60 protein-coding genes and 1 pseudogene (1 of these 61 only partly in view) are annotated in these 55,134 nt (G+C 70.7%); 43 read left to right on the top strand and 18 right to left on the bottom strand.

The window, feature by feature from the left end:
• Together L942_RS15400 and L942_RS15395 are read right to left on the bottom strand one after the other, a co-directional pair.
• Nucleotides 1–758, bottom strand: partial view of an AraC family transcriptional regulator gene (locus L942_RS15400; RefSeq protein WP_037360583.1) — the 5' portion only. 238 nt of this gene lie to the left of the window's left edge; 758 of the gene's 996 nt are visible here — the first part of the coding sequence; it begins with the start codon at nt 756–758; the stop codon falls past the left edge of the window.
• Between the two features lie 50 nt (nt 759–808).
• The gene (locus tag L942_RS15395) at nt 809–1,639 is read right to left on the bottom strand and encodes an alpha/beta fold hydrolase (protein ID WP_037360581.1); all 831 of its coding nucleotides are present in this window, start codon (nt 1,637–1,639) and stop codon (nt 809–811) included.
• A 205-nt stretch (nt 1,640–1,844) separates the two neighbouring features.
• On the opposite strand from L942_RS15395, the gene L942_RS15390 reads away from it, so the two are divergent.
• From L942_RS15390 to L942_RS15370, 5 genes are read left to right on the top strand one after another with little or no spacing between them, the layout of a single operon-like run.
• On the top strand, nt 1,845–2,186 hold the full coding sequence (locus L942_RS15390) for a 2Fe-2S iron-sulfur cluster-binding protein (RefSeq protein WP_037360721.1): 342 nt from the start codon (nt 1,845–1,847) through the stop codon (nt 2,184–2,186).
• A 14-nt stretch (nt 2,187–2,200) separates the two neighbouring features.
• Complete coding sequence (locus L942_RS15385) at nt 2,201–3,115, top strand: catechol 2,3-dioxygenase (protein WP_037360578.1); 915 nt, start codon at nt 2,201–2,203, stop codon at nt 3,113–3,115.
• A gap of 31 nt (nt 3,116–3,146) precedes the next feature.
• Nucleotides 3,147–3,743, top strand: coding sequence for a flavin reductase family protein (locus tag L942_RS15380; RefSeq protein WP_200862823.1), 597 nt, complete (start codon nt 3,147–3,149; stop codon nt 3,741–3,743).
• A 24-nt stretch (nt 3,744–3,767) separates the two neighbouring features.
• On the top strand, nt 3,768–5,039 hold the full coding sequence (locus L942_RS15375; protein WP_037360573.1) for an LLM class flavin-dependent oxidoreductase: 1,272 nt from the start codon (nt 3,768–3,770) through the stop codon (nt 5,037–5,039).
• Nucleotides 5,036–5,839, top strand: coding sequence for an alpha/beta fold hydrolase (locus L942_RS15370; protein ID WP_037360569.1), 804 nt, complete (start codon nt 5,036–5,038; stop codon nt 5,837–5,839). Before L942_RS15375 ends, L942_RS15370 begins: the two co-directional genes overlap by 4 nt.
• Nucleotides 5,840–6,375: 536 nt before the next feature.
• Here L942_RS15370 and L942_RS15365 read toward each other — a convergent pair.
• From L942_RS15365 to L942_RS15340, 7 genes and pseudogenes are all read right to left on the bottom strand, one after another.
• A complete protein-coding gene (locus L942_RS15365) occupies nt 6,376–7,419 on the bottom strand; it encodes an LLM class flavin-dependent oxidoreductase (RefSeq protein ID WP_037360566.1) in 1,044 nt (347 codons plus the stop codon).
• Nucleotides 7,416–7,628 carry a tautomerase family protein gene (locus L942_RS15360; RefSeq protein WP_037360564.1) on the bottom strand — a complete coding sequence of 71 codons (213 nt, stop codon included), beginning with the start codon at nt 7,626–7,628 and terminating at the stop codon, nt 7,416–7,418. The genes L942_RS15365 and L942_RS15360 overlap by 4 nt, the downstream gene beginning before the upstream one ends.
• Nucleotide 7,629: 1 nt before the next feature.
• Nucleotides 7,630–9,117: an aldehyde dehydrogenase gene (locus L942_RS15355; protein WP_037360562.1), complete on the bottom strand. Its 1,488-nt coding sequence runs from the start codon at nt 9,115–9,117 to the stop codon at nt 7,630–7,632.
• Nucleotides 9,110–9,841, bottom strand: coding sequence for an alpha/beta fold hydrolase (locus tag L942_RS15350; protein WP_037360553.1), 732 nt, complete (start codon nt 9,839–9,841; stop codon nt 9,110–9,112). The genes L942_RS15355 and L942_RS15350 overlap by 8 nt, the downstream gene beginning before the upstream one ends.
• A 6-nt stretch (nt 9,842–9,847) precedes the next feature.
• Nucleotides 9,848–10,201, bottom strand: coding sequence for an amino acid synthesis family protein (locus L942_RS45875; RefSeq protein WP_268745723.1), 354 nt, complete (start codon nt 10,199–10,201; stop codon nt 9,848–9,850).
• Between the two features lie 70 nt (nt 10,202–10,271).
• A pseudogene (locus L942_RS45870) lies at nt 10,272–10,400 on the bottom strand (amino acid synthesis family protein); the annotation flags it as partial.
• Complete coding sequence (locus tag L942_RS15340; RefSeq protein ID WP_037360548.1) at nt 10,397–11,017, bottom strand: amino acid synthesis family protein; 621 nt, start codon at nt 11,015–11,017, stop codon at nt 10,397–10,399. The gene L942_RS15340 and the pseudogene L942_RS45870, both read right to left, overlap by 4 nt.
• 326 nt (nt 11,018–11,343) lie before the next feature.
• Here L942_RS15340 and L942_RS15335 point away from each other — a divergent pair, with 326 nt between their 5' ends.
• From L942_RS15335 to L942_RS15315, 5 genes are read left to right on the top strand one after another with little or no spacing between them, the layout of a single operon-like run.
• On the top strand, nt 11,344–12,828 hold the full coding sequence (locus tag L942_RS15335) for a purine-cytosine permease family protein (protein ID WP_037360545.1): 1,485 nt from the start codon (nt 11,344–11,346) through the stop codon (nt 12,826–12,828).
• Between the two features lie 31 nt (nt 12,829–12,859).
• Entirely contained in the window at nt 12,860–13,288 is a 429-nt protein-coding gene (locus L942_RS15330) for an ester cyclase (protein ID WP_037360542.1), read from the top strand.
• A gap of 38 nt (nt 13,289–13,326) precedes the next feature.
• The gene (locus L942_RS15325; RefSeq protein WP_037360539.1) at nt 13,327–13,818 is read left to right on the top strand and encodes a flavin reductase family protein; all 492 of its coding nucleotides are present in this window, start codon (nt 13,327–13,329) and stop codon (nt 13,816–13,818) included.
• Between the two features lie 53 nt (nt 13,819–13,871).
• Nucleotides 13,872–14,555: a GntR family transcriptional regulator gene (locus L942_RS15320; protein ID WP_051165990.1), complete on the top strand. Its 684-nt coding sequence runs from the start codon at nt 13,872–13,874 to the stop codon at nt 14,553–14,555.
• Nucleotides 14,556–14,571: 16 nt separating this feature from the next.
• Nucleotides 14,572–15,192, top strand: a complete 621-nt coding sequence (locus L942_RS15315; protein WP_051165989.1) for a 3,4-dihydroxy-2-butanone-4-phosphate synthase — start codon at nt 14,572–14,574, stop codon at nt 15,190–15,192.
• A 170-nt stretch (nt 15,193–15,362) separates the two neighbouring features.
• Here the strand turns inward: L942_RS15315 and L942_RS15310 are convergent, their stop codons facing one another.
• Complete coding sequence (locus L942_RS15310; protein ID WP_158684472.1) at nt 15,363–16,313, bottom strand: AraC family transcriptional regulator; 951 nt, start codon at nt 16,311–16,313, stop codon at nt 15,363–15,365.
• Nucleotides 16,314–16,460: 147 nt separating this feature from the next.
• On the opposite strand from L942_RS15310, the gene L942_RS15305 reads away from it, so the two are divergent.
• Together L942_RS15305 and L942_RS15300 are read left to right on the top strand one after the other, a co-directional pair.
• Nucleotides 16,461–17,438, top strand: coding sequence for a phosphotriesterase family protein (locus tag L942_RS15305; protein ID WP_037360536.1), 978 nt, complete (start codon nt 16,461–16,463; stop codon nt 17,436–17,438).
• Nucleotides 17,438–18,961, top strand: coding sequence for a class I adenylate-forming enzyme family protein (locus tag L942_RS15300; RefSeq protein WP_037360528.1), 1,524 nt, complete (start codon nt 17,438–17,440; stop codon nt 18,959–18,961). The genes L942_RS15305 and L942_RS15300 overlap by 1 nt, the downstream gene beginning before the upstream one ends.
• A 132-nt stretch (nt 18,962–19,093) precedes the next feature.
• Here the strand turns inward: L942_RS15300 and L942_RS15295 are convergent, their stop codons facing one another.
• Nucleotides 19,094–19,762, bottom strand: coding sequence for a TetR/AcrR family transcriptional regulator (locus tag L942_RS15295; protein WP_037360525.1), 669 nt, complete (start codon nt 19,760–19,762; stop codon nt 19,094–19,096).
• A 149-nt stretch (nt 19,763–19,911) separates the two neighbouring features.
• Here L942_RS15295 and L942_RS15290 point away from each other — a divergent pair, with 149 nt between their 5' ends.
• Together L942_RS15290 and L942_RS15285 are read left to right on the top strand one after the other, a co-directional pair.
• Nucleotides 19,912–20,886: an SDR family oxidoreductase gene (locus L942_RS15290; RefSeq protein WP_037360522.1), complete on the top strand. Its 975-nt coding sequence runs from the start codon at nt 19,912–19,914 to the stop codon at nt 20,884–20,886.
• 51 nt (nt 20,887–20,937) lie between these two features.
• Nucleotides 20,938–21,603: an HAD family hydrolase gene (locus L942_RS15285; RefSeq protein WP_037360521.1), complete on the top strand. Its 666-nt coding sequence runs from the start codon at nt 20,938–20,940 to the stop codon at nt 21,601–21,603.
• A 67-nt stretch (nt 21,604–21,670) separates the two neighbouring features.
• On the opposite strand, the gene L942_RS15280 is transcribed toward L942_RS15285, so the two are convergent.
• Nucleotides 21,671–22,306 (bottom strand): LysE family translocator, encoded by a 636-nt coding sequence (locus L942_RS15280; protein ID WP_037360519.1) that lies wholly within the window; start codon nt 22,304–22,306, stop codon nt 21,671–21,673.
• Nucleotides 22,307–22,555: 249 nt separating this feature from the next.
• On the opposite strand from L942_RS15280, the gene L942_RS15275 reads away from it, so the two are divergent.
• Nucleotides 22,556–23,677 carry a S1 family peptidase gene (locus L942_RS15275; RefSeq protein ID WP_037360517.1) on the top strand — a complete coding sequence of 374 codons (1,122 nt, stop codon included), beginning with the start codon at nt 22,556–22,558 and terminating at the stop codon, nt 23,675–23,677.
• A gap of 70 nt (nt 23,678–23,747) precedes the next feature.
• Here the strand turns inward: L942_RS15275 and L942_RS15270 are convergent, their stop codons facing one another.
• Nucleotides 23,748–24,596, bottom strand: coding sequence for a formate/nitrite transporter family protein (locus L942_RS15270; RefSeq protein WP_037360507.1), 849 nt, complete (start codon nt 24,594–24,596; stop codon nt 23,748–23,750).
• A gap of 166 nt (nt 24,597–24,762) precedes the next feature.
• On the bottom strand, nt 24,763–25,380 hold the full coding sequence (locus L942_RS15265) for a copper resistance CopC family protein (protein WP_081655077.1): 618 nt from the start codon (nt 25,378–25,380) through the stop codon (nt 24,763–24,765).
• Between the two features lie 246 nt (nt 25,381–25,626).
• On the opposite strand from L942_RS15265, the gene L942_RS15260 reads away from it, so the two are divergent.
• The 5 genes from L942_RS15260 to L942_RS15240 all read left to right on the top strand — a co-directional run bounded on the left by L942_RS15260 (nt 25,627) and on the right by L942_RS15240 (nt 29,386).
• On the top strand, nt 25,627–26,241 hold the full coding sequence (locus L942_RS15260) for a hypothetical protein (protein WP_037360505.1): 615 nt from the start codon (nt 25,627–25,629) through the stop codon (nt 26,239–26,241).
• Between the two features lie 4 nt (nt 26,242–26,245).
• Nucleotides 26,246–27,160: a copper resistance D family protein gene (locus tag L942_RS15255; RefSeq protein WP_037360503.1), complete on the top strand. Its 915-nt coding sequence runs from the start codon at nt 26,246–26,248 to the stop codon at nt 27,158–27,160.
• Nucleotides 27,161–27,185: 25 nt separating this feature from the next.
• Entirely contained in the window at nt 27,186–28,184 is a 999-nt protein-coding gene (locus tag L942_RS15250) for a cupredoxin domain-containing protein (RefSeq protein ID WP_037360499.1), read from the top strand.
• Nucleotides 28,185–28,253: 69 nt separating this feature from the next.
• Nucleotides 28,254–28,757: a hypothetical protein gene (locus L942_RS15245; protein WP_037360700.1), complete on the top strand. Its 504-nt coding sequence runs from the start codon at nt 28,254–28,256 to the stop codon at nt 28,755–28,757.
• Nucleotides 28,754–29,386, top strand: coding sequence for a cupredoxin domain-containing protein (locus L942_RS15240; RefSeq protein WP_037360496.1), 633 nt, complete (start codon nt 28,754–28,756; stop codon nt 29,384–29,386). Before L942_RS15245 ends, L942_RS15240 begins: the two co-directional genes overlap by 4 nt.
• Before the next feature lie 48 nt (nt 29,387–29,434).
• On the opposite strand, the gene L942_RS42020 is transcribed toward L942_RS15240, so the two are convergent.
• Together L942_RS42020 and L942_RS15225 are read right to left on the bottom strand one after the other, a co-directional pair.
• On the bottom strand, nt 29,435–32,353 hold the full coding sequence (locus L942_RS42020; protein ID WP_158684471.1) for a trypsin-like serine protease: 2,919 nt from the start codon (nt 32,351–32,353) through the stop codon (nt 29,435–29,437).
• Nucleotides 32,354–32,522: 169 nt separating this feature from the next.
• The gene (locus L942_RS15225; RefSeq protein ID WP_158684470.1) at nt 32,523–33,389 is read right to left on the bottom strand and encodes an XRE family transcriptional regulator; all 867 of its coding nucleotides are present in this window, start codon (nt 33,387–33,389) and stop codon (nt 32,523–32,525) included.
• Nucleotides 33,390–33,516: 127 nt separating this feature from the next.
• Between L942_RS15225 and L942_RS15220 the strand changes: the two genes are divergently transcribed.
• From L942_RS15220 to L942_RS15205, 4 genes are all read left to right on the top strand, one after another.
• Nucleotides 33,517–34,431: a hypothetical protein gene (locus tag L942_RS15220; RefSeq protein ID WP_037360490.1), complete on the top strand. Its 915-nt coding sequence runs from the start codon at nt 33,517–33,519 to the stop codon at nt 34,429–34,431.
• A gap of 124 nt (nt 34,432–34,555) precedes the next feature.
• Nucleotides 34,556–35,080 (top strand): CHAP domain-containing protein, encoded by a 525-nt coding sequence (locus L942_RS15215; RefSeq protein ID WP_037360487.1) that lies wholly within the window; start codon nt 34,556–34,558, stop codon nt 35,078–35,080.
• Between the two features lie 14 nt (nt 35,081–35,094).
• Nucleotides 35,095–35,958, top strand: a complete 864-nt coding sequence (locus tag L942_RS15210) for a poly(ethylene terephthalate) hydrolase family protein (protein ID WP_037360485.1) — start codon at nt 35,095–35,097, stop codon at nt 35,956–35,958.
• Nucleotides 35,955–36,749 carry an SGNH/GDSL hydrolase family protein gene (locus L942_RS15205; RefSeq protein WP_037360482.1) on the top strand — a complete coding sequence of 265 codons (795 nt, stop codon included), beginning with the start codon at nt 35,955–35,957 and terminating at the stop codon, nt 36,747–36,749. The genes L942_RS15210 and L942_RS15205 overlap by 4 nt, the downstream gene beginning before the upstream one ends.
• A 75-nt stretch (nt 36,750–36,824) precedes the next feature.
• On the opposite strand, the gene L942_RS15200 is transcribed toward L942_RS15205, so the two are convergent.
• Nucleotides 36,825–37,265, bottom strand: coding sequence for a VOC family protein (locus tag L942_RS15200; RefSeq protein WP_063695774.1), 441 nt, complete (start codon nt 37,263–37,265; stop codon nt 36,825–36,827).
• Nucleotides 37,266–37,360: 95 nt separating this feature from the next.
• On the opposite strand from L942_RS15200, the gene L942_RS15195 reads away from it, so the two are divergent.
• A complete protein-coding gene (locus L942_RS15195; RefSeq protein WP_037360480.1) occupies nt 37,361–37,879 on the top strand; it encodes a MarR family winged helix-turn-helix transcriptional regulator in 519 nt (172 codons plus the stop codon).
• 227 nt (nt 37,880–38,106) lie between these two features.
• Here L942_RS15195 and L942_RS15190 read toward each other — a convergent pair whose 3' ends face one another.
• Entirely contained in the window at nt 38,107–39,591 is a 1,485-nt protein-coding gene (locus tag L942_RS15190) for an aldehyde dehydrogenase family protein (RefSeq protein ID WP_037360478.1), read from the bottom strand.
• A gap of 225 nt (nt 39,592–39,816) precedes the next feature.
• On the opposite strand from L942_RS15190, the gene L942_RS15185 reads away from it, so the two are divergent.
• From L942_RS15185 to L942_RS45865, 18 genes are all read left to right on the top strand, one after another.
• Nucleotides 39,817–40,335 (top strand): cupin domain-containing protein, encoded by a 519-nt coding sequence (locus L942_RS15185; RefSeq protein WP_037360475.1) that lies wholly within the window; start codon nt 39,817–39,819, stop codon nt 40,333–40,335.
• A 12-nt stretch (nt 40,336–40,347) separates the two neighbouring features.
• A complete protein-coding gene (locus L942_RS15180) occupies nt 40,348–41,286 on the top strand; it encodes a PDR/VanB family oxidoreductase (RefSeq protein ID WP_037360686.1) in 939 nt (312 codons plus the stop codon).
• A 25-nt stretch (nt 41,287–41,311) separates the two neighbouring features.
• On the top strand, nt 41,312–41,557 hold the full coding sequence (locus tag L942_RS15175; RefSeq protein WP_037360472.1) for a hypothetical protein: 246 nt from the start codon (nt 41,312–41,314) through the stop codon (nt 41,555–41,557).
• 76 nt (nt 41,558–41,633) lie between these two features.
• Nucleotides 41,634–41,873, top strand: a complete 240-nt coding sequence (locus L942_RS15170; protein WP_037360468.1) for a recombinase-like helix-turn-helix domain-containing protein — start codon at nt 41,634–41,636, stop codon at nt 41,871–41,873.
• Nucleotides 41,873–42,928, top strand: coding sequence for a Rieske 2Fe-2S domain-containing protein (locus tag L942_RS15165; protein ID WP_037360464.1), 1,056 nt, complete (start codon nt 41,873–41,875; stop codon nt 42,926–42,928). Before L942_RS15170 ends, L942_RS15165 begins: the two co-directional genes overlap by 1 nt.
• Nucleotides 42,929–42,941: 13 nt before the next feature.
• The gene (locus L942_RS15160; RefSeq protein WP_037360462.1) at nt 42,942–43,868 is read left to right on the top strand and encodes a VOC family protein; all 927 of its coding nucleotides are present in this window, start codon (nt 42,942–42,944) and stop codon (nt 43,866–43,868) included.
• Complete coding sequence (locus L942_RS15155) at nt 43,856–44,644, top strand: aspartate dehydrogenase domain-containing protein (protein ID WP_235079144.1); 789 nt, start codon at nt 43,856–43,858, stop codon at nt 44,642–44,644. Before L942_RS15160 ends, L942_RS15155 begins: the two co-directional genes overlap by 13 nt.
• Entirely contained in the window at nt 44,641–45,429 is a 789-nt protein-coding gene (locus L942_RS15150; protein ID WP_081655076.1) for an alpha/beta fold hydrolase, read from the top strand. The genes L942_RS15155 and L942_RS15150 overlap by 4 nt, the downstream gene beginning before the upstream one ends.
• A complete protein-coding gene (locus L942_RS15145) occupies nt 45,426–46,166 on the top strand; it encodes a 3-oxoacyl-ACP reductase family protein (protein ID WP_037360458.1) in 741 nt (246 codons plus the stop codon). The genes L942_RS15150 and L942_RS15145 overlap by 4 nt, the downstream gene beginning before the upstream one ends.
• 11 nt (nt 46,167–46,177) lie before the next feature.
• On the top strand, nt 46,178–46,966 hold the full coding sequence (locus L942_RS15140) for an SDR family oxidoreductase (protein ID WP_037360457.1): 789 nt from the start codon (nt 46,178–46,180) through the stop codon (nt 46,964–46,966).
• A gap of 13 nt (nt 46,967–46,979) precedes the next feature.
• Entirely contained in the window at nt 46,980–48,605 is a 1,626-nt protein-coding gene (locus L942_RS15135; protein ID WP_037360456.1) for a thiamine pyrophosphate-binding protein, read from the top strand.
• A 12-nt stretch (nt 48,606–48,617) separates the two neighbouring features.
• Nucleotides 48,618–49,217, top strand: a complete 600-nt coding sequence (locus L942_RS15130; RefSeq protein WP_037360455.1) for a dienelactone hydrolase family protein — start codon at nt 48,618–48,620, stop codon at nt 49,215–49,217.
• A gap of 44 nt (nt 49,218–49,261) precedes the next feature.
• Nucleotides 49,262–50,644: an MFS transporter gene (locus L942_RS15125; protein ID WP_051165986.1), complete on the top strand. Its 1,383-nt coding sequence runs from the start codon at nt 49,262–49,264 to the stop codon at nt 50,642–50,644.
• Nucleotides 50,641–51,540 (top strand): MBL fold metallo-hydrolase, encoded by a 900-nt coding sequence (locus L942_RS15120; protein WP_235079142.1) that lies wholly within the window; start codon nt 50,641–50,643, stop codon nt 51,538–51,540. The genes L942_RS15125 and L942_RS15120 overlap by 4 nt, the downstream gene beginning before the upstream one ends.
• Nucleotides 51,541–51,554: 14 nt before the next feature.
• Nucleotides 51,555–52,673: an FAD-dependent monooxygenase gene (locus L942_RS15115; RefSeq protein ID WP_037360454.1), complete on the top strand. Its 1,119-nt coding sequence runs from the start codon at nt 51,555–51,557 to the stop codon at nt 52,671–52,673.
• A 99-nt stretch (nt 52,674–52,772) separates the two neighbouring features.
• Nucleotides 52,773–53,345 (top strand): dihydrofolate reductase family protein, encoded by a 573-nt coding sequence (locus L942_RS15110; protein WP_037360453.1) that lies wholly within the window; start codon nt 52,773–52,775, stop codon nt 53,343–53,345.
• 306 nt (nt 53,346–53,651) lie between these two features.
• The gene (locus L942_RS15105; RefSeq protein WP_037360452.1) at nt 53,652–54,146 is read left to right on the top strand and encodes a hypothetical protein; all 495 of its coding nucleotides are present in this window, start codon (nt 53,652–53,654) and stop codon (nt 54,144–54,146) included.
• On the top strand, nt 54,143–55,134 hold a 992-nt coding region (locus L942_RS45865; protein ID WP_037360451.1), incomplete at its 3' end, for a WXG100 family type VII secretion target. The genes L942_RS15105 and L942_RS45865, both read left to right, overlap by 4 nt.

Genomic DNA, 55,134 nt, shown 5'->3' with positions numbered 1-55,134 from the left:
CCGGCGATCCGGGCGAGGTCGGCGACGGTGTGCGGGGCGGCCGGGTCGGCGTCGATCACGTCGATGACGCGCGAGAGCATGCGGGGCCGGGCGGGGCGGGCGGCGTCGTGGAGCAGGCGGTCGGAGAAGTTGTTGGGCTGGGCGGCGAGCAGTTGGCCGACGACCAGCTCCTCCAGCGGGCGCAGGACGAGGTCGGGGGCGCCGGAGTCGACGGCGTCGCGCAGGAGCAGCACCGCCCGGAGCCAGTTGCGGCCGGGGGAGCCGGTGAGGTCGAATCCGACGGCGAAGTGCACCGCTTCGTCCGGCGGGCAGCCGAGCGCCGCTTCGACGGTGCGCTCGACCACGTGCCGGCTGACCTTCACCGCGAGCTGGGCGCAGTCGGCGCTCCAGTGCATGCTCGATTCCTCGGTGGGGGTGAGCACCGCCGCGCGTCCGGCTCCGGACTCGATTTCGTCGGGTCCGCATTGCGAGCGGGTGTGGCCGCGGAGCGGGACGTTGATCTCGTAGTAGGAGTGCAGCCGGCCCGGGCGGACGACGACCTCGGCGCCGTGCCGGATGTCGGCCACGGTGATCGAGTCGGTGCGGCGCGCCCGGAGCGCGACGTCGAGGTCCTGCCCCGGGCCGACGACCTCGAGGGTATGCGGGCTGAAGACCTGCGAGATCTCCTGCTGGGCTTCGTCCCGGTCCGCGGTGCGCACGACGTCGGTCGACCATCTCGGCGAGGGGCCGGGCAGCGGCCGGTTCGGTGTCGCGGTCATGGTGCTCACCTGACGCAGTCGTCGTTGTCCACGTGGTGGCGGGGCGGGGTTCAGAGTGCCCCGGAGAGGAAGGCGTCCGCAAGCGCGGCGAAGGCGGCGGCGTGTTCGATCTGGACCCAGTGCCCGCAGCGGGCGAACACGTGCAGCTGGCTGTTCGGGATCAGGTCCAGCAGCCGGTGGCTGGTGGCGGGCGGGATGACCTGGTCGTCGCGGCCGTGCACGAGGAGCGTTTCGTGCGGGAGCGCGGCGATGGCGTCCTCCGGGACGGCCATGGCCGCGACCTTGTCCTGGCGCGGCGGCGGGAACATGGCCGCGTACGCTTCGTGCACGCCCGGCCGGGTCGCGGCGCGGTAGCGGAGTTCGGCGAGTTCGTCGGTGGCGTACCGCGGGTCGTGGGCGAACACGTCGAGCAGGCGGCGCATGTTCTCCACGGACGGCTCGAAACCCCAGACCGCCTCCAGTCCCGGGGTGATCGGGAAATGCACGCCGACGCTGCCCATCAGCACGAGCCGGTGCACGCGGTCCGGATACCGGGTGGCCAGCCGCAGCGCCAGCGAGCCGCCGAAGCTGTTGCCGACCACCGACACCCGGTCGAGGCCGAGCGCGTCGAGGAAGCCGACCAGATGGTCCAGCCAGCTCTCGGCGTCGTAGCCGGCCGCTTCGGGTCGTTCGGTGTAGCCGAAGCCGAGGACGTCCGGGGCGAGCACGCGGTGCCGCTTCGCGAGTTCGGGGAGGACTAGCCGCCAGTTCGCCCACGCGGAGACGCCGGGGCCGGAGCCGTGGATCAGCAGCACCGGATCGCCGGATCCTTGGTCGTGGTAGTTCGTGGCGACGCCGCGGACGTCGATCGTCAGGCCGATTTCGGGTGATTCTCCGGTCATCGCGATTCCCTTTCGCCAAGTGGTCGACTGCCGCGAATCTGACACGCGCGGGAACCACCGGGCAACGGGTTGCGTGCTCTTCGGCACAAATGCTTGCGCGAACCGGATGGGCTTCGCGCGCAGCGGATCGAACCGGGTCCGGGACCCGCTTACAGTCCGTCGGACAGCGCGAACGAATCGACTCGACGACGAGGCGGCGGTGCCGATGAACGGCCAACCTGAGGTTTCCGGCGCGGTGCGGATTCTTCCCGCCGGCGTGCGGCTCACCGTCCGCGCCGGAGAAACGATCGTCGACGCGGTCCGCAGGCACGGGTACCGGACGCGCTACTGCTGCCGGCGAGGCGGCTGCCGGGCCTGCAAGGCCGATCTGGTCGAGGGGCAGGTCGGCTATCCCGTCCCGATCGCGGAGTCCGTGCTGAGCGCGGAAGAGCGCGCCGCGGGCACATGCCTGCCCTGCCGGGCGTGCCCGGACGGCGAGGTCGTCATTCGACTGTCCGAAAAGGACACTTTGACGCGGGTCTTCGGAACTTTCCGGCCCGCCAGCTGAAACCGGGAGCGAACATGGGTGTGATCAGACTCGGGTACGTCCACGTGCGAGTCACCGATCTGGCGGGCTCGGCCGAGCATTACCGCGAGACGCTCGGCATGGACCAGGTCGCCGACCAGGACGGGCGGCTCTACCTCAAGTCCTGGGACGAGCACGACCACCATTCGGTCGTGCTCGAGGAAGGCGGCGTCGGCTTGGTCAAGCTGGGCTACAAGGTCGAGAAATCCGGCGACCTCGACGAATTCGAGCGCCGGGCGGCGGCGTTCGGCGTCCGGGTGGAACGAATGAGCAAGGGGGACAACGAGGGCGTCGGCGACGGCCTGCGTTTGACCTTGCCTTCGGAACACACTCTCGAGCTGTACAGCGACGTCGAATACCTCGGAAACGCGACCGGGAACTGGAATCCCGATCCCTGGCCGCGTTCGGGATTGCGCGGCCTCGGCGTGCCGCGGCTGGACCACACGCTGATCACGACCGAAGATCCGGCGCTGCTGGAACGGTTCTTCTCCGAGGTGCTCGGATTCCGGGCCGCGGAACGGCTGGTCGGCGGCGAGGACGACGACCAGCTGGTCGGCTCGTGGATGTTCTGCGGAGAACAGCCCCACGACATCGCGTTCGTCAAGGGGGAGCAGGGAAAACTGCACCACTTCGCGTACCACGTCGACGACTGGAGCACCCTGCTGCGCGCCGGGGACCTGTTCTCGATGCACGACGTGCCCGTGGACTTCGGCCCGGCCCGGCACGGCATCACCCGCGGCGAAACGATCTACTTCTTCGACCCGTCCGGCAACCGCAACGAGGTCTTCGCGGGCGGCTACCGCACCGGCCCGGACTTCCGCACGATCACCTGGACGATGGACAACGCCGCGAGGGGGATCAACTACACCCACCGCGAACTCGACCCCGACTTCCTCAACGTCGTCACCTGACCCGGGGGACAGGAGAACTGCCATGACCGCCATGAGCACACCGTTGAACCCCCAGAGACTGCGCACGGTCCTGGGCGAATTCTCCACCGGCGTCACGGTGGTCACGTACCGCGACGCCGACGGCCGGCCTCGAGGCGCGACCATGAACTCGTTCACGTCGGTTTCGATGGATCCGCCGTTGGTGCTCGTTTCCGTGGCGCGCGGGGCCAAGGCGTGCGCGGGCCTGGCGGACAACGAGTTCACCGTCAACGTCCTCGCCGCCAACCAGCTCGACGTCGCCCTGCACTTCGCCGGAAAACCCAAGGACGGCCCGATTGGCTGGCACGAGCCCGCATCCGGCCCGCCGCGGCTGACCGGATCGGCGGCGTGGCTGCAGTGCCGGCCGTGGCGCACCTACGACGGCGGCGACCACGTGCTGGTGCTCGGCGAGGTCGAATGCCACGACGCGCGCCGGCTGGAACCGCTGATCTTCCACCGCGGCGAATTCCGCCGTTCCGGCCTCAAACTGCTGCGGCTGCCGCGCACAGTGACCTTCGACGGGCGGCCTGCCGGCGAGTGGGTCGGCCGGGTGCATGAGCTGCATGCCTTGTCCGACGCGGGAAACAGCGGCGAGCCGCTGGACATCTGAGCTTCGAAAGAACTGGAGAACACCGTGAAAGTCACGTACTTCCAACAGGTTCCCTACCGGCACCTGCCCGACGACTTCGAGCAGCGCTTCGAATCCGTCATCACCACTCCGTATCACGAAGTCACCGAGCCGCAGCACGTCGCCGCGGCGTTCCGCGAGGCGATGGACGAGCTGATGCACGCCGCCCGCGCGGGATTCGACGGGCTGGCGGTCACCGAGCACGGCCAGAGTTCCTACGACATGGCGCCCAACCCGGACATCATCGAGTCCGCCCTCGCCTACGCCACCGAGGTCGAAAACCTCGACACCGCGATCTACCCGGTGGGCCGGTCGCTGGGCAAGAGCCGGGAACCGCTGCGCGCCGCCGAAGAACTGGCGATGATCGACTGCCTCTCGAATGGCCGGCTGGTCAGCGGATTCCCCGTCGGCCTCGCCTACGACGCCAACCTCAACAACGGCGTCCCGCCCGCGCAGACCCGGCAGCGGTTCGACGAAAACCTCGAACTGGTGCTGAAAGCATGGACCCACCGCGGCGACGCTTTCCCGTGGAACGGCAAATTCGGCCAGTACCCCGCCGTCAACATCTGGCCGCGGCCGCTGCAGCAGGCCCCGCACCCGCCGGTGTGGATCACCGGCATCGGCAACCCGCGCACCATGCAGATGACGCTCGAGCGCGAATTCGGATTCAACTACTTCGGCTGGTTCGGCCTGAAGGTCACCGGCCGGCGGATCTTCGACCGGTTCTGGGAAATCGCCGACCGGCTCGGCAAGGACGCCAACCCGTACCGGCTCGGCTTCATGCAGACGATCTGCGTCGCCGACACCGACGCGAAAGCCGAAGCGCGCTTCGCCAAGCACGCCGAGTACTTCTTCCAGAAAGGCATCGGTTCCATCCCGATGGAGCGCCTCGCACTGCCCGGCGGCATCGACATCCGCGGCGTCGAAGCGATCATGCGCGACCCCGGCGACTTCGGCATCTACAGCAAGATGCGCACCGCGACCTTCGCCGAACTGGTCGACGCCGGCTCGGTCATCTGCGGTTCCCCGGACACCGTCGCCGAACAGCTGCTCGCCTACGCCCGCGAGTACCGCATCGGCAACCTGCACGCGATGCTGCAGTTCGGCTCGATGCCGCACGAACTGGCCAAGGACAACATCGACCTGTTCGCCAGCGCCGTCATGCCGCGGCTGCAGCAGCTGTGGACCGACGAGCGCTACCCGCACCACTGGTGGCCCGAACGACTCGGCGGCACGCCGCTGGCCGATTCCGCCCGTCTGACAGGAGCCCTCGCATGACCAGCACCCTCGACTTCACCGAGAAAACCGTCGACGTCTGGGGCGGCGAGATCCAGCTTCGGGTCAAAGTCGCCGGCCAAGGCCCCGGCCTGGTCTACCTGCACCCGGCCGCCGGGCTGGCCTGGGACCCGTTCCTGGACCGCCTCGCCCAGGACTTCACGATCTACGCCCCCGAATTCCCGGGCACCTCGCCCGCCGATCCCTATGCCGTCCACAAGGTCGACGACCTGTGGCAGGTCGTGCTCATCTACGAGGAGGCGATCCGGAAACTGGACATCGGCACGCCGGTCCTCATCGGACAGTCCTTCGGCGGAATGCTCGCGGCGGAACTGGCCGCCGCCTACCCCGACCGGTTCTCCCGGCTGGTGCTGCTCGACCCGATCGGCCTCTGGCGCGACGAGCACCCGGTCGCGAACTGGATCGCCGCCCCGCCCGCCGCGCTCCCGGAACTGCTGTTCGCCGACCCGGAAGGCGACGCCGCGAAAGCGATGCTGACCCCGCCCGAAGACCCGGAGGAAGCAATCGCCGCGGGTGCGGGCCTGGTCTGGGCGCTCGGCTGCACCGGCAAGTTCGTCTGGCCCATCCCCGACCAGGGACTGGAACGGCGGCTGCACCGGATCACGGCGCCCACTCAGATCATCTGGGGCGAGCAAGACAAACTGGTCCCGGCCGTCTACGCCGACGAATTCGCCGCCCGGATCACCGGAAGCAAGGTCGCGCTCGTGCCCGGCGCGGGGCACATCCCGCAGGTCGAAGCCACCGACGCCACCTTCGCCCTGGTCGACGGATTCCTGCACTGACCGTCCGGCCCATGTGCCGCGCTCGCGCCGAGGGCGGGACAGGCCCGGGAGGGTGAGCGGAGCCCCGAGAATTCCGGGGCGGGCGGCCAGAACCACCCGCGGCCGGCCCGCCCGCCCTGGAACCTTCGTGCGGAAGCAGACTTCGGGACCAAGGCGCTGGGCCAATGCACCGCGTTGGTTTTCCAGGAGCGCAGGCGAGGCGTGCTCGGACGGCACCGCCGGGCTGAAGGTCGCACTTTCCACGGCATATCGGGATTGCGCTACTTCACCGACACGGGGTCAGGAGACTGTCGTCCTCGGACCGAGCTTCGCTGCCGACGCGCAAGGTGGCTATCGAGTCCGCCGGGGCGCCGATGAGTGCCAAGGAGGGCATTCACGTGGCCGTCCGCGGAGTTTCGCTCCGTTCGGGAGCTGATCGACGACGCCGCTGACCCCGGTTCACGGTGACTGCCATCGGCTGATGCTGTTGGCGGTCACCGCGAACCGGTGCCGCGCTGAAACGCGCTGATGCGACAGAGCCGGCGAGTACGTCGGGCTCAGGAGAAATGCGGGACGACATCCTTGATGAAGCGCGCGAGGGAATCCTTCTTCTCTTCGTGGCTCATGCTGTTGTCGGTCCAGTAGCTGAACTCGTCGATGCCCATGGCCTCGTATTCCTTGAGACGGGCGATGATTTCGTCGGGGGTGCCGATCATCGCGGTCCGGTGCAGGGAGTCGAGTGCGAACTCGGGGCGGTCGGCGAACTTCGATTCCGGACTGGGCTCCAGGAATCCGTTGACGGGAGCGGTCTTGTTGCCGAACCAGGCGTCGAAGGTGCGGTAGAAGCGGGAGATGGCCGCGGCGGCGGGTCGCCAGCCGTCGGGGTCGTCGGGCGAGTGGGCGTAGGTGTGGCGCAGGACCATGATTTCGGGCTGCGGCACTTCGGGGTGGTTGGCGACGGCGGTGTCGAACTTCTGCTTGAGATCGGCGACTTCCTCGTCGCCCTTCATCAGCGGGGTGACCATGACGTTGCAGCCTTGTTCGACGGCGAAGTCATGCGAGGCCGGGTCGCGGGCGGCGATCCACATCGGCGGGGTCGGCTGCTGGACGGGTTTGGGCACGCTGGTCGAGGCGGGGAACTGCCAGATCTCTCCGTCGTGGGCGTAGTCGCCTTGCCAGAGCGCGCGGACCGCGGGCACCAGCTCCCGCAGGTGCTTTCCGCCGTCGGTGGCTTTCACTCCCGGGGCGAGGCGGTCGAATTCGATCTGGTAGGCGCCGCGGGCGACGCCGACCTCCATGCGGCCGTTGCTGATCACGTCGAGCAGGGCGGTTTCGCCCGCGGCGCGGATGGGGTTCCAGAACGGGGCGATGATGGTGCCCGCGCCGAGCCGGATCGTGCTGGTCTTGGCGGCGAGGTAGGCGAGGATGGGCATCGGGCTGGGCGCGATGGTGTATTCCATCGCGTGGTGTTCGCCGACCCACACGGTGCCGAACCCGCCTGCTTCGGCCATGAGCGCGAGCTCGGCGATGTTTTCGAACTGCTCGCGGTGGGTGGTCTGCTCGTCCCAGCGTTCCATGTGGACGAAGAGGGAGAACCTCATGACTGCTCCTTGGATCGGCCGGTCCTCGTCTCGGCGATGGTCTGGTTCCCGGTGGCCCAGTGGGCCGGGGGGATTTCGCGGACGAGGACGCGGATGTGCTCGGGCCGGGCGCCGGCCGTGCGGAGGACCGCCTCGTGCACGGCGGCGATCAGGTCGCGGATCTGCTGTTCCGAACGCCCCTGGGCGAGACTGATTTCGACGTTCGGCACATCAGCTCCGCATCACGAACGGGTCGGGGACCGGACCTTCGTCGGTGTTGATCCAGACGCTCTTGAGCCTGGTGTATTCCTTGATGGTTTCGGTGCCGTGCTCGACGCCGGCGCCGCTGCTCTTGAAACCCTGCCGGGGAGACATCGGCGACATGGCGCGGTAGGTGTTCACCCAGACCGTGCCTGCGTCCAGGCGCGACGCCATCCGGTGAGCGCGGGCGAGATTCGTCGTCCACACTCCGGCGGCGAGCCCGTACTCGGTGTCGTTGGCGAGAGCCACGACCTCGTCTTCGGTGTCGAACGGCATGATCGCGGCGACGGGGCCGAAGATCTCCTCGCGCACAGCCCGCATTCCATTGTGGACGTCGACGAGCACGGTGGGTTCGTAAAAGCAGCCGCCGAGTCCGCCGTCGACGGCCCGTCCGCCGGCCAGGACCCGCGCGCCCTCGTTCCGGGCAAGGTCCACATAGGACGCGACCTTGTCTCGCTGCTCCGCGAACGCGAGCGGGCCGAGTTCGGTGTCGTCGGCGAGGGGATCGCCGATGCGAATCGTGCGGGCTCGTTCGCTGACCCGTTCGAGCAGTTCGTCGTACACCGCGCGCTGCGCGAACACCCGGCTGCCCGCGATGCAGGTCTGCCCCGCGGCCGCGAAAATCCCGGCGACCACGCCCGTCGCGGCGTTCGCCACGTCGGCGTCGGAGAAGACGATGTTGGGCGATTTCCCGCCGAGTTCGAGCGTCGAGCCGATGAACCGGCCCGCCGCCGCCGAGGCGATCCGGGATCCGGTCGCGGTGCTGCCGGTGAACGAGATTTTCGCGAGCCCGGGATGGTCGACGAGCGGCTGCCCGGCTTCGCTGCCGAACCCGGTGACGACGTTGACCGCTCCGGGCGGGAAACCTGCCTCGACGGCCAGTTCGGCCAGCCGCAGCACCGTCGCCGAGGTGTGTTCGGACGGCTTGATCACCACGGTGTTGCCGGTGCACAGGGCCGGTGCGATTTTGCTGCTGGTCAGGGTGAGCGGGGAGTTCCACGGGGTGATCGCGCCGACGACGCCCAGCGGTTCCCGGACCGTGTAGTTGAGGACGCGCCGGTCGGAGGCGGGGATCACGTCGCCCTGGATCTTGTCGGCGAGGCCGGCGTAATAGTGGTAGTACTCGGGCAGAGTCGCGAGCTGACCGCGCATTTCGCGCAGGAGTTTCCCGTTGTCGAGGCTTTCCGAGCGGGCGAGTTCCTCGGCGTTCTCGGCGATGAGGTCGCCGAGCCGCCGCAGCAGGCGCCCGCGGCGGGTCTGGCTCAGCGCTTGCCAGTGCGGATCGTCGAACGCCTCGCGGGCGGCCCGGACGGCGGCGTCGATGTCGCGGTGGTTGCCGCGGGCGGCGTCGTAAAGGGCCTCGCCGGTGGCGGGGTTGATGCTCGCGAAATACTCGCCCGAGTCCGGCGGGGTCGGCTTGCCTCCGATGAAATGATGCAGCCGGTGCAGCTCAGGCATGGGCGTACCTTCCGATGAATGCGGACAAGCAGGTGACGAGTTCGCGTGGTTTCTGGACGGGGAGCAGGTGCCGGGCGCCGGCGATCACCTCCGCGGTGCAGTCCGGGATCGCCTCGGCGAGGCGGCGGGCCATGTCCGGGGTCGAGCCGGGGTCGAGTTCGCCGGTGACCGCGAGGGAGGGCGCCCGGATTTCCCCGAGGTGCGGTCCGATGTCGGCGTCGCCGGTCGCGAACACGCGGTAGCAGCGGACGAAGCTGTCCGGGTCGTTGGCCGACAGCGTGGCCTCGGTTTCGCGGATCAGGTCCTCGGGCACGTCCGTGCCGTCGAACCAGCGGTGCAGCGACGCGGCGGTGCTGGCCTCCGGATCCGTCTCGGCGGTGGCGAGGCGGCGCAGCACCGCCGCTCGTTCCGCGTCGGTGCGCCGGCATACCGAACTGACGGAGGCCAGGGTCGCGACGAGGTCCGGGCGGTACACGGCCAGATGCTGTGCCACGAGCGCGCCGAGGGAAAACCCCACCAGGTGCGAGCCCGCCGGGATCTCGGCGGCGACCCCGGCGGCGAGATCGGCCAGCGTGGTGCCGTCGGCGACCGGCTCGCGCGAGCCGTGTCCGGGCAGGTCCGGCGCGACGATCCGGAAACGGTCGCCGAGCAGTGCGGCCGCCGGCTCCCACACGGTGTGGTCGAGTCCCACCCCGTGCAGGAGGACCAGCGTCTGCGCGGTCATCGGCGGTTACTGCTCGGTGGCGAGCGGCGCGAGCCGCTGCTGCGGGCGTCCCTGCGCGGCGGCGGCGAGCGCCACGACGATCTCGCCGGCGTGCGGCGCGTCGGCGATCCGGACCTCGACGGTCTGGTGGTGCGAGCGGATCGTGGCGTCGGTGATGTGCTTGAGCGGGATGTCGAACACGACGCCGGCGGGGGCGCGCTTCTCGACCGCGGGCAGGAGCGTGGTGGCGTTGGCCGCCTTGCGGAAGTGGTCGCCGAACTTCAGCGTGTGGATGAGCGCGGAGCCGTGTTCGATCTCGCCGTCCAGCCCGACGATGGCGGCCTTGCCGTACGCCTCGGCGGGCTCTCCGAGCGCCTCCATCACGCGGGGGGGCGAGCAGCGCGCCGACGTCGGACGCGGTGGCCTCGATGCCGGGGGCCAGGTCGTCGACGAATCCCTGTCCGTGCCAAGGGTTTTCGATGATCGCGGCGACCACGGCCACCCGGGCCGCCGGGTCGACCGGGCGGCCGCCCTCGGTGCGGGTTTCCTCGACGAGGGTGACGATCTTGCGCAGCTTCATGACGGGACGATCTCCAGTTCCTGAGCGGTGACGGCGGGGTCGGTGGTGCGGTCCCCGATGCGGGGGTGCGGGCGGGGGCCGGTGGACGCCGCGGCGGCGACGACGATCTCGCCGGGCCGGGGCGCGTCGGATATCCGCGTGGTGACGGTCTGGTAGTGACTGCGAGTCGCCGCGTGCGTCTTGTGCCACAACGGAACCACCAGCGCCGTCCCCGCCTCCGCGCGGGTGTCGGCGAAGCAGATGATCGACTCGCCGTCGAGGAATTCGCGCATGAGGTTGCCGAAATACGGCGTGTGGATCAGGGCGCCGCCGTGTTCGATCTCGCCGGCATTGCCGACGACGGCAGCCTTCCCGAAGGCCTCGACGGCGTCGACGCCCCCGAGAGCTTCGAGCAGCCGGTCGGTCAGCACGCGGGCGATGCCGGGCGCGATCGATGCCACCTCGGGGGAGAGGTCCCGCGAAGGGCCCGTCCCCAGCCAGGGATTCCGCAGCACGGCGGCGACGCTCGCCCGCATCGCCGGCCGCGCGGGCCGAACACCGGCCTCGGTGACCACCTCCTCGCGGTAGACGACGACCTTGCGCAGGCCGATTTCGCCGACTCTCACGTCCTCTTGCATGCCACAGACCGTAAGTCTGATCAGATCAGACGTCAAGGGGAACTGCTCTCGTCGGGCTGTCCATGGCCATCTTGCGCAGGGTTGGTTCGCGGGATGATGGCGAAAAAGCCAGGTAAACGCGGCTGATGGGACTCCGAATCCGCCGGGTGGAGCACTCGGTCAGCCGCTGCTGTGCGGAGAGTCATTGACATGCAAGAGTGGCGCGTCCTACATTCTGTTGCATGCCAGGTGGCGACCAGCGCCAGCGAAGGTCGCGGCACCGGCCCGGACGCCCGGCGTCCCGCCACTGTCTCCCGCGCTTCGATCCCCATTCGAAAGGTGATCCGATGCCAAGCAACGACGCTTCGTCCCCGGTTCCGGCCGGGGAAGCACCGGACCTGCACTACCGCGACCGGATCGCGGTCGTCGAACCGTACGGGGTGGACGCCATCCCCGATTCCGAGCGGCACGGGAAGCCGGTCTCGCAGTTCTTCATCTGGTTCGCGGCGGGCATGAACTTCCCCATCATGGTGCTCGGGTTCGTCGCGGCCGGCTTCGGCCTGTCGCTCACGTCCGCGGTCACCGCGATCATCGGCGGCTCGCTGCTCGGCGCGGTGCTGATGGGCGTCTTCTCCCGGATGGGCGGGCGGCTCGGCGTCGCCCAGCAGATCCAGGCCCGGGGCCCGCTCGGCTTCTTCGGGAACTTCATCCCGGTCGCCTACGTCAACGTGTTCGCCGGCATCGGCTGGGCCGCGGTGACGGTCATCCTCGGCGGCCAGGCGCTGAAGGCGCTCGCCCCGGCGATCCCGTACTGGCTGGGCACGCTGGTCCTGGTGGTGCTGCAGCTCGTGGTGGCCGTCTTCGGCTACAACATGATCCACTACCTGGAGCGGATCCTCGCGGTCGTGCTGTTCTTCGGGTTCGTGATGATCACCGTCGTGTCGGTGAGCCGCGGCTGGACCGGCAGCTTCCGGGAAAACCCGCACGCGTCCGGCTGGATCGGCGGCGCCGGCGGCTGGATCACCTTCGCCGGCTACTTCCTGTCCTTCCTGATCGCGTGGTGGCCGTTCGCCTCGGACTACTCCCGCTATCTCCCGGACAGCACCCGGGTCAACCGCGCGACCGGGATCTGGACCTTCGCGGGCAACTTCCTCTCGCTGTCGTGGCTGGGGATCGCCGGCGCGCTCCTGGGCAATTCGGCGGCTTCGGGGGAGAGCCCGATCGAAGCGCTGGACCGGCTGACCGGCCCGTTCCACGTTCCCGCGCTGCTGGTCATCCTGATCTCCTCGTTCTCGCAGAACTTCCTGAACGTCTACGGCGGCGCGATCTCGGTGCAGACGCTGCGGATCCCGATCAGCCGGCGCGCGGCGGTGACGGCCATTTGCGCGGTCGCTTACGCCATTTCCCTGTGGGCGGACGAGGGATTCGAAGCGAAGTTCAAGACCTTCCTGTTCCTCGGCGCGTACCTGATCGCCCCGTTCGGCGCGGTCCTGCTGCTCGACTACGCGCTCGGGCACCGTCGCGACCGGGCGCGCATCGCCGAGCTCTACGACTCCCGGCGGATTCTCGAGTGGGGCTTCGTGGCCTGGGTGGTCGGCGCCGCGGTCTCCGCGCTGTTCTGGAACCTGTCGTTCTTCGTCGGACCGATGGCGAAGGCTCATCCCGGGTGGGGCGACCTGTCGTACTTCGTCGGCTTCGGCGTCGCCGCGATCGTGTACGTGCTGACCTATCGGCTGCCTCCGTTGTGGCACCGCGCGAAACCCGTCTTCGACGACTCCGGCAACACCGCTGCCGACGCCGCGGACGCCGCGAACAAGGCACGCGTGTCCTGACCGCGTGCGCCGAGAGAAAGGAGAGATTCCCATGTCCGACAACGACGTTCGGCGCGACCTGATCCGGAAAACCTGGGAAGCGGCATGGGACCGCGGCGAAGTCGACGCCCTCGACGAACTGCTCAGCCCCGGCTACCGCCGGATCGAAAGCGGCGGCGCCGAACACGACCGCGACCAGTTCAAAGCCTCCATCGTCTCGACCCGCTCCGCGTTCCCGAACCTGACGACTGTCGTGGACGAGATCGTCGTCGAGAGCGACCGCGCGGCCATCCGCTGGCACAGCAGCGGCGCGCACACCGGGTCCTTCCTCGGGGTGCCCGCGACCAACCGGTCAGTCGCGGTCAACGGCGCCACTTTCGCTCGGTTCCGGGACGACCGCATCGTCGAGGAATCGGTCACCTGGGACCCGCGCGCCCTGCTCACCGCGCTCGGCATCGTCGCGGTCGGACAGGACCGGTGACCGCCATGACGTCGACGATCACTCCGAGGAACGCTGCCATGATCCTTCCCGACCCCGGCCTGATGAAGCAGGTGAACAGCCGGTTCGTCAGCGGCGTCACCGTCGTCGCCGCGCTGGACGACGGCACTCCGCGCGGGCTCGCCGTGAACGCCTTCTCCAGCATCTCCCTCGACCCGCCGACGGTCATGGTCGCGGTCCAGCACACCTCCTCCACGCACGACTGCCTGTACCGCACCGACCACCTCGCGATCAACATCCTCTCCACCGGCCAGCTCGACGTGGTCAAGACGTTCGCGGCGAAATCGGCTGACAAGTTCGCCGGGCTGGACTGGACGCCGGGCCCGCACGGCAGTCCGCTGCTGGAGGGCAGCGCCGCGCGGATGGAAGCCGAGATCCGGGAACGGCTGCTGGCCAGCACCCACACCGTCTTCATCTGCCGGGTGGTCCACGCAGAGGTCGCCGACGTCCCGTCGATGGTGTACAGCGCGGGTAGGTTCTTCGACGGAAGCGCCCTCGACCCGCTGGTCTGACCTCGTCTCAGGCGGGACGTGATCCGGGCGGAGCAGCAGAAGGGAGTCAGGCAGTGGCTGGCGTCAACGGGGCGAGCACCGGCTCGATCCAGGGCAGGCTGATCGCGGAGATCCGGCGTCGCATCATCGACGGCGAAGCCGCGCCTGGGACGAGCCTGTCGGAGCTCGCGCTCGCGGAGGAGTTCGGCGTCAGCCGGACCCCGGTCCGCGAGACCTTCAAACAGCTGCAGACCGAGGGCCTCGTCGAGATCCGGCCGCGGGTCGGAACGTTCGTCACCGCGCCGTCGCGCCGCGAGATCACCGAACTGTTCGAAATGAAGGAACTCCTCGAAGGGGCCGCGGCCCGGCTGCTCGCCCAGCGCGGACAAGTGCCCGAGATCGATCAGCTCAAGGAGAACCTCCGGCAGGCCGACCTCGCCGTCGACGCGGACGACCGGCAGCGATACGCGGAGCTGGTCGAGGAGTTCCACGACCTGATCATCGTGGGCGCGGACAACCGCAAACTCGAAGCGCACTACCGCACGCTGATGAACCAGCTCGCCTATTCGCGTCTCGTCACCACGTCCCTCAAACAACCGGGGCGGCCGCACCAATCGGACCGCGAACACCACCACGTCCTCGAACTCATCCTGTCCAAGGACGGCGACAGTGCCGAGCAAGTCATGCGCGAGCACGTCCGAGCCAGCCGGCGCGCACTGCTCGCGGGACTTCGCACCGAGGATCCGGAACCCCGCTGAACACTAGGAAATCACGATGACCGATCTCTGCACCCTCCCGGCTCCGGCGGCCGCCGCGCTGCACCCGGACGACGCTGTCCGCGCTGCCTTCGCTGCCGGCAGGCTCGCGGTCCTGCCGGACGAAGACGGAGCAGTGCTCGCCCTGCCGGCGGGGTCCTCGACCTCCGCGCTCCTGCATTTCGCCGTCCGGCACTCCTCGGGGCTGCTCCACGCCGCCGCGCCGTCGGCCTGGCTCGACCGGCTCCGGATCCCCGACCAGCCGGTGCTCGGGTCGGAGGACAGCGGCCACTCGTTCACCGTGGCCGTCGACGCGGCAGACGTCGGGACGGGCATCTCAGCACACGATCGCGCCCGGACGATGCGCGTGCTCGCCGACCCGCAAGCGCTTCCCGCCGATCTGGTCCGGCCCGGGCACGTGCTGCCGATCCGCTGCGCGGACGAGGGGTTCGTCGCGCGCCCGCGGATTTGGGAACGAGTGCTCGACCTCGTCGCCTCAGCGGGCCACTATCCCGTCGCCATGGTTTGCCGCCTCGTGAGCGACGATGGAGAGCCACTCAGCGACCTGGCTGCGGCGCGCTTCGCCACCACGCACGGATTAGCGATAGCCGCCCCTGCGTCGGTTCGCCGATACGCCTGAGAATTGTCGGTCTCTTCTTTTGGCGGGGCCTGCTTCCAGCGTTGTGAATGGCGCACTGCCGGCGCAGGCGAGAACGGCGTCATCGAGCAGCAGGCCGTTCCCCGGAGGCCGTTGCCGCGAATGCGGAACGAGCGGTGATTCCTGGCCGTGGGCGCAACCCCAGCGTCCGCTCAACGGAAGGAAGCAGTTTCCCCGCGGGTTTCGCTCGGAGAACAGCCGAAGTGCGCACGGTAGGCGTGGCTGAAGGCGCTCGGGGAGGAGAAGCCGACGGACGCGGCGACGGCGGCTATCGTCTGGCCGGCGAGCGCTGGGTTCGACAGCCTCGTGCGGGCCAGGTCCAAGCGCTCTCGGCGGATGAGTTCCGTCGGGGTGGTGCCCGCTCGGGCCAGTACGGTCTGGACGTAGCGGGTCGACCAGCCGACCGCGGCGGCGATCGCGGAGACGCACAGGTCGGGATCGGTCGCGTGTTCGCGGATGTGGCGGCGGACCGCGTCGAGCACGGTGTCGCCGGTGGAAGGCTCGGCCGCCGCGCCGTCTCTGGCGAGGCAGAACAGGTCGACGACCCGGTCGCAGCCGGCGTCGAAGTCGGGGCCGGACAGGTGCGCCCGCTCGCGCAGCAGGGTTACCGCGAGTTCCCGGCTCGCCCGGGCCAGTCCGGTGCTCCCGAACACGCGATGGCCGCGGATCGCTCGCGGGCCGAGCCGGTTTTCGACGCGGTCGGCCGGCACCAGCAGGGTGAGCGCGGCGGCATCGGCTCCGTGGCCGCACTGGAACGGGACGTCGAATGGCACCAGCGCCATTTCCCCCGGCCGGAGCTGCCGCACGGCGCCGTCCGGCCCGACGTTGAGGCTGCCGCGCAGGGGGACGAGCAGCTCGTAGTGGCCGCGCGGATCGCGACGGACGTCGCGGGCCCGGCGGGTGACGAGTTCGGTGTCGCCGGTCCAGCCGATGAGCTGGTAGGTCGGAGTGTGCTGGCGGACGAGCCGCGCCCGGTAGACGTCGGTGTCGAAGGCGAAGTCGAAGCGCCCGTGCGCTGCCCGGCACCAGTCCCGCCACGCGTCCTGTGCCGCGGCCCCGACGGTCGTGCCGTCGCCCACGGCTAGGCTGTCCAGCTGGTACACCGTCGTCACCTCCTGGCGGTTCCGCCGAGCATAATTGCCTCCGTGCGCGTTCGCGACAGAACTGTGCGCGCCCGCGAATGACGCGCCCGCCTCCCGGGAGTTTCACTCCCTGGCAACCAGTCAACGACGACAAGGCGGAGGCAGCCCATGGTCGCGACCGTTCGCGGGCCGGTCAGCACCGATCAGCTCGGACCGACGTTGATGCACGAACACGTTTTCGTGCTCACCCCGGACATCCTGGCCAATTACGGGCACGACTGGTGGAACGAGGACGAACGCGTCGACGACGCGGTGGCCAAGCTGCGCGCGCTCAAGGCGGCGGGCGTCGACACGATCGTCGATCCGACCGTGGTGGGGCTCGGGCGCTACCTCCCGCGCATCCAGCGGGTCAACGCCGAGGTCGACCTCAACATCGTCGTCGCGACCGGGTTGTACACGTTCGACGAGATCCCGCACTACTTCCACTACCGCGGCCCGGGCGCGATGTTCGACGGGCCCGAGCCGATGACCGAGCTGTTCGTCAGGGACATCACCGAGGGCATCGCGGACACCGGCGTGCGCGCGGCGTTTCTCAAGGGCGTGGTCGAGGAACGCGGCCTGACCCCGGACCAGAAACGCGTCCAGACCGCGATCTGCGAGGCGCATCTGGCCACCGGCGCGCCGATCACCGTGCACACCAACTCCGCGCACCAGACCGGGCGGCTCGCCATCGAGTTCTACCGCGAGCGCGGCGTCGACTTGACGAAGGTCGTGATCGGACACGCCGGGGACACCAACGATCTCGACTATCTCAAGTGGATCATGGACGCGGGGGCCACGATCGGCTGCGACCGGTTCGGCCTCGACCTGTACAACCCCACCGCCGACCGGGTCGCGACGATCGCCGCGCTGTGCGAGCAGGGCTACGCCGACCGCATCGTCCTCTCGCACGACGCGGCCTGCTACATGGACTTCTTCTCCGGCGAGGAGTACCAGCGACTGCTGAAGCAGGCGGTGCCCAACTGGAACTACCTGCACATCAGCGAAGACGTCCTGCCCGCGTTGCGCGAGCACGGCGTCAGCGACGAGCAGATCACCGTGATGATGGTCGACAACCCGCGCCGCTACTTCACCGCGGGGGCGTGATGACCGAGACCAAGCACGGGCCGTTCGACCTGACCGGGATCACGCGCGGACCCGACGGCGTCGCGCGGTACGACCGCCTGCCGGCGTCGCTGGTGGCCGCGGTGCGGGCGGCTGTCCAGGCGCATCCCGAGGTCGAGGCCGTCGTGGAAGTCGACGGGCCTCGGCTGACTTACGCGCAGTTGTGGGAACGCGCGTCCGAAGTGGCGGGCGGCCTCCGAGAGCGGGGAATCGCTCCCGGCGACCGCACCGCCATCCTGCTCCCCGCGGGTGCGGACTGGGTGTGCGCGTTCCTGGGCAGCGTGCTCGCCGGGGCGATCGTCGTGCCGGTGAACACCCGGTTCGCCGATCCCGAGGTCGAGTACGTGCTGACCGACTGCGGCGCGGCATACGTGTTCCGGGAGGGCGAACCGCTGCCTTCCGGTCCGCCGACCGTGCACGACGAGGCCGTGCACGCCGACCCGGCCGCGATCTTCTACACCAGCGGCACCACGGGATTTCCCAAGGGCGCCATCACCACTCACGAGAATTTTCTGTCCAATGTGGAGACCGCGATCCGGGTGCTCGAGCTGGACCGCGCCGCCGGGCCGTCGCTGCGCAACCTGATCTCGGTACCGCTGTTCCACGTGACGGGATGCAACACCCAGCTGCTCGTCCAGCTCTCGCTCGGCGGCACGACGGTGATCCTGCCCGCTTTCGAGACCGCGACGTTCCTCGCCGCGATCGCGGAGGAGCGAATCAACATCCTCGTCACGGTGCCGGCCATCTACCGGCTGGCGATCGCGCACGCGGACTTCGCGGCACTCGACACCGGCGGCGTGCTCCGGGCGGCCTACGGCGGCGCGCCGATCGCACCGGCGTTGGTCGCGCGCATCAAAGAGGCGTTTCCGTCCGCCAAGGTGGGCAACGGGTTCGGGCTGACCGAGGTGGCCTCGATCGCGACCTACCTGCCGCACGAGTGGTCGACCGAGCACGCCGATTCGGTCGGCTTCGCCGTGCCGGTGGTGGATCTGGCGGTCGCCGACCCCGATCCGCGCACCGGGGTCGGCGAACTCCTGATCCGGGGCCCGAACCGCGTTCCCGGTTACTGGAACAAGCCCGAGGCCACGGCGGAGGCGATCGTCGACGGCTGGCTGCACACCGGCGACCTCGCCCGCATCGACGGCGAGGGCCTGGTGCACGTCGTGGACCGCGCCAAGGACATGATCAACCGCGGCGGCGAGAACGTGTACTGCGTCGAGGTCGAGAACGCGCTGGCCGGCGCGCCGCACGTCGCGGAGGCGGCCGTCGTCGGGGTGCCGGACGACGTGCTGGGCGAGAAGGTCGGCGCGGTCGTGGTGCCGTCGTCGGACGCGTTCGACGTCGCCGCGATGCTGGATTACCTCGAGCAACGCCTCGCCGACTTCAAGGTCCCGCAGTACGTCGCCGTGCACCAGGTGCCCTTGCCGCGCAATCCCGGCGGCAAGGTGCTCAAGAAAGCGCTGCGCGACCAGACGGCATGGGGCGCGCCGGTACGAGGACGGTGACTGCTGCCTGGGATCAACGGGCGGCAGGCGAGATTCCTTGGCAGCACCGGTGATTCCGGGTTCGTGCCCTCGCGCTAGCAGGCGCTCTCGGGTACCGGTGTAATCCGCTGCGCGGCCGGCGTGGCGCGGGTGTTATCGGTGCGGTTGGTTGAGCAGGCCGTCGGTGATCAGGTCGGCGAGTTGGCGCGCGGTGTGCGCCTGGGTTTCCGGGGTGACGGGCTGGGGACGGCCGAGCCGGTGGGCGAGCGGCAGTTGCATGAGGCCGGCGACCGGGCTGATGACGGCGAAGAAGAGCACGTCCAGCGGCACGGCGGGGAGGCGGCCGGCTGCCCTGAGCCGTTCGAGGGCGGGGATCAGCGGTTCGAGGGTCGGGGCGACGTAGTTCTCGTACAGGTAGTCCAGGCGTTCGGATTCGCGGCCGAATTCGTCGGCCAGCAGGCGGCCGAAAAGCGGTGTCCGGACGGCGGATTGGTAGAAGTGGGCGATGACGGCGCGCACTCGTTCGGCGTCGTCGAGGTCGGCGTCGAGCAGGTGCCGGCGTTCCCGCTGGTCGTTCTCCAGGACCGAATCCACGACGGCGCGCCAAAACCTGGCTTTGGAGCCGTAGCGGTCGTTGATGAAGTTGTGGCTGACGCCGAGGCGTTTCGCGAGTTCTCGCGCCGAGGTCCGCTCGTAGCCGAGTTCGGCGAAGGCCTCCATGCCGCGCCGGAGGATTTCGGCCTCGGGCGGTCTCGGGGGCGTGCCCGCTCCGGGACGCCCCGGTCCCCGCGCCGCGGACGTCGCCGGTTTCCCTGCCGCCATGGTGCCCGTGCTCCTCGCTGCTCGGCCGGGCCGGGGACGCGCCCGGCTTGACACCTGTCAGATTACCCTTAATCTGACAGATGTCAGATAAAGCGGGGGTTTCCGTCGGCCCAGCGCGCCGGCCCGCGGCATCGGCAGGAGGAAGCGCCATGGCGAAGACCGCACCGGACCTCGTGGTTCCCGATCTGACCGGCAGGCTCGCGGTGGTCACCGGCGCCAGCGACGGCGTCGGCCTCGGCATCGCGACCCGGCTCGCCGCGGCGGGCGCGGAGGTCGTCCTGCCGGTGCGCAACCGGCGCAAGGGCGAGGCCGCGCTCGCGACGATCCGGGGGCGGCACCCCGCGGCCGAAGTCTCGCTGCGCGATCTGGACCTCTCGTCGCTGGGCTCCGTCGCCGAGGCGGCGGGCCGGCTGGTCGAGGAAGGACGGCCGATCCACCTGCTGGTGAACAACGCCGGGGTGATGACGCCGCCCGCGCGGCAGACCACAAAGGACGGTTTCGAGCTGCAGTTCGGCACCAACCACCTCGGGCATTTCGCCCTCACGGCCCAGTTGCTTCCGCTCCTGCGCGCGGGCGGCGCGCGGATCGTCTCGCAGGTCAGCGTCGCCGCCGATCAGCACACGATCAACTGGGACGATCTGCAGTGGGAGCGGAAGTACCTCGGCAACCAGGCCTACAGCCAGTCGAAGATCGCGGTCGGCCTGTTCGGTCTCGAGCTCGAGCGGCGCAGCCGGGACGGCGGCTGGGGAGTCACGAGCAACCTCTCCCATCCCGGGGTGGCGCCCACGAACCTTCTCGCCGCGCGCCCGGAGGTCGGCCGCGCGGGCGTCACGGTGCGGGGGCGCTTCATCCGTGCGCTGTCCGCCCGCGGTCTCCTGTTCGGGACAGTGGAGACGGCTGCGCTGCCCGCGCTCTGCGCCGCGACGTCGCCCAGCGCCGAAGGCGGGCGGCTGTACGGGCCCAGCGGTTTCCGTCATTTCTCCGGACCGCCGGCCGAGCAGAAGCTGTATTCCCGCTTGCGCAGCACCGAAGACGCCCGCCGGCTCTGGCGGATCTCCGAAGAACTGACCGGGGTGCGCTTCCCGGACGTGCGCACCGGCGAGAAAGCGCACCAGGACCGCTGAACCCGGCTTGGCGAAGCGATTAACTTCCGCGACCCTGGGTAACCAACGCGAGTGACTGCTTCCCCCATCGCCGTCCTCGACATCGACGGGACGCTCATCGATTCCAACTACCACCACGCCCTCGCCTGGTATCGCGCGCTGCGGTCGGTGGACGCGGTGTACCCGGTGTGGCGGCTGCACCGGCTGATCGGGATGGGCGGGGATCAGCTCGTCACCGCGGTCGGCGGGGAGGAGCTGGAGCGCCGGGCAGGCGAGCGGGCCCGGGAACGGCAGGGCAAGGAGGTCGACGCGCTGCTCGACGAGATGTCCCCGTTGCCGGGCGCTCGCGATCTGCTCGTGGCGATCAAGGAACGCGGCCACCGGCTGGTGCTCGCCAGTTCGGCGCAGCAGCGGCACGCGGAGGTCTTCCTGGACAAGCTCGACGCCCGCGACCTCGCCGACGACTGGACCACCAGCGCGGACGTCGAGGAGTCCAAGCCCGCTCCCGATCTGCTGCAGGCGGCGCTCAAGAAACTGGGCGCGCCGCCGGACGCGGCGGCGGTGATGGTCGGCGACTCGGTGTGGGACGTGGAAGCGGCGAAGAGAGCCGGAATGCCCGCGATCGTTGTGCGGTCCGGAGGTTTCGGCGACGACGAACTCCGCGGGGCTGGCGCTGTCGCCCTCTACGACACCCCGGGGGATCTCGCGAAGGCGCTGGACGACACTCCGCTCGCCTGAATGCTTTGCGGCGTGCCAGCGAACTCAGCGTCCGCCGATCGCGGTGGGCCCGCGGCTCCGCGAGAGGTCACCCGGCGGGGCGCTCGACGGCGAGGCCGACGCCGAACGCCGTCAGGATCGCGCCGCCGGCGCGGAGGATCACGCGGGTAACCCGTGCGTTGCGCAGCAACCTGGCGGCGGCGCTGAAGACCGGGGCGTAGCTGCTCAGGGACAGGAATCCGAGCACCGCGAACGCCGAACCGAGGACCAGGGTGTCGACCGGTCCCGCGCCCTGGTGGAGGAACTGGGGGATGACGCTGGTGAAGACGATGACGGTCTTCGGGTTGGACAAGTCGCTGAGAAGCCCTTCCCGGAACGCGCGCCACCCGCTGCGCGGCCGGGCGGTGCGGAACGCGGCCAGGTCGGGCCCGGCGAAACCGGCCGAACCGCGGGTCAGCAGCAGCTTGGCGCCGAGGAAGATCAGGTAGGCCGCGCCCAGGTACCGGACCACGTCGAAGGCCACCTGCGAGGACACCAGCAGCGCGGTCAGGCCGGCGACCGACGCGCCCGCCCACACCAGGTCGGCGGCCAGCACTCCCAGTGCGGTCAGCAGGGCCGGACCCCGGCCGCGGGCCACCGCGCTCTTGAGGATCAGCATGACCGCCGGACCGGGAATGACGACCAGAAGCACGGACAGGGCCGAGAAAGCGACGATCGACGACATGGGGGCATTATCCCCGGCATGCGGACGATCCGGGACAGTTCGACGGCACTCTGGGATGGCCGGGCTTCCGGGCGCGTCTGAGCGGCGGCATCCGGCCGAATGCCCGGAAGTCCGTCCCGCGGTGGACGAACGGAGCAGCCGCGGCGACAGGTTTCGGACAAAACCGGGCCGCCGCTGGACCGGCTCGGGCCGGGCTCCCCACACTCGGTCGGCAGTGGGTTTCTTTCCCCCGGCCTTCGAGGAGTTCCGATGCGTCGAAGAATCACCCTCAGCCTCACCGGTGCGGCCGTGCTCGCGGCGAGCCTCGCCGCCGTGCTCCCGCCCGCCGCCCAGGCCTCGCCCGGGCTGGTCGCGGCCATGCAACGGGATCTCGGCCTCAGCGCCGGGCAAGCGCAAGTCCGGCTCCGCCAGGAACTGACCGCGTCCCGGCAGCTGCCCGCCGCCCGGCAGGCGGCCGGCGCGGCGTTCGGCGGGGCCTGGTTCGATCCGGCTCTCGGCAAGCTGGTCGTCGGCGTGACCGATCCGGCCGCGGCCGACGCGGTTCACCGCACCGGTGCGGAAACCGTACCGGCGCGCGTCACCGCAGCGGCTCTCGACGCGGCGAAGACGGCCATCGACACCGCCGCGAAGGCGAACCGCGCCCCGGCCGAGGTCAGCGGCTGGCACGCGGATCCGCGCACCGGAAGCGTGGTCGTCACGCTGCAGCCCGGAGCACACGGCCCGGCCGTTGACGCCTTTCTCGCCCGCGCCCGCGAAGCAGGCCCGGTGACCGTGGCGACCGGGGCGCGGCCGCGGACGCTCTCGGCGGGCACCGTCGGCGGAGATCCCTATTACATCAACGGAAACACGCGCTGCTCCATCGGTTTCTCAGTGCACGGCGGGTTCGTCAGCGCCGGGCACTGCGGCAGCCCGGGCAGCTCCGTCGTGGGCTGGGACAACTCGGCGATGGGCACGTTCGCCGGATCTTCCTTCCCCGGCAACGATTACTCCTACATCACCATCGGCAACGGCTGGTGGACCGCTCCCGTCGTGCTCGGCTGGGGCACGGTCAGCGACGTGATCGTGCGCGGCTCGTCGGTCGCGCCGGTCGGCTCGTCGATCTGCCGCTCCGGCTCGACCTCGCACTGGCACTGCGGCACCGTGCTGGGCCTGAACGAGGCCATCAACTACGCCCAAGGCGCGGTCTACCAGGCGACGCACACCAACGCGTGCGCGGAACCCGGCGACTCCGGCGGCTCCTTCATCACCGGGGACCAGGCCCAGGGAGTGACCTCGGGCGGCTTCGGCAACTGCGGTTCCGGCGGGGAGACCTGGTTCCAGCCGGTGAACGAGATCCTGCAGACCTACGGCCTTTCGCTCGTGACCGGCTGACGCGTCCGGACCGCGGGGGCCGGCCTCTCCGGAAGGCCGGCCCCGCGGTCCGTCGCCGGCCGCGCACCGGTCAGCTGCCGGTGGTCGCGAGTTCCTCCGCCGCCGGGACCGGGGGAGCGCTCGCGCGGGACCGGCTGCCCAGCACGGCGTACGCGGCTCCGACGAGAAGCCCGCCGCCGACCAGGTTCCCCAGCCCGACGAACAGCAGGTTGCGGCCGAACGCGCCGATCGTCGCGCCGGGCACGCCGTCCAGGAGGCCGAGGGAGAAGGTCGTCATGTTGGCGACCACGTGCTCGAAACCGGAGCTGATGAACGCGAGCAGGCACCAGAAGATCAGCGCCAGCTTCGCGCCGTCCGACTTCGTCCGCGCGGCCATCCACACGGCGAGGCAGACCAGGAAGTTGCACAGCACCCCGCGGAAGAACAGCGCGCTCGCGGATTCCGCGGTTTTCGTCTTGATCAGGCTCGCGAGCAGGGCCGCGCCCGGGCCGGGATGTCCGGCGGAGGCGCCGATGGAGAGCACGCCGCCTTCGTGCACGAGCCAGGCGAAGACGACCGAACCGAGCAGGTTGCCGACGAAGGACACCACGATCACCGCCGCGGCCGCGCCGACGCCGCGCCGCCGGACGAGAACGCCCTGCACCATGGTCATCATGTTTCCGGTGGACAGTTCCGCGCCGCCGAACACCACGGCGGTCAGCGCGATTCCGAACACCAGGCCCTGCACCGTTTTCGTCCACGGCGAACTCGCCGCGTTGAGGGGCCCGGTCGCGGACAGCAGCAGCACGACCGCCACGCCGATGAACGCCCCGGCGAGCATCGAACTCACCAGGTAGCGGCCGGGGCGGCGCAGGTCGTCGATCTTTCCGTCGGCGACGTCGGCCTGCAGGTCGAGAGCTTCGGGTACGGGAATCGGCATGAGGCAAGCCTTTCGGGCAAGGGGCGGGTACGCCCGGCATTCGATCGCGCGGACTCTGCGTCCCGGTAGCGCGGTGATCAGCATCTGGTGTCCGAGTGCGCACAGCCCGCGGCGGTCGTGGTGAATTGCCCCGTCCGGCAGTCAACCGGACATAGCGGGCAGCAGGTCAGTCTCGCGACGGGCCGCGCGAAATGCGGGCCGCGACGATTCCGCCCGCGATCAGCAGCACCGCGGCCGCTGCCACCCACACCCACGGCGGCACGTCGCCCTCGCCGGCCGTCGATGCCGCGGCGGTGGACGGCGGCGGCGCGGGCGAGGCGGGCGCGGGTGACGCGGGCGCGGCCGAGGCGCCCGGGCCGGGCTTGGTCAGTGTGAAGGAGTACGAGCCGGACACCGGATGCCCGTCGGCGGAGACGATCCGATAGTCCACTGTGTACTTTCCAGCCGGGCCGAGCGGTTTCACCGGCGCGGACAATTCGGCTCCGGCGACGGTGGCCGCGGCGGACTCCCAATGCGTCGCGCCGTCCGGACCGACCACGGTCAATTCGGTGAATCCGCTGTCCAGAGGTTCATTGAAGGTGAGCACGATTTTCGCGGGCGCGGTCGCGATCGCGGAATCCTTCGCCGGAGTGCTCGATTCCAGAAAGCTGTGCGCGTCGGCGGCGGGGTTCGGGAAAAGGGTCGCGAGCAGGCCGAAAAGAATTGCGGAAAGAAGGCGGATGCCGCGTCCGGTTCGGCGCGGCCGGTCTCGGCGGGCGGAGGACGTGGTGGATGGCAATCGCATGAACCCTGCTTCCGGAAGGGGATAAGTGTCGGATCGGGATGGTCTCGACAACCGGTTGTCGGCAGTGCGTCGGATGCGCAACGGCTGCGTTAAATAATTCTCACTGCTCGGGCGAGCGCGAGTTCACCGATTGCCCGCGGTTATTCGGAGGGCAATTTTACGTTGCTGTCATGGTCGCGTCGGCTCCGGAAACGCAGCGTCTGGTGTGGTGCTCACTCGTCGTGCTCCATCCGCCCATCGGGAGGAATGATTGTGGTGGCTTCAGCCGGGCGTGGACTTCGCCGGGATCACGTGGTCGCGGCCAGTCTGGCGGGCGCGGTGGTGATCGTGGTCGGATACGCGTCGGGAATCGGATTGAAAACGACCGCGGCGAGCGGCGGTCCGGTGCCGGCCGAGCCCGCCCCGGCGCAGGCCGCGCCCGCGCCGCAGCAGGCACTGCCCAACGGAGACCTGCCCCCGGCGGGTGCGGTGCAGCCGATGCCGCCCGTGCCCGACGGCGGTCCCCCGCCCGCCGAACCGCCCGCCTCCGCGATGCCGATGCCGATGCCGGACTCGCCCACCGGAGGACCCCCGGCGCCGACCGGGGAAATCCCGCCGCCGTCCGGCGATCCGGCGCCGCCCGGCCCGACGGAAACGCCGCCGCCGAGTCCTCCGCCGACCGGGACGCCGACGTGCCAGCCCGGTGCCGTGCAGCCGGTCCTGAAAACGGTCAGCGGATTGCCGCTCGTCGGCGGCCTCGTTTCCGGCGCCGGGCTGACCGGTCCGGACGGAATTCTCGCTGCCCTTCTCGGTTCCTGCCCGGCTCCGGCGAGCCCGGCGCCGTCGCCCGCGGCGACCCCGGCCCCGTCGAGCGGGGGCTGAACCGGTGGATCTCGGCTCCGCGAAATTCTGGTACGTCGCCGCCCGGTGCACGGACTACGCCGGGCTGGCCCTGTTCGTCGGCGGCATGGTCTTCCTCGCGCTGCTGTGGCCGGCCGGGGCGGATTCCCGTCGCGCCCGCGGGGTGCTGGCCACCGGCTGGATTCTCGGCTTCGCCGGGACGGTCGCCGGACTCGGGCTGCAGGGCGCGTGGGTGGCCCAGCGGCCGCCGGGCGACCTGTTCGACCCGGCCCTGCTCGGCCAGGTGCTCGACAGCCAGTTCGGCCGGATCTGGTTCGCCAAGGCGCTGCTGTGGGTGCTCGGCGGAGTGGTCCTCGCCGACGTGCTCCAGCGCGGCGAACGGGCCGCGCGGTCGGCGGGATGGCGGGTCGGCGCGGGCGTGGTCGCCGCGGGGCTGCTGCGCACGACCGGCTTGACCGGGCATTCCGCGGAAAGCGCGCGTCCGCTGCTCAGCCAGCTGGCGGATTTCGGGCACCTCGCGGGCGTCTGCGCGTGGGTCGGCGGGCTCGCGATGCTGCTGTTCGGCGTGCTGTCCCGGCGCGATCCCGGCGAACTCGCCTCCGTCGTCCCGCGGTATTCGAAGCTCGCCCTGGTCTCGGTCCTGGTCGTGGTCGGCGCGGGCGTCGTGCTCGCGGCCGGGACGCTGGGCGACCCGGGGCGGCTGTTCACCTCCGGCTACGGCCGGATCCTGCTGACGAAACTCGCGGCGCTCGCCGTGGTCCTGCTCTTCGCCCAGGCGAGCAAGAGCTGGGTCGCGCGGCGGCTCGACTTCGCGGTGGTGCTGCGCGGCGACGCCGGCGCGGTCCGTCCCTTCGTTTATTCCGTCGCCGCGGAAGCCACGCTCGTCGTCGTGGTGCTGTTCGCGGCGAGCCTCCTCGTCACCGCCAGTCCCGGCCGGTGAACACCCCTGGAAAGGAATCTCCTTGATGGACAACCCGGAACCCACCCCCGCTGCCGCCGAAACGCGGCCGGACGCCCCGCCCGCGGAAGGCCGCCGGCGCCGGTGGCCGATCGCGGTCGCGGTCGTCGCGCTGGCGTTCGCCCTGGTCAGCCTCACCACGTTGCGCACGGGGCAGCAGACGGCTCCGGTCGCCGCGCCGAGCACGCCCCAGGTCGATCTCGCCGCGCTGGCGAAACAGAGTCCGCTCGCTGTTCCGCTGTACCAAGGGCTCGCGCAGCAGCAGGGCGGAGCTGCGGCACCGGCTGCCTCGGCCAGCTCGGCCAAATCGGTCGAGATGAGCGGGTACAAGTTCTCCCCGGCCAGCCTGACCATCTCCGCGGGCGACACGGTGACGTGGACCAACCACGACAGCGCGCCGCACAACGTCGTCGTCACCGACGGGCCGGAGAAGTTCACGTCGCCGACTCTGCAGACCGGCGGCACCTTTTCCCACACCTTCACCAAGGCGGGCACTTACTCCTATTACTGTTCGATCCACCCGGACATGAAGGCGACCGTGACCGTGCAAGGCGCGGCGCCGTCGTCGCCGACCGCGCCGCCGTCGTCGTCCTCGACCCCGACCGCGCCGTCCAGCCCGACGCACACGATGCCGATGCCCACCGACACTCCGCCGGGCAACTGCGTGCCCAAGGGAGTGCTGCAGCCGATCCTCGACCACGTCAAGGCCGCGCACCTGGAGGAGTCGCCGGGTCAGCAGGTGACTGATCTGCTGAATCTGGACCAGTACATCAAGACGCACACCGTGTGGCTGGAAAGCGTGCTCAAACCGGTGCTCGACGGTTCCGCCGACAAGGTCGTCACCGACACCCTCGCGCCGATCATCGCGCACATCAAGTCCGCGCATCTCGAGGAGTCGCCGGGCCAGCAGGTGACTGATCTGCTGAATCTGGACCAGTACATCAAGACGCACACCGTCTGGCTGGAGAACGTCCTGACGCCGCTGCTCAACCAGGCGTCCTGCTGACCCGTGCCCACCGGTCCGGGGCGGGCCGCCGCGCCCGCCCCGGACCACCGCTTGACCTCGGAGGACTTCGTGCCCACTGACACCCGGTTCCTGCCCTCGGCGGGCAGCCTCGCCGCGGACCCCGGCGTCCGCCGGATCCGGCCCGATCGCCGCGTGCTGGAGCTGACCCTGCGGCTGTGCGGAATCCCGTTGCTGCGCGGCCGATTGACCGTACGCCGAGCCGAATTCGCGCGGGGCTCCCTCACCGCCGACATCGACGGCGGCTCGTTCCGGACGCGCGTGCCGTTGCTGTCCTCGATGGTCACCCGGGAACTGGGCCAGGTGCGATTCAGCGCGGAGGAAATCGCCGAACAGCCGCCGGCCGAGTTCGCCGGACGGCTGGAATTCGGCGATTCGACCCGCGATCTCGTACTGGGCGGTGAAGTTCGCGAGGCAGGGGAGGGTTGCGTCATCCTCTGGCTGCGCGGAACGTTGCCACCGCCTCGCCGTCCTCTTCGGACAGTCGGCCGGACCGTGCGCCTCCTCGCGCGGCGGCCGATCCACATCGAATTCGCCGGGGAGTTCGTACGGTGAAACGCTTTTTCGCTCTTCTGGCTGTCGCGGTCCTGTGCCTGCTCACCGCACCCCTGATGGCACCGGCCGCCGCGGCTACGCAGACGGTGATGATGCAGGATTACGCCTACGCGCCCGCGTCGCTGACCGTGCACGTCGGCGACACCGTCACCTGGATCCAGCACGACACCGCGCCGCACGACGTGGTCACCACGAGCGCGCCGGTCGCGTTCCGCAGTCCGCAGCTGTCGCAGGGGCAGAGCTGGAGTTACACCTTCCAGACTCCTGGTACCTATGCTTACTACTGTTCCGTGCATCCGGACATGCGTGCGCAGGTCATCGTCCAGCCTGCTCCCGCCCCGCCGCCACCACCGGCCACTCGCACGTCCGCCGCCGCACCCGCTTCCCGGCCCGCGTCCGCTCCGAGCCGTACTGCTGCGGTGGTGCCGCCGGTAGCGTCCGCGCCGCCGTCGTCGTCCACAGTGGCCAGTTCAGTCGTGCCGAGTACGTCTGCCGCGGCACCGACCTCGGCGCAGCCGGTCGCGCAAGCGGCGGCGACTACCAGCATCGACCCGAAACTGCTCGTCGCGGGTCTGGTGACGGCGGTCGCCATTGGTTGTCTGTTGCTGTTGACGTCGCGGAAAGCGTGAGGTGCCGCCCCCGGAGTGGGGACGGCACCTCGTTGCGGGAGAAGGAACTCAGCCGAATACGAACCAGAAGAACGTCGTCTTGGCGGTCTTCCCGGCTGCGTCAGTGACTGTGACCGTCACCTGCCTGCTGTCCGCACGGGTCGGCGTCCCGGACACGACCCCGGTCGCCGGGTCGAGCGTCAAGCCCGGGGCGAGTGCGGTCGAGGACCACCGGTACGGGCTGACCCCGCCGGAGGCCTTGAACGGCAGGTTCACCGCTTTGCCGGTCCAGCTGTTCTGGTTGCCCGGGTCCGCCACGGCCAGGATCGCGGGCTGCCCACCGGTGACGGTCAGCTGGTAGTGGGCCGTCTGCGTCGATTTCGCGCTCTTGCCGGAGATCGTCACGTCGTACGTCCCGGCCGGGGTGGTCGCGCTCGTGGCGATCGTGAGCGTCGAGTGGCCGCCGAGATCGACGCTCGCCGGGCTGAACGTCGCCGTCGCGCCTGCGGGCAGGCCGGCGGCGGTCAGGCTGATCGCTCCGGCCGGCGGCGGGTTGTCGCCGCCCGGCAGGTGCGGGGCGAGGTCCGCGGCGTAGGTGGAAACCCGGGCGTAGACGGCGTACCAGTCGCACGAGGTCGACATCCACGAGAACACTCCGACGACCGTGTTGCCGACCAGATACGGCCCGCCGCTGTCACCGATGCACGCGCCCGCGTGGTGATCTGCGTACCCGGTGCACAGCATCGCCGGGGTCTTGTACTGCTCCTGCCCGTGCGGATCGGTGAACCGGCCCTTGCAGGCGCTGTCCTCGGCCACCGGCACCTCGGCTTGGCGCAGCACGTTGCTGTAGGTGTTCGCGCCGGTTTCGCCCCAGCCGATCGAAATCCCCTTCGTGCCGGGTGCGTCGAGGCTCGGGTCGGTGTTGAGCTTCGGGTACGTCGTCCCGGCGGGCACCGGCAGGTCCCGGTCGAGGGTCACGACCGCGACGTCCGCGCCGGCGCTCCAGTCCGTGTAGCTCGGGTGCACCCATTGCGAGGCGATTTCGGCGGTGGTGCCGGTGTTCTGGGTGAGATCGTCATCGCCGTAGACGAACCATTTGTGCCCGGGCTTCTCCAGCAGGCAGTGCGCGGCCAGCAGCACGGTGCGCGGCCCGAACAGCGTGCCGGTGCAGGACTGCTGCCCGGGGAAGGCCGAACCTTCGCGGCGCATCGAGACGATGAACGGGTGCTCCGCAGTCGTGGTCGGGGTGCCGCCCACGACGCTCGGCGCCGACTTCAGCGAAGCAGCGTCGGCGGTGACGGTCGTGCTGACTGAACTGCCTGCGGCGACGCTGCCGGAGGCAGGCGAGGCGGACAGCGAGAAGTCCCGCGCCGGAGGCGGGGTGTCGCCGCCGGTCAGTTTCGCGGCCAGCGCGTCGGCTTTCGGGGAACCCCAGCCGGTGCACAGGTCGTAGCCGGTGCCCGCGTTGTAGGTGCCGTTGCTGCCCGAGGTGACGTCGTGGAACGTCGAGGCGTAGTCCGCCGAACCGGCGATCTTGTAGATGCTCGGGTTCAGCTGGCCGAGCCGGGATTTGCCGCCGCTGAGCGATTTCTGGTTCAGCATCGCCGCGTAACCCGCCCAGAGCGGGGACGACAGGCTGGTGCCGCCGACGTCGAGCCAGCCGCCGTTCAGGTACACCGACAGCGCGCCGGCTCCGTAGTCGGCCACCATCGAGACGTCCGGGACCGACCGGTATTTGTTGGTGCCGGGCTGCCAGTCCGGCCGGTCGTAGATCTGGGAATACCCGCCCCCTGACCGGGTATTGCCGCTGCCGCCCTGGTTCCAGCACGATTCCGACTGCCACGTGCCCGCGCTGTCGGACGTCCGCAGCTGGGTGCCGCCGACGCCGGTGAACAGCGGGTCGCTCGCCGGGTAGTCGGCCTGGACGGTTTTGTTGTCGCCCTGGTAGCCGCAGCCGGTGCCGCCCCAGTCGCCGGACGCGGAGAACATCGTGACGCCCTGCGCGGCGAGCTGGGTGTAGGAATCGTGCGAGGCCGCGATCGGGCTGGACTCGCAGAGCTCGCCGTTGAGCCACGACCCGGAGAGGACGGTGATCTTGTTGTCCGAGGCGATCCGCGCCATCTCGTGCACCCACGCCTGGTCGGAGTTCGGCGCGGAGTAGACGACCTGCTTGGCCTTCGGCGCGGTCGCCGCGACCGCCTGGATGTCGAGCGTGACCTCCATCTGGTCGCTGCCCGGATTGGACACGCCGCCGTCCACCTTGACGACTTCCGGCGTGACGGCGGGCTGTTTGAAGTACTGCGTCCAGCCGTCGATGTCGGACTGCTTGAAGGTGTCGAACTCGATCAGCCCGACCGTTTCACCCGAACCGTCGTAGCTGGCGGAGGTGCCGGTCATGCTGTAGGCCGCGCGCAACTGCGCCGGGGTGTAGCCGCCGCCGGGGCCGGACGGGCCCGCCGGCGCGCTGGCCCGGTGCGCGGCGGGCCGGTTCGTCAGGCCGGTGACGCCGCGGACGACGGCGGCGAGGTCCGCCGGGACCGCGGTTGCCTTGGTGGCGTTGAAAAACCGCTCGCCGGCGGCGGAACGGAAGCCGGAAATCGAGGTGCTGAAAGCGGTTTCCACCTCGCCCGGCGTGCCGGACGCGGTGACGACCTGCCGGTTTCCGGTGACGTCGTCGATGCGCAATCCCTTGCCGGTCAAGTACTTCCGCACCTGTTCGACGGCGCTGGCGGTAGGCCCGAACCGCTCGGTGTATTCCGCCGCGGTCAGGTAATGGCGGTAGAGCGGGGAGTTCGGGTCGGCCGTGGCGGCGACATACCGCTCGGCTCCGGCCGGGTCGCGGGGCTTGAGCGCGACGGACACGGTGACCTGGCCGGGCAGGGCGGAACTGTCCGCGGTGGCGCCCGCGGGGACAGCGGGTGCCGCGTTCAGCGGGACCAACGGCGGGGCCGCCGTAGCCGCCGGCGGGGAAAGGGCTGCGGTCGTCAAGAATGCGGCGACGAGGAGAGCTGGACTTCGCATGTGCGCTCCGGAGAGGTGAGGAGGAATACCGCACTGCGCACGGTAAGAACCGCGTTCCGGGGTCTGCCACGAAAAGTGGAAACCACGCCGTGTCGACCAGGTTTCGGCTGGTCAGCGTGCTGTGTTCACAGAATTGCTACCAGGTCCACTCGACGCCGATGATCCCGGCGCGGACTTCCTTCGCCGCCAGCGTCACCGCGCCGCTCCCGGTCGCGCGCAGTTCTTCCACCTTTCGGCGCGGTGCGGCGAGATCGCGTTGTTCGAAACGGCGAATGCTTTCCGGAACGTGCGAACCGAATCGCACCCGGCAGGTGTAGAGCGGAGCGGGCCGGGTGAGCCGGCGGTGGTATCCCAGCGCTGGCCGGCCTCGCGGGAACACGAATTCGTACTCCGCCGTCGCGACCTCGCCGGCCCGCAGTTCCCGGTCGAAGAACAGTTCGGCGACCAGCAGCCCGCTGCCCGCGTCGACCCGGGTCCGGCCCGCGCGGCAGCAGTGCCCGGCGACGAAGCGCGGAGGCTGCCGCGCGCGGTCGTCGGTCTGGTAGTAGGCGGCCATCCGGACGACCCCGTCGACTGCGGCCTCGGCCACCACGCGCACTCTGAGCAGCCGTTCCTGGCGGTCGTCCACGAGAAGCTCGTCGTGCACCGACCACAGCCGCACCTGGTCCTCCGGCGGCAGTTCGAATTCGAGCGACGCGGGACGCACCGACGGCCACAGCCGGCGCCGTTCGAGCAGGGGAGTCCGCTGGAGACGGGAGCCCGGCCGGTCTTGCGGCCCGAGCAGCGAGGTGAGGCCGCCCGCGCCCAGCCCGAGGACCTGCTCGAGTTCGACGACCGCGTGCAGCGACGCCTCGCGTCCCGGCAGGGAGCGCCCGGTCCGCCAGTACGCCAAGGCGCTGCGCGACACCGTCACCCCGCGGGCGGCCAGGTGCTCGCGCAGCCGGTCCAAGGTCAGTCCGGCGCCGCTGATGGCGGCGTCCAGCGCGCTGGCGAACGACGGCACGACGTCCACTGTGGCGCGCCCGGGCCCGGCCGGCCAGGGTCGTTCGTCGGATACCCGTGGCGTGCGCAGGGGAAATGCGGACTTTCGGAGGTTCCGGAGCGCCGGTGCGGGAGATCATCCTGAAAACGTGACTCGGCCTTCCGCGGGCTCGTTCGCGGTCACGCTGGACACCGCGATCGAGGAATCCGGGCTGTCGCTCGACCGGCTCCAGCACCACCTCGCCGCGCGCGGGGTGCGGCTTTCGCGCTCGGCGCTGTCCTATTGGCGGCGCGGGCGGTCGCAACCGGAACGCGAGACGTCGATCGCCGCCGTCGCGCAGCTGGAGGCGGTGCTGAGCCTCGAACCGGGGACGCTGACGTCGCGGCTCGGCCCCAAGGCGCCGCGCGGGCGGTGGCTCGGCGAACCCGCCTGCCGGATCGAGCGCCGCCGGCTGTGGCCGCAGCTGCGGGCGTTCTCCGCCGAGCTGAAACCGCCGCCGGACGGACAGCTGTCGTTCTGGTCGATCCACGACCGCATGCTGCTCGACGAGCACGGCGGCGAGCGCGCGCTGCAGGTCCGGATGATCGCCGAGGCCGCCGTCGACGGCGTGGACCGGCTGATGACCTACTACCAGGCCGATTCGTTCCTGACCGCCGACCCGGTTTACCGCTACGTGCGCGCGGCGCGGGTCGGCCGGGTCTGCGTCGACCGGGAAACCGGCATGTTCGCGGGCGAACTGCGGCTGGAGCACGCACTGGAACTGGGCGAGGTGACGATCGTGGAGTACGAGATCCGGTTCCCGCCCGGACCGCCGATCGACCACTACCACCGCCGGTTCACCCGGCCGGTCGCGGAATACGTCTGCCAGGTGAGCTTCGGCCCGCGGGTGCCGCACCGGGTCCGGTCGTTCGAACAGCGCGGCCTCGGCGGTCCCGAACATCCCGGCAGCCCGCTGTCCGCCGGCGCCGCGCACACGACGACGTTGGCGTTGCGCGACGTCCGTCCCGGCATCTACGGCACCGGATGGCAATGGGGAAACCGGCCGGCCGCGCCAATTCTGTGAACAGCCGCGCCCGACCAGGGAAGACGGTCCGCGGCGGACCAGTCGTCCACAAAGGTCTGGTTCGCACTTGATCAGCGACTTACCGTCACGGCGCATTCACTCCCCGAACAGGAAGGGCATCCCCATGCGCCGACCCTCCCGCGCCGTTCTCGCCCTCGCCGCCGCGGCCGCCTTCGCCGTCAGCGGCACCGGCACCGCGCACGCGACCACCGCTCAGCAGACGTCGATGGCCGCGCACTACGGCACCGTCCCGGCCTCGTCGACGGCGGGAACCATCGGTGACATCTACCCCGCGAAGTGGCGGAACGTCCCGCAGGACTCCGTCGTCGACGACTGGAACATGTACAACCGCGAGTGCGTTTCGTGGGCGGCCTTCAACATCGCGCGCCACGGCGAAAGCGCGAACAACTACGGCGACGCGAAGTACTGGGACGACAACGCCCGCAACCACAGCTACCGCGTCGACAACACCCCGACGGCGGGCTCGATCGCCCAGACCGACAACGGCACCTACGGCCACGTCGCGATCGTCGACAGCGTGCACGGCGGGACGGTGACCGTCGAGGACTACAACTGGACCGGCGACGGGCACTACCTTGTCCACGACGTGAGCGCCTCCTCGTTCCGCTACATCCACTTCTACAACTGATCCCGGAGCCCGACATGCGTTCGTTCAGCCGGAGATCCGTCCTGGCGGCGACCACTGCGGCGGTCGCCGTCGCGCTGGTGCCGGAGGCGGCCGCGGCGGCTCCGCCCAGCCCCGCGGCCACCGCCCGCGACTACGAAAAGGACGGGCCGCACCAGCCCGTCAAGGCCGCCGGCGACGGCGCGCACACCCTCTACTACCCGGCGGACCTCGCCTCGAGCACCGCCAAGCACCCGGTGCTGATCTGGGGCAACGGAACCGGCGCCACCGTCGACCAGTACGAAGTCCTGTTCACCCATCTCGCCAGCTGGGGGTACGTCGTCGCCGCGGCGAACACCGGACAGTCCGGCTCCGGCGAGGAAATGCTCGCCGGGGCGAAGTACCTGATCGCCGAGAACGCCCGCTCTGGCAGCGTTTTCCACGAACGCGTCGCCACCGGGGAGATCGCCGCCGCGGGCCACTCCCAGGGCGGCGGCGGTGCCCTCGCGGCCGGTGCCGACCCGCTGGTCAAGACGACAATCCCGATCATGCCGGGACCGCAGGGCAGGGTGAACGCGTTGCACGGTCCGGCGTTCTTCGTGTCCGGGCAGGCGGACATCATCGTCCCGGCGCCGTACGTCCGCGCCCGGTTCGCCGCGTGCGACCAGGTGCCGGCCGTCTACGGACAGCTGCGCGGAGCCACGCACTTCCTGCAGGGCGACACGCGGTACCGCCTCGTCGGCGCGGTCACCGCCTGGCTGCAGTACCACCTGGCCGGCGACCAGGCGGCGAAGAGCGTGTTCTACGGTCCGAGCCCCGGACTGCGGCAGGACACCGCGGGCTGGTCGGATTTCGTCCGGAACAGCCGAGCTGACGGTGTGCAGGCGGGGGTGCGCTCATGAACCGGAAACCGGTCGCCCGCTGGGCCGTCGCGGTCGTCGCGTTCGCAGCGGCGGTCCTCGGGTGCCCGTCGGCCAGCGCCGCCCCGGCTCCGACGTCGATGGCCGCGCTGGGCGACTCGATGACGCGGGCGTTCAACACCTGCCTGCTGCCGTGGACGGACTGCGTCCGCAATTCCTGGGCCACCGGCACCGCGATCGACAGCTACTACCAGCGGTCGCGGATGCCGGCCGGCGCGAACCACAACTTCGCGGTGAGCGGCGCGCGGATGAACGACCTGCCCAGGCAGGCGAAAGCCGCGGTGGCGAGCCGCGTCGGCCTGGTCACCGTGCTGATGGGCAACAACGACGCCTGCAGCGGCGGCACCAGCGTCGAGACGTTCGCGGGCCAGTTCAAGGAGGCGATGAGCACTCTGCGGCAGGGGCTGCCCGGCGCTCAGGTCAAGGTGGTGTCCATTCCGGACATCTACCAGCTGTGGGACATCCTGCACACGGACAAGTCCGCCGTCGCCAAGTGGGGCACCTTCCACGAATGCGACGCGCTGCTGGCGAATCCGACCTCGACCGCCCCGGCCGACCAGCAACGGCGCGAAGCTTTCCGGCAGCGGATCGTCGATTACAACGCCGAACTGGCCGCGGTGTGCGCCGAGTACGCGCAGTGCGAATACGACGGAGGAGCGGGCTTCGCGGCCCGGTTCGATCCGAGTGATGTGTCCACTGTGGACTATTTTCACCCGAGTGTGCAGGGGCAGGCCTTGATCGCTGACGTGGCCTGGAAATCTTTGGGTTACTGATCGCCGGTTGCGGTGCCGCTCTCGAAGAGCGGCACCGCAACCGGATGTCTTCGAAACAGCAGCGGCTCCCGGGCTTCAGCCCAGTTCCTGGGCAAGCCCCACGACGATGTTCTCCGGACCCCGGACATAACAAAGCAGATAGATGTTCTCGAACTGCACCACCTCGTCGACCAGTTCGGCCCCGTGCGCCCGCAGCCGGGCGAGGGTGTCTTCGAGGTCGTCCACCGCGAACATCATGCGGCGGATGCCCAGCGTGTTCGCCGGGGCGTTCCACGGTTCCGGGGCGACCGCCTTCGGCTGGTGGAATTTCGCCAGTTCGACGCGGCCGGGGCCGTCCGGGACGCGCAGCATGGCGACGTCCTGCCGGACGTCCTTCAGGCCGACCACCCGTTCCGCGCCGGTCCAGTCCAGCGGGCCTTTGCCTTCCCGCTCCAGCCCGAGTTCCACGAAGAACGCGATGACCGCGTCGAGATCCTCGACGACGATGAGGACGTTGTCCATCCGCTTGACCGCCATCGGGTCACCCTAGCCGCATCCGCCCCCGTGCGCGGGCCCTTCAGAAACCTTAGTGGTGCTATTCTTAGCGCGAAGCTATTCACGGGGGGTGCCGGATGCCGAAGCGTACCGAGCCGGACGAGGTCGACGAGATGCTCGCGCAGTGGCGCGCGGAGATGCCGGAGGTCGACACGTCGCCGCTCGCGGTGTTCGGGCGGTTGCATCGTTCGTTCGACCGGTATCAGCGGCAGCTGACGCGCGTGTTCGCCCGGCACGGGATCACGGTGGCGGACTTCGGGATCCTCGCCGCGCTCCGCCGGGGCGGGGTGCCGTACCGGCGCACGGCGGGCGACCTCGCCGACACCAACCTGCTCACCACCGGCGGCATCACGCAGCGCGTCGACAAGCTGGTCCAGGCCGGGCTCGTCCGCCGCGAACGCGACGAGGACGACCGGCGGGTCGTGTTCATCGGCCTCACCGAGGAAGGGCTCGCGGCCACGGACAAGGTGGTGCACGAGCATTTCCCCAACGAAAACCGCATGCTGGCCGGGTTGACCGCGGCGGAACGGGCACAGCTGGCGAAACTGCTGGGGCGGCTGGAGCGGTCGCTGGACCAGGCCGAGTTCGGCGACTGAGCTTCTCTCCGCGGCGGTGGTGCCGCCCGGGATTCCCCGGCGCGGTCCGCGCGGAGCGGGTGTGCGGGCGCGACCGGTCCTGCGGCGGGGACCTTCGTGCACGCCTCGCCGGCGGGGAGGTCCGGGAGGGGAAACCGCAAGGACCCTGCTTCCCTCGGCGTTCCCCCCGGCCGGCCGCGATCAGGCGGCGACCGTTCCCGGCGACGCCGCCGAACCGCAAGGCCGGCTCACCCCCGAGCCCACGGGATCGGGTCCTCCGCCAGGCTCAGGTACAGGCTCTTCTGCCGCTGGTAACTGCGGATCGCGGTACGGCCCTTGTCGGTGCCGAGGCCGCTTTCCTTCGTGCCGCTGAACGGGGTCGAGATGCTGAACTGCTTGTACGTGTTGATCCACACTGTCCCGGCTTCAATGCGGCGGGCCAGGCGGAGCGCGCGGCGGTAGTCGGCGGTCCAGATTCCGCACGCCAGGCCGTAGACGGTCGCGTTGGCCTGGGCGATCAGGTCTTCCTCGTCGTCGTACGGCAGCAGGACGCCGACCGGGCCGAAGATTTCCTCCTGGCAGGTTTTCGCGTCCGGAGGAAGACCGTCCAGCAGGGTCGGCAGGTAATAAGCGCCGCGGGACAAGCGTTCCTCGGCGGGAATTCGGCCGCCGCAGCGGACGGCCGCGCCTTCTTCGCGGGCCCGGTCGACCATCGCGGCCACCTTGTCGCGGTGGGCGAACGTCGCCAGCGGCCCGACCTGGGTGGCCGGATCGACCCCGGGGCCGAGGCGCAGCGCCGACGCGGCCGCGGTCAGCCGGGAAGCCCATGCGTCGTACTGCTTGCGCGGCAGGAAGATCCGCGATCCGGCGATGCAGCTCTGGCCGGTCGACGAGAAGATTCCATACAGGATTCCGGCGACAGTCTCCTCGACGTCCGCGTCCTCGCAGACGATCGTCGGGGATTTGCCGCCCAGTTCCATGGTGACCGGGATGATCCGGTCCGCGGCGATCCGGCCCAGCACGCGGCCGGTGGCGGTGCCGCCGGTGAAGGCGAGCTTGCCGACCAGCGGGTGCCGGGCGATGGCGTCGCCGACGACCGCACCCGGGCCGGGCAGGACGGACAGCAGCGCGGGCGGCACTCCGGCGTCGTGTGCGAGGCGCGCCAGCGCGAGCGAAACCAGGGGAGTGGCTTCGGCCGGTTTGAGCAGCACCGCGTTCCCGGCCGCCAGCGCGGGGGCGATTTTCTGGGCGTCGCTGGCGATCGGGGAGTTCCACGGCGTGATCGCGCCGACGACGCCGATCGGTTCGTGCACGCTCATCGTCAGGTGCGCGCCGCGGCTCGGCGGCAGTTCGCCTTCGAGCGTTTCGAGCGCGGCTGCGTAGTAGCGGAAGGTGCCGGCCGCGCTCGCGACCAGCGCGCGGGTTTCGCCGAGTGCCTTGCCGGTGTTGCGGGTCTGCAGCAGGGCGAGGTGCTCGGCGTGGTCTTCGATCGCGTCGGCGACGCGGGTCAGCAGACGGGCGCGCTGGTGCGGCAGCAGGTCCCGCCAGGCCGGGTCCGCGGCGGCCGCGGCACCGGCCCGGGCGGCGGCGTCGACCTGGGCGGAGTCGGCGGCGTGGATCGAGGCGACCGGCGCGCCGTCGGCGGGATCCACGCACGTGGCCGCGGGACCGCCGCCGAGCTGCCACTCGCCGCCGACCGGGATTTCGTCGGGCGGGACGGGGAAGGGCTGCATGGCGGACGTCCTTTCGGCGCGGGCGAGGAGGGGTGCGACCGAGGAAACCTTAGACCTAAGATTTCGTCAAGGCCCGGCCGGACGCGAGGGCGCCGGAAAAGAATTTTAGGCCTAAGGGGTTGTGCGGATCACAGGCCGCGGGGTACAACCCTTAATCGTAAGTCTCTTAGACCTAAGGCATTCGGCGGCGAGCCCGCCGAGGACCACCGGAGGAGTTGCCCCGCGATGACCACCACCGAAAGCAAGCATCAGCACCTCGAGGAGCTCATCGACTCGTGCATCGCCGCTCGCGAGACGCGGTACGAGGACTGGGACACCCTCGGCTTCCAGGCCGCCGCGAAGGGCGACGAGTTCCGCCGCGCGCAGATCCGCTACATCGGCTCCGGCGCGACCGGCAACCACGAGGGCGACTCGCGCCAGCTGCCCTCCGAGCACTTCACCTTCTCCAACATGCGGCTGCCGGTCGGCGCGATCGGCCCGGAGCACACCCACCACGACGTGGAAGAGGCGTTCTTCGTCCTCGAGGGCACCCTGGAGGTGACCGTGCACGACGTCGAGGACGGCACCAAGACCGCGACCCGCGTGCTCGGCTACCGCGACCTGATCCGCGTGCCCGCCGGGGTGCCGCGCAGCCTGCGCAATGCCGGCGACACCGACGCGCTGTTCTGCGTCATCATCGGCGCGCAGAAGCCGCAGCTGCCGACCTACCCGCCCACCTCGCCGATGCACGGCGTCACTCGCTGAGAAGTGATCGCGATGCCGACGATGCTGCGGGTGCACCGGACGACCTGGCTTGCCGACCGCGTGACGCAGGTGGAACTGCGCGATCCGGACGGCAAGCCGCTGCCCGGCTGGGAGCCGGGTGCGCACCTGTCCCTGCACTTGCCGAACGGGCTGGTGCGCGAATACTCCCTCTGCGGCGACCCGGCCGACACGCACACGTGGACGGTCGCGGTGCTGCGGGAGGAGTCCTCGCGCGGCGGCAGCGCGTGGGTGCACGAGCGGCTCACCGCGGGAAGCGTCCTTCCCGTGGAAGGCCCGCGCAACACCTTCGAACTGCACGACGCCCCGCAGCACCTGCTCGTCGCCGGCGGCATCGGCGTGACGCCGATCCTCGCGATGGCCCGGAAACTCGCCGGCGGCTCCGTGCCGTGGTCGATGCTCTACTGTGGACGGTCGCGCGGCGGGATGGCTTTCCTGGACGAGCTTTCCGGGCTCGCCGGGGACCGGCTGGAAGTGCACGCCGACGACGAGCGCGGCGGTCCGCCGGACCTGGCCGCCCGGCTCGCCGGGCTCGCGCCGGGCACGGTCGTGCACTGCTGCGGTCCCGAACCGCTCATCCGCGCGGTCGAGGCGGCGATGCCGGAGACGGCGACCCTGCGGGTCGAACGCTTCCGGGCTCCCGAGACTCCGGCGCCCGCGCCGGGAACGGGATTCGACGTCGTGTGCGCCGGTTCCGGGACCCGCGTCTCGGTGGCCGCCGGCGAGTCCATTGTGGACGCGCTCGGCCGCACCGGGATCTCCGTGCCGACCTCGTGCCGCGAGGGCGTGTGCGGAACCTGTGAAACGAAGGTGCTCGCCGGCGAACCGGACCACCGCGATTTCGTGCTCGACGACGACGAGAAGGCGAACTCCGGGACCATGATGCTCTGCGTGTCGCGGTGCCGGTCCGCCGAACTCGTGCTCGATCTTTAGCAGAACCGATCCTGAGGAGCCGGCCATGGCCGGACACACCCACCGGCAGCTCGCCGTGCTGCGCGCCGCCGCCGCGGGGCACGTGGAGATGACGTGCAGCCGCGAACCGCACCTCTATGTCGACGGCCTCGCCTGCTGCGACCCGACGCTCGGGCACCAGCTGGCCGGGCTGCTCGTCCCCGAACCGGCCGCGCCGCGCGGACCGGGGCTGCGGGTGCCCGCGGTGCTCACCGCCGCCGGGCGAGCCGCACTGGCCCCCGCCGCCGCTTGAGCCTCGTGAGTGGCGAAGCCGGTTAGAACCGGCTTCGCCACTCACAAGACCCGACCCACCACGAAGGGAATGCTCCATGCCGCTCCCTGCCCCTCTTCCGCTGCAGCTGCGGCCGGTGCAGAGCCGCACCGCCCCGCCGACGAGCTACGAGAACGCGCTGGCCGACGAGCTGGAAGCCGTCTACGGCCGGGGCGTGCACGACCTGCCCGGCGTGGTCTCCGCGCTCAACGCGGGCGGCCTGCGCCCGGCGGACGGCTCCGACTGGACCGAAGAAACCTTCACCGCCGAGCTCGCTCGGCTGGCCGGGGAGGCGTGATGGCGATCAAGACCGCCGAAGAGCTGCTGGCGCTGGGCCTGCGCGACCGCTGGTACCCGCTGTGCCCGTCCAGCACCGTCCAGCGCGGCGAGCTGACCCGCATCGAGCGGGCCGGCGAGCAGTTGCTGCTCTGGCGCGACTCCGCCGGGGTCGTGCACGTGCAGGAAGACCGCTGTCCGCACCGCGGCGCGCGGCTTTCGCTCGGCGTGCACATGGGCGACCGGGTCGCCTGCAACTACCACGGCGTGCAGGTGGACGGCGACGGCGTCGTCGTGTCGGTCCCCGGCAGCCCGGGGTGCGCGCTGGAAGGCCGTCGCGCGCTGCGGACGTTCCCCGCCGAGGAGCACGCCGGCGCCGTATTCGCCTGGTTCGGCCTGGACGAGTCCGCCGAGCCGGCGCCGCTGCGCGCGCCGGACCCGATCGCGGGCGGCGAATGGGACAACTTCCTCTGCTACGTCGAATGGGACGCGCCCTACGGCTACTCCCTGGACAACCTGCTCGACCCGATGCACGGCGCGTTCCTGCACCGCAACAGCCACACCATGTTCGGCGGCAAGCGCGAGGCCGTCTTCCAGATCCGCGCGATCGACGACGGGTTCGTCTTCGAGAAGACCGACCAGCGCGGCGTGAACTTCGACTGGGTGCAGCTCACCGACGCCGGCGCGCAGTGGGTCACCCTCGACATCCCGTATCCGGACACCGCCGGCCCGGGCGGCGCGTTCACCATCGTCGCCGCGTTGTGCGCGATCAACGAAACGCAGCACGCGGCCTTCTTCTGGCGCTGCCGCAAGGTTTCCGGCTGGGAACGCGACAGCTGGCGCCTGCTGTACCGCAACCGGCTCGAAGCCCGGCACTGGGCGGTGCTGGAGCAGGACCGCGAGATGGCCGAAGCGATGCCGCTCGACGCGTGGGACCGGGAAAACCTGTACCAGCACGACATCGCGCTCGTCCGGATGCGCCGGCTGCTGCGGTCGGAAGCCCGCCGCCAGGCCGCCGCGCTCGCCGCTCCCGCCGCGCCGGCTCCGGCCGCGCCCGTGCCCGCCCCGACCAGCTGACCCAGGAGGCCTCATGTCCGCCGAACCCATCGCGGCGCTCCGCGCCCTGCGCGCGGTGACGCTGCGTTCGACGCAGTGCGCCGATTCCGGCGAGTTCTACCGCGAAGTCTGGGGGCTGCAGCAGGTCGAAGCCGACCGCGGCGCCGTGTGGCTGCGCGGTTCCGGCGACGAGCACCACGTGCTCCAGCTCGAACAGGCCGACCGGAACGCGCTGGGCAAGATCGCGTTCGCCGTCGCCACTCCGCGCGAGGTCGACGCGGCCGCCGCCCGGCTCGCCGCGCACGGCGTCCCGCTCGTCACCGAACCCGGCAAGCTCGACCAGGTCGGCGGCGGGTACGGCCTGCGCTTCGCCGACCCGGAAGGCCGCCTGGTGGAGCTGTCCGCCGAGGTCGACGCGGTCGTTCCGGGCGATCCGGACGGACGCGCCGCGGTGCCGCGCAAACTGGCGCACGTCGTGCTCAACACGGTCGACATCGACGCGGCTTGCGAGTTCTACACCCGCGTGCTGGGCATGCGGATCTCCGACTGGTCCGAGCACCAGATGGCGTTCCTGCGCTGCAACGCCGACCACCACGTGATCGCCTTCAACCAGGCCGAATTCGCGTCGGTGAACCACATCGCGTACGAGATGAACTCGATCGACCACTTCATGCGCGGCATCGGGCGGCTCAAGCACAACGGCGTCACGCCGCTGTGGGGCCCCGGCCGGCACGGTCCGGGCAGCAACACGTTCAGCTACTTCGCCGATCCGGCCGGGCTCGTCTGCGAGTACACCTCCGAGGTCGCGCAGGTCGAGGAGGACGCCTGGCTGTGCCGGGTGTGGCGGCGCACGCCGGAGCTGTCCGACCTGTGGGGCACCGCGGGCCCGCCGTCGAAGGACGTCCGCGCGCACATGCGCGGCGTGCCGGATCCCGGCTACTCGGCTTGGTGGCAGTCGTGAAGGTAGGAGTGCTGGGCGCGGGGTCGATCGGCTCCGTCGTCGCCGAAGCGGTGCGCGACGGGCGGGTCCCGGGCGCTGAGTTGGCCGGGGTCGTCGATCCGGCGCTTTCGCCCGCCGGTCTGCCGATGTGCGCGTTGCCGGAGCTGCTGTCCGCTTCGGACCTGGTGGTCGAGGCGGCCGGGCAGCGGGCGCTGGCGGACGCCGGGCCGCAGGTGTTGTCGGCGGGCTGCGATCTGCTGGTGGTTTCGGTCGGCGCGCTGGCGGCGGACGGGCTGCTGGACAAGCTGCTCGCGGCCGGGCCGGGCGCGGTCCATTTGTCGACCGGCGCGATCGGCGGGCTGGACCTGCTGCGTTCGGCGGCGCTGCTCGGGCCGTTCGAACGGGTGGTCATCGAGACGACGAAGAAGGCTTCTTCGCTGGTCCAGCCGTGGATGTCCGCCGCGGAGGCAGAGGAATTGCGGCAGGCGACCGAGCCGGTCGAGCTGCGGCGCGGGCCCGCGCGGGAGATCACCGCGGCGTTCCCGAAGTCGGCGAACGTGGCAGCTTCGGTGGCGTTGGCGGTGCGGGACTGGGACGTCGTGGAAGCGGCGGTGATCGCCGATCCGGCCGCGCCGTTGACCTCGCACGTGATCACCGCGGTGGGTCCGGCGGGGGAGTACCGGTTCGAGATCAAGAACCAGCCGTCGCCGCGGACGCCGACGTCGAGCCAGGTCGTGCCATTTGCGGTGCTTTCCGCGCTGGAAGCTTTGGCGGCGCCGAGGGCGGTGTTCCGGTGATTTCCACAGTGGACGGGGTGCAGGTGCGGCTCGCCGGGGACGGCAGTCCGGTGTTGCTGCTGCACGGCATCGGCGGTTCGAGTGCGTCGTTCGACGCACAGTTCGCCGGTCTGGCCCCGAAACACCGCGTGCTCGCCTGGGACGCGCCCGGTTACGGCGGTTCGGCCGATCCGGAGAAGCCGCTGGGGATGGCCGGATACGCGGCGCTCGTCGGCCGGGTGCTGACCTCGCTGGACGCGGTTCCCGCGCATCTCGTTGGCGTGTCGTGGGGCGGCGTGATCGCGACCCGGGTCGCGCTGGAGCACCCGGAGATCGTGCGCTCGCTGGTGCTGGCGGATTCGACCCGGGGCTCCGGCATCGACTCCGAGCGGGCCGCGGTGATGCGGGCCCGGCCGAGCGAACTGAACCGGGTGGGCGCGGCGGAGTTCGCTCGCCGTCGCGCGCCCCGGCTGCTCGCGCCCGGCGCGGATCCTGCGGTGGCGCAACGGGTCGAGGACATCATGGCGGGTGTCCGGCTGCCTGGGTACACGTCAGCCGCCGAATCGATGGCCGAGACGGACCACGGTCCGCGGCTGTCCCGGATCTCGGTGCCGACGCTGGTGCTCGTCGGCGAGCACGACCAGGTGACCGGGGTCGGCGAGGCACGCCGGCTCGCCGCCTCGATCCCCGGTGCGCGGCTGGAAGTGCTGCCCGGCGGGCACGCGGCGAATCAGGAATCGCCGCACCGGTTTTCCGCCGAGGTCGTGACCTTTCTGTCCGAAGTGGACTCGGTGGTGGCGCGATGAAGGACCGGCTGTATGTGGTCACCGGCGCGGGTCGCGGTCTCGGCTGGGCGATCGCCCGCGAGATCGGCGCGCAAGGCGGTCGGGTCGTCGTCGCCGAACGGTCTCCGGACCGGGCCGCGGACGGGGTCGCCCGGTTGCACGCGGAAGGCGTTGAGGCACACCGGATCGACACCGATGTGGCGGACCCGGATTCTGTCGCGGCTCTGGCGGACGCGGTCGCGAGACTCGGCCCGCTGCACGGTTTGGTGAACAACGCGGCGATGGCGGACGGCGTGGGCGGCAAGCACTTCGCCGAGCTGGACATCGAAGCGTGGGACACGTTGATGACCGTCAACGCTCGGGGCCCGTGGCTGGTCTCCCGCGCGCTGTATCCGCAGCTAGCGCAGAGCGGTGGACGCATCGTGAACCTCGCGTCCGACGCCGCGTTGTACGGCTCGCCGCGGCTGGTCCAGTACGTGGCCTCCAAAGGCGCGGTAATCGCGATGACCCGTGCGATGGCGCGGGACGGCGGCCCGGACGGCGTGACGGTCAACGCGGTCGCGCCCGGGCTCACCGAGGTCGAAGCCACCGCGGGCATTCCGCAGGAGCGGCACGACCTGTACGCGATGAACCGCGCGCTGACCCGGCCGCAACAGCCGGAGGATGTCGTCGGTTCAGTGGTGTTCCTGCTGTCCGACGCGGCCTCTTACATCACCGGCCAGACCCTCGTGGTCGACGGCGGATTCGTCTGCAGCTGAAGGGAAAACCCGTGGATTTGGGATTGAAGGGCGCGGCGGTGCTCGTGACCGGGGCCAGCTCCGGCGTCGGGCTCGCGACCGCGGCCGCGCTGCTGGCGGAGGGCGCGCACGTCGCCGCCTGCGCCCGCGACGGCGTCCGGCTGGAGAAGGCCCTCGCCGATCTGCCCCGGGCGGACGGCGCCCGGCTGCACACCGCGTCCTGCGACGTGCTCGATCAGCAGCAGGTGGAAACGTTCGTCGCCGGCGCCGCCCGCGAACTGGGCGGGCTGACCGGCGTCGTGAACAACGCGGGCCGCTCGCTGATGGCGCGGCTCGCCGAGACCACTGACGAGCAGTGGCGCGACGAGCTGCACCTCAAGATCTTCTCGGTGCTGCACGTCGTCCGGGCCGCGTTGCCGTGGTTGCGTGCGGCGTCGAACCCGGCGGTGGTGAACGTGAACGCGATCCTCGCCCGGCAGCCTGAACCGCGGTTGGCGGCCACCTCGGCGGCGAGGGCGGCGCTGCTCAATCTCTCCACGACGCTGGCGACCGAACTGGCCGAGGACGGCGTGCGGGTCAACTCGGTCTGCCTCGGCCTGGTCGACACCGGACAGTGGCGGCGCCGGTACGAGGCTTCCGGCAGCGAGTCGTCCTTCGCGGACTGGTCGGCCGAGCTGGCCGCCGACCGCGGGATCCCGCTGGGACGGCTCGGCACCGCGGAAGAAGTCGCTTTCCCCATCGTCACGCTGCTTTCGCCGCGTGCCTCCTATGTGACCGGCGCGACGATCGACGTCGGCGGCGGCATCGCTCGTTACGTCTAGAAAGGACGGACCCATGAATCACGGTCACGGAGGCGAGCTGCTCGTCCGCCTGCTGTCCGAAGCCGGAGTGGACACCGCCTTCGGCGTGGTGAGTGTGCACAACCTGCCGCTGGTGGAAGCGGTTTCGCGGCATCTGCGGTTTGTGCCGGTGCGCCACGAGGCAGCCGCGGTGAACGCCGCCGACGGGTACTCCCGGGCCAGCGGCGGCCTCGGCGTCGCGATCACCAGTACCGGCACCGGCGCGGGCAACGCGGCGGGCGCGCTGGTCGAGGCACTGACGGCGGGCAGTCGGGTGCTGCACGTGACCGGTCAGATCGACTCCGAATTCCTCGGCAGCGGGCGCGGTGTCATTCACGAGACGCGCGATCAAATCGGCATGCTGACCGCGATTTCCAAGCACGCGGCCACGATCACGTCGGTGGAGACCGCCGAGGAGACGCTGCGCGCGGCGATCCGGCACGCGTTGTCGGTCCCGAGCGGCCCGGCGAGCGTCGAGTGGCCGATCGATCTGCAGTACTCGCGGCACGAATTCCGTCCCGGCTCGCTTGAACCGGCTCCGGTCCCGCCGCCCGACGCCGCCGCGCTCGCGGAAGCCGCCGAATTGCTCGCTGCCGCGCGTCGTCCGGTGTTCTGGCTCGGCGGGGGAGCGACTGGCGCGCGCGACGAGGTGCGCGCGCTCGCGGAACGGTTCGGTGCGGCGGTGTTCACCAGCAACTCCGGCCGCGGCACGGTGCCGGAAAACCACGAACTGGTCGTCGGGAACTTCGCCGCGCACGAGTCGGCGGCGCAGCTGCTTGGCGACGCCGACCTGCTCGTCTCGGTCGGCACGCACTTCCGCTCGAACGAAACCAAGCACTACCACCTGAAGCTGCCAGAACGGCACTTGCAGATCGATGTCGATGCCGAAGCCCTGGGCCGGGTCTACCCAGTTACCGTCGGGGTGCGGGGCGACGCCGCAACCGTGCTGACTGCTTTGTCCACTGTGGAATCCGGCACGGAACCGGGCTGGCGCGATCGGGTCGTCGCGACCCGGAAAGCCGTGCGGGACAACCTGAACGAGGCGATCGGCCCGTATGCGGAGATCTGCGCCGCGCTGCGCGACGGGCTCCCGGCCGAGTCCGTGATCGCCCGCGACGTCACCATTCCGTCCAGCCAATGGGGCAACCGGCTGCTGGACATCTACGACCCGCGCACCAACGTGTTCCCGGTCGGCGGCGGCATCGGGCAGGGCCTGGCCACCGGCATCGGGGCCGCGCTCGCGACGCCGGACGCGCCGACCGCGGTGCTGGTCGGCGACGGCGGTCTCGCGGTGCACCTCGGCGAACTGTGCACGCTCGCGCAGGAACGGCCGTGGCTCGCGCTGGTCGTGTTCAACGACGGCGGGTACGGCGTGCTGCGCAACATGCAGGACCACCACCGCGGACAGCGCGCCGGCGTCGACCTGTACACGCCCGACTTCGCGCGGATGGCGCAGTCGCTGGACCTGCCGCACGCGCTGGTGTCCAAGCCCGGCCAGTTCGCCGACGCGCTGGCGAAGGCAGTCGCCCAGCAGGGGCCGTTCGTGATCGAGGTCGACGTGACCGCTTTGCCCGCGACGCCGCGGCCGTTCGTGCCGCCGGTGCCGGTTCCGGAGAGCTGAGGGAGACCCGACGTGGGAGGCGCCATCGAAGCTGCCGAAGTCCACCATCACCACGGGCACGGACCCGCGAACCGCGGCCGCCGGGTGGTGCGGACGTCCGCGCCGCTGCTCGTGCGGCATCCGCCCGGCGGCGGTTCGCGAGTCCGCGGCGCGGTGCTCGTCCTGCACGGCGCCGCCGGGCTCGACGAACCCGTCGAATACTGCTGCCGCACGCTCGCGAGCTGCGGTTACGTCACCGTCGCGCCGCTGTTCTACTACGAGACCGGCGGCCCCACCTTCGGCCCGGACACCGCGGACGCGGCCTTCGCCGCGCTCGCGCTGTCCGATCTCGAAGCCGACCTCGCCGGCGCTCTCGACTACCTCGGGACCCGGCTGGGAATGCCGCGCCGCCGCGTGGCCGCCGCCGGTTTCGGTTCCGCCGCCCACCTCGCCGAACTGGCCGGGGCGGACCTCGCCGCCGCACTCGGGCCCGAGCCGCCACCGTGGCCCGGCGCGCCCGTTTTCGACCCGCACGCGCCCGATCGGCTCGTGCTGCCCTCCGGACCGTCCGCTGTGGACGATCTGGTCCGGTTCCTGGACGCCGGGCTGCCGGATTCTCCTCCGGCCGCCTGAAACCCCTTACGATCGACTGCACGCTCCGGCTCCGAGGAGGGCCCATGAGTATCGCCGCCACCCCCGAGGTGACCCAGCGGGACATCGCCGCCCGGCTGGAACGGCTCCCGATGTCGCGCTGGCAGGTCTCGATCCGCCTGATCATCGGCATCGTCACGTTCTTCGAGGCGTTCGACCAGCTGCTGATCGCCTACACCCTGCCGGTCATCAGCCGCGAATGGCACCTGAGCACCGCGTCCGGCACCGCGACGCTGACCATCGGCTCGATCGGCATGCTGCTCGGCGCGCTCGCGTCCGGCTGGGCCGCGGACCGGATCGGCCGCGTCAAGGTGATCACGCTGTGCGTCGCCGTCACGGCGTTGTGCAGCCTGGCCATGACGCTGTGCACCGCCTTGCTGCCGTTCCTGATCCTGCGGTTCGTCCAAGGGCTGGCGATCGGCGGCGAAGTGCCGACTGCCGCCGCGTACATCGCGGAGATCAGCCGTGCTCGCCGCCGCGGCCGGTTCGTGCTGATGTACGAGATCGTCTTCCCGGCCGGTCTCGCGGTCGGCGCGCTGGTCGCGGCCTGGGTCATCCCGCACTGGGGCTGGCGACCGCTGTTCGCGCTGGCCGCCGTGCCCGGCCTCGCCGCGGTGCTGCTGCAGCTGCGGATCCCGGAATCGCCGCGCTGGCTCGCCGCGCACGGGCAGCCCGAGAAGGCCGAGGCGACGATGGCGTACATCGAGCGCCGGGTCGAGGAATCCCTGGGCCGTCCGCTGCCTCCGCCCGCCGCGGCCGCGGACGTTCCGGCAGCGGTGCCCGCCAAGCGCGGTTCGCTGCGCGACCTGTTCGCCGGACGCTACCGGCGGCGCACGCTGATGGTGTGGACGGTCTGGTTCGTCGGCTACCTCGCCAACTACGGCATCACCTCGTGGCTGCCGACGTTGTACAAGGGTTCGTTCCACCTCTCGATCGGGCAGGCGCTCTGGTACAGCACCGCGACGTCGGTCGCCGGTCTCGTCGGCTGCCTGATCGCCGCGCTGGTCGTGGACAAGCTCGGCCGCCGGGTCGTGCTGGCCGCGGGCCTGGGCGGGACGACCGCGATGCTGGTCGTGCTGGGCGCGCTCGGCGCCGGAACCCCGCTCCAGCTGCTGGTGTGGTCGTCGCTCGCGGCGATGTTCAACTTCGCGGTCAACGTCTGCCTGTACCTGTACACGCCGGAGCTGTACCCGACCCGCAGCCGCGCGCTGGGCGTCAGCCTCGGCGGCGTGCTGAACCGGTTCGGCCTCATCCTCGGCCCGATCCTGGTCGGCGCGCTCTACGCCGGCGGCGGCGGCCTCGCGTCGGTGTTCCTGGTGCTCGGCGGGATCTGCCTGGTCGGCGCGCTGGTCGCCGGGTTCTTCGCCGAAGAGACCAAGGGCCGCACGCTGGAAGAGGTTTCGCCGTGACGGACGCGCTGCGCGTGATCTTGCTCGGCACGGCGGCCGGGCCGTACCCGGCGCCGGGCCGGCAGGGCTGCGCGAACGCGGTGGTGGTCGGCGGCCGCGTCTACCTGGTCGACGCGGGCTACGGGACGCTCGGCAAGTACGTCTCCGCCGGGCTGTCCCTGCGCGACCTGGCCGGGGTGTTCGTGACGCACCTGCACTCCGACCACGTCGCCGAGCTGTTCACGCTCTTCCTGCTCGGCTGGGGCCCGGCCAACCAGGGCGTCGTCGAGCCGGTCCCGGTCTACGGGCCGGGCCCGGACCTGACCGACCCCGGTCCGCCCGCCGCCGGCACCGAGGGCCTGGTGGCGGGCAGCCTCGCGGCTTTCGGCCAGGACGTCGCGGTGCGCCAGCGGACCAGCGACCGGCCGCGGCTGGCCGGGCTCGTCGATGCCGCCGATCTCTCGGTGGCGGCCGGTGCGGAAATCGTGGTGCACGAAGACGACCGGGTCCGCGTGACCGCGCGGGCCGTCCCGCATCCGCCGCTGCATCTGGCGCTGGGCTACCGGTTCGAGACCGAGCACGGCGTGGTCGCCTTCTCCGGCGACACCGCCCGCAGCGACGCGGTCGGCGAACTGGCCGCGGGCGCCGATTTGCTCGTGCACGAAGCGATGGAACCCGAGTTCTACCGCAGCATCGGCTATTCGCCGCAACTGCTGGACTTCCTCGCCGCCTCGCACACCTCGCCGGCGGACGTCGGCCGGGTGGCCGCGGCGGCCGGGGCCCGGCGGGTCGCGCTGTCGCACCTCGGCCCGGCCGATCCCGCCCGCCTCGACGACGAAGGCTGGCTTCGGCGCGTCCGTCCGCACTACTCCGGCCCGGTCGTCGTGGGCCACGATCTGCTCGACCTCACTGTCTAGAAGGAGCTTTCGCTGTGCCGGAAATCGCCATCGTCGGCGGCGGAATCGGCGGGCTCGCCGCCGCTGCCGCCCTGCGGAAGACCGGGTTCTCGCCGGTCGTGCACGAACAGGCGGCCGGATTCGGCCGCGTCGGCGCGGACATCAACCTCACGCCCAACGCCGTCCGCGCGCTCGACGGCCTCGGCATCGGCGACGAGCTGCGGGAAACCGCGGCGCGGCCGAAGTACCGGATCAGCCGCACGTGGGACACCGGCGAGGAAACCTCGCGCCTGCCGATGGGCGACGAGGCCGAACGCCGCTACGGCTCGCCCCAGCTCACCATGCACCGCGCGGATCTGCTGGCCGCCTTGGAACGCGCGCTGCCCGACGGCGTGATCCGCTTGGGGCACAAGCTGACCGGACTGTCCACATCGGACCAGGTCGAGCTGGAGTTCGGTTCTTCGCGGGCTTCCGCGGACGTGGTGCTCGGCGCCGACGGCATCCACTCCGCCGTGCGCACCGCGTTGTTCGGCGCGGAACACCCGGAGTTCACCGGGGTCGTCGCGTACCGGGCGGTGCTGCCCGCGGGCTCGGTGGACGTGCCGAACCTGGACTGCTTCACCAAGTGGTGGGGCCCGGATCCGGATACGCAGCTGGTGACGTTCCCGCTCAATCGCGGCGCGGACGTGTTCGTCTTCGCCACCACGCGGCAGAGCCAGTGGCGGCACGAATCGTGGACCACGCCCGGGGACGTCGAGGAACTGCGCGAGGCGTACCGCGGCTTCCACCCCGATGCCCGCGCGTTGCTCCAGGCGTGCGATTCGGTGCTGCAGTCCGCGCTGTACGTCCGCGATCCGCTGCCGAACTGGTCGTCCGGGCCGGTGACGCTGCTGGGCGACGCGTGCCATCCGATGATGCCGTTCATGGCGCAGGGCGGTGGAATGGCCATCGAGGACAGCGTGGTGCTGGCGCGGGCGCTGGCCGCCTACCCGGACGTCGAGGTCGCGCTGAAGGCGTACCAGGCGGCCCGGCTGGACCGGACCCGCGAGGTGCAGCTGGCCTCGCGGGGCAACAGCTGGCTCAAGCAGAGCGGGACGAGCTCGGCCGCGGCGGACGCGATCTACGGGTACGACGCCTGGCGCACGGCGGTGTGACCCACGTCATACTCTCTGGTGCGGAGGGCGTGTCTGATCGGGGCGGGTCCGTTCGACGCGTAGGTGAACAGACACCATTTCGAACCAGGAGCTGATCCCATGCGCACCCTCATCGCCACCGCGTTCGTGTCCCTCGACGGCGTCGTCGAAGCCCCCGGCGGCGAGCCCGGCTACCGGAACGCCGGCTGGACGTTCAAGGACATCGAATTCGACCCCGCCGCCTACGCGCTCAAGGGCGCCGAGCAGGAGGAGGCGACCGCGCTGCTGCTCGGCCGCGTCAGCTACGAGGCGTTCTCGCCGGTGTGGCCGGATATGGCCGAGTTCCCGCACTACAAGGTGATGCCGAAGTACGTCGTGTCGACCACCCTGCGCGAGGAGGACCTCGTGACGAACTGGGGCGAGACGACCATCCTCCGCTCGCTCGACGACGTCGCCGCGCTGAAGAAGACCGAGGGCGGTCCGATCATCGTCAACGGCAGCGCGACGCTGGTCCGCGACCTCACCGACGCCGGCCTGGTCGACCGGCTGCACCTGCTGGTCTTCCCGGTCCTGCTCGGCGCCGGGAAGCGGCTGTTCAGCGAAACCGACAAGGAGAAGCAGCCGCTGAAGCTGATCGAAAGCGAAGCCTACTCGAACGGGATCCAGAAGCAGGTCTTCGAGTTCGTCCGCTGAACGGCGCGCCTCCTGGCCGATCCGGGGGAACCCGAGGGACTCCGCTTCCCTCGGGTTCCCCTTCCCGGACCTCTGGTGTTCCGCTGGCGACGACGTGCGGGCGGCCGCTGTGCGGGGCGGAGCCGCTGCTCCGGGAGGCGACTCCGACACCAGGGGCAACCCTCCGCCGTCCGGGTGAGCCGCGGAACCGCGCTCGCGCCGCCGCCGTCTCATCGCCGACTTTCCCGGACCGGATGCCTGCGGTCCGGACGGCTGACATACTGGTGCGCGCGTCCGTCGAGGACGCCCGCTGGGAGGTGGACTGGGGTGAGTTCGCACCGGGTTTCGGACTGGGCAGACGTTCGTGCGCTGCATCGGCAGCAGGCCAAGGAGACGCACCGCTCCGGGCGGCCGGAGACGGCGGATTCGGTGCGCGGCCCGTCCGGCGCGGGCAACGCCGAGCTCGTCGCCGACACCGGCGTCATCGAGCTGGACCCGGCCGAGATCGCGGCCGCCGACGCCGAGCTGGAGAGGCGCGAGCAGGAGCTGACCGCCTGCCTCGAACAGGCCAAGCAGCTCACCCATCCGCTCAAGGACGGCACCAGCCCGGTCGCCGCGCACCTGCGGAAGGCGTTCGGCGTGCGCGGGTCCGCCGACGGCGGCGCGCAGGCGATCCTGCAGCAGTACCTCGACGAGCTGTCGTCCTTGCGCGAGGCCATCCGCCGGGCGAGCGCGGGCCACGTCCAGCAGGAAAGCGACGCCAAGGATTCGCTCGACGCGCTGGGCCGCCGGGCGGACGACGGGGGAGGGACGCCGGCATGAGCCGGACACCGGGCTACGAACGGCTGCCGTACGAGAAGCACCGCAAGCACCGGCTGTGGAGCGAGGACCACCCGCCCACCGCCGCGCAGCGCCGGGTCCTGCGACGCACCAAGCTCGCCCAGCGGGCCAACCTGACGGACGCGTCCTTCGGCAAGATCAACTGGAACGCCTGGGCGCACACCACGCTCTACGACATGATCATGACCGCGGACCCGGTCGCGATGGGCGCGTCCGCGCACCAGTGGGGCACGCTCGCCTACGACGTCGATTCGGCGACCTCGGCGGTGCACAAGACGGTGCAGAAGCTGCTGCTGTCGTGGCGGGGCGGCGCGGCCGGGCAGGCGGCGGAGTCGGCGTCGAAGCTGACCTCGTGGGGCGCGGGCGCGAGCGAGACGATGCGCGCGGTCGGCGACAAGCTCGACCACTACACGAGCGCGGTCGAAACGGCGAAGCACAAGATGCCGGAGCCGGTGTTCTACGCGGCGGAGAACCAGTTCCGCGAGGGCTACGACCTCAACGCGGCCAGCGGTCCCAGCGGCGCGGTGATGGTCGATCAGCTCCTCGACGATCACCTGCCCGCCAAACGCGCCGCGTCGCAGGCCAAGGCCGAGGCGGTCCGCGTGATGGAGAGCTACGAGACGTCGAGCAAGGGCGTACACGACAAGCTGCCGCACTTCACCGACGCGCCGGCGGTGACGAACGTCGATCCGGACGGGCGGGCGCGGAGCGAATCGCGCGGTTCCCGGGATTCTTCCGGTTCCTCTTCTCCGGACGCTGGGCTCACCACGGCGTCGTCCGCCCTGGCCGGAGGTCCCGGGTCGCTGCCGGGGACGGGCGGCCCGGGCGCGACCGCCGGAATGCCGGGATCGTTCGGCGGACCGGGCGGCGCGCTCGGTTCCGGCGCGGGCGGCGGCAGCGGGAGCGCGTTGCCGGGCGGGCTGACGGGCGGCGGGGCCGGAGCCGGGAGCGCGGCCGCCGGTGCGGCCGG

Origin of the sequence: Amycolatopsis orientalis DSM 43388 (genome assembly GCF_000411975.1) — a bacterium.
In the GTDB taxonomy this organism is placed as follows: domain Bacteria; phylum Actinomycetota; class Actinomycetes; order Mycobacteriales; family Pseudonocardiaceae; genus Amycolatopsis; species Amycolatopsis orientalis_D.
Note: the sequence above shows the minus strand (reverse complement) of the source record. Positions and strands in the feature narration are given on the sequence as shown.

Bases quoted from the DNA above. Each gene is read 5' to 3' on its own strand.
- L942_RS15395 (WP_037360581.1), bottom strand. From the start codon at position 1,639: ATGACCGGAGAATCACCCGAAATCGGCCTGACGATCGACGTCCGCGGC.
- L942_RS15390 (WP_037360721.1), top strand. From the start codon at position 1,845: ATGAACGGCCAACCTGAGGTTTCCGGCGCGGTGCGGATTCTTCCCGCC.
- L942_RS15385 (WP_037360578.1), top strand. From the start codon at position 2,201: ATGGGTGTGATCAGACTCGGGTACGTCCACGTGCGAGTCACCGATCTG.
- L942_RS15380 (WP_200862823.1), top strand. From the start codon at position 3,147: ATGAGCACACCGTTGAACCCCCAGAGACTGCGCACGGTCCTGGGCGAA.
- L942_RS15370 (WP_037360569.1), top strand. From the start codon at position 5,036: ATGACCAGCACCCTCGACTTCACCGAGAAAACCGTCGACGTCTGGGGC.
- L942_RS15365 (WP_037360566.1), bottom strand. From the start codon at position 7,419: ATGAGGTTCTCCCTCTTCGTCCACATGGAACGCTGGGACGAGCAGACC.
- L942_RS15355 (WP_037360562.1), bottom strand. From the start codon at position 9,117: ATGCCTGAGCTGCACCGGCTGCATCATTTCATCGGAGGCAAGCCGACC.
- L942_RS15350 (WP_037360553.1), bottom strand. From the start codon at position 9,841: ATGACCGCGCAGACGCTGGTCCTCCTGCACGGGGTGGGACTCGACCAC.
- L942_RS45875 (WP_268745723.1), bottom strand. From the start codon at position 10,201: ATGGAGGCGCTCGGAGAGCCCGCCGAGGCGTACGGCAAGGCCGCCATC.
- L942_RS15340 (WP_037360548.1), bottom strand. From the start codon at position 11,017: ATGCAAGAGGACGTGAGAGTCGGCGAAATCGGCCTGCGCAAGGTCGTC.
- L942_RS15335 (WP_037360545.1), top strand. From the start codon at position 11,344: ATGCCAAGCAACGACGCTTCGTCCCCGGTTCCGGCCGGGGAAGCACCG.
- L942_RS15330 (WP_037360542.1), top strand. From the start codon at position 12,860: ATGTCCGACAACGACGTTCGGCGCGACCTGATCCGGAAAACCTGGGAA.
- L942_RS15325 (WP_037360539.1), top strand. From the start codon at position 13,327: ATGATCCTTCCCGACCCCGGCCTGATGAAGCAGGTGAACAGCCGGTTC.
- L942_RS15315 (WP_051165989.1), top strand. From the start codon at position 14,572: ATGACCGATCTCTGCACCCTCCCGGCTCCGGCGGCCGCCGCGCTGCAC.
- L942_RS15305 (WP_037360536.1), top strand. From the start codon at position 16,461: ATGGTCGCGACCGTTCGCGGGCCGGTCAGCACCGATCAGCTCGGACCG.
- L942_RS15300 (WP_037360528.1), top strand. From the start codon at position 17,438: ATGACCGAGACCAAGCACGGGCCGTTCGACCTGACCGGGATCACGCGC.
- L942_RS15295 (WP_037360525.1), bottom strand. From the start codon at position 19,762: ATGGCGGCAGGGAAACCGGCGACGTCCGCGGCGCGGGGACCGGGGCGT.
- L942_RS15290 (WP_037360522.1), top strand. From the start codon at position 19,912: ATGGCGAAGACCGCACCGGACCTCGTGGTTCCCGATCTGACCGGCAGG.
- L942_RS15280 (WP_037360519.1), bottom strand. From the start codon at position 22,306: ATGTCGTCGATCGTCGCTTTCTCGGCCCTGTCCGTGCTTCTGGTCGTC.
- L942_RS15275 (WP_037360517.1), top strand. From the start codon at position 22,556: ATGCGTCGAAGAATCACCCTCAGCCTCACCGGTGCGGCCGTGCTCGCG.
- L942_RS15270 (WP_037360507.1), bottom strand. From the start codon at position 24,596: ATGCCGATTCCCGTACCCGAAGCTCTCGACCTGCAGGCCGACGTCGCC.
- L942_RS15265 (WP_081655077.1), bottom strand. From the start codon at position 25,380: ATGCGATTGCCATCCACCACGTCCTCCGCCCGCCGAGACCGGCCGCGC.
- L942_RS15260 (WP_037360505.1), top strand. From the start codon at position 25,627: ATGATTGTGGTGGCTTCAGCCGGGCGTGGACTTCGCCGGGATCACGTG.
- L942_RS15250 (WP_037360499.1), top strand. From the start codon at position 27,186: ATGGACAACCCGGAACCCACCCCCGCTGCCGCCGAAACGCGGCCGGAC.
- L942_RS15215 (WP_037360487.1), top strand. From the start codon at position 34,556: ATGCGCCGACCCTCCCGCGCCGTTCTCGCCCTCGCCGCCGCGGCCGCC.
- L942_RS15210 (WP_037360485.1), top strand. From the start codon at position 35,095: ATGCGTTCGTTCAGCCGGAGATCCGTCCTGGCGGCGACCACTGCGGCG.
- L942_RS15205 (WP_037360482.1), top strand. From the start codon at position 35,955: ATGAACCGGAAACCGGTCGCCCGCTGGGCCGTCGCGGTCGTCGCGTTC.
- L942_RS15200 (WP_063695774.1), bottom strand. From the start codon at position 37,265: ATGGCGGTCAAGCGGATGGACAACGTCCTCATCGTCGTCGAGGATCTC.
- L942_RS15195 (WP_037360480.1), top strand. From the start codon at position 37,361: ATGCCGAAGCGTACCGAGCCGGACGAGGTCGACGAGATGCTCGCGCAG.
- L942_RS15190 (WP_037360478.1), bottom strand. From the start codon at position 39,591: ATGCAGCCCTTCCCCGTCCCGCCCGACGAAATCCCGGTCGGCGGCGAG.
- L942_RS15185 (WP_037360475.1), top strand. From the start codon at position 39,817: ATGACCACCACCGAAAGCAAGCATCAGCACCTCGAGGAGCTCATCGAC.
- L942_RS15180 (WP_037360686.1), top strand. From the start codon at position 40,348: ATGCCGACGATGCTGCGGGTGCACCGGACGACCTGGCTTGCCGACCGC.
- L942_RS15175 (WP_037360472.1), top strand. From the start codon at position 41,312: ATGGCCGGACACACCCACCGGCAGCTCGCCGTGCTGCGCGCCGCCGCC.
- L942_RS15170 (WP_037360468.1), top strand. From the start codon at position 41,634: ATGCCGCTCCCTGCCCCTCTTCCGCTGCAGCTGCGGCCGGTGCAGAGC.
- L942_RS15165 (WP_037360464.1), top strand. From the start codon at position 41,873: ATGGCGATCAAGACCGCCGAAGAGCTGCTGGCGCTGGGCCTGCGCGAC.
- L942_RS15160 (WP_037360462.1), top strand. From the start codon at position 42,942: ATGTCCGCCGAACCCATCGCGGCGCTCCGCGCCCTGCGCGCGGTGACG.
- L942_RS15145 (WP_037360458.1), top strand. From the start codon at position 45,426: ATGAAGGACCGGCTGTATGTGGTCACCGGCGCGGGTCGCGGTCTCGGC.
- L942_RS15135 (WP_037360456.1), top strand. From the start codon at position 46,980: ATGAATCACGGTCACGGAGGCGAGCTGCTCGTCCGCCTGCTGTCCGAA.
- L942_RS15125 (WP_051165986.1), top strand. From the start codon at position 49,262: ATGAGTATCGCCGCCACCCCCGAGGTGACCCAGCGGGACATCGCCGCC.
- L942_RS15110 (WP_037360453.1), top strand. From the start codon at position 52,773: ATGCGCACCCTCATCGCCACCGCGTTCGTGTCCCTCGACGGCGTCGTC.